General features: G+C 72.7%; 54 protein-coding genes (2 of these 54 only partly in view). 14 read left to right on the top strand and 40 right to left on the bottom strand.

What is annotated here, in order from left to right; translation table 11 throughout:
* From dnaE to mraZ, 21 genes are all read right to left on the bottom strand, one after another.
* A protein-coding gene (dnaE, locus tag AC1DUE_RS18085) for a DNA polymerase III subunit alpha (RefSeq protein WP_477040802.1) crosses the window boundary here: on the bottom strand, positions 1-2,652 show its 5' portion. It extends 888 nt beyond the left edge of the window; only the first 2,652 of its 3,540 coding nucleotides appear in the window; the start codon lies at positions 2,650-2,652; its stop codon lies beyond the left edge, outside the window.
* A gap of 81 nt (positions 2,653-2,733) precedes the next feature.
* On the bottom strand, positions 2,734-3,225 hold the full coding sequence (locus tag AC1DUE_RS18080) for a GNAT family N-acetyltransferase (RefSeq protein WP_477040801.1): 492 nt from the start codon (positions 3,223-3,225) through the stop codon (positions 2,734-2,736).
* Positions 3,222-4,160: an RluA family pseudouridine synthase gene (locus AC1DUE_RS18075; RefSeq protein WP_477040800.1), complete on the bottom strand. Its 939-nt coding sequence runs from the start codon at positions 4,158-4,160 to the stop codon at positions 3,222-3,224. The genes AC1DUE_RS18080 and AC1DUE_RS18075 overlap by 4 nt, the downstream gene beginning before the upstream one ends.
* Entirely contained in the window at positions 4,153-4,764 is a 612-nt protein-coding gene (gene lspA / locus AC1DUE_RS18070; RefSeq protein WP_477040799.1) for a signal peptidase II, read from the bottom strand. The genes AC1DUE_RS18075 and lspA overlap by 8 nt, the downstream gene beginning before the upstream one ends.
* Before the next feature lie 20 nt (positions 4,765-4,784).
* The gene (locus tag AC1DUE_RS18065; protein WP_477040798.1) at positions 4,785-5,246 is read right to left on the bottom strand and encodes a TraR/DksA family transcriptional regulator; all 462 of its coding nucleotides are present in this window, start codon (positions 5,244-5,246) and stop codon (positions 4,785-4,787) included.
* A gap of 191 nt (positions 5,247-5,437) precedes the next feature.
* On the bottom strand, positions 5,438-6,121 hold the full coding sequence (locus AC1DUE_RS18060) for a DivIVA domain-containing protein (RefSeq protein ID WP_477040797.1): 684 nt from the start codon (positions 6,119-6,121) through the stop codon (positions 5,438-5,440).
* 133 nt (positions 6,122-6,254) lie between these two features.
* Positions 6,255-6,539 carry a YggT family protein gene (locus tag AC1DUE_RS18055; protein ID WP_477040796.1) on the bottom strand — a complete coding sequence of 95 codons (285 nt, stop codon included), beginning with the start codon at positions 6,537-6,539 and terminating at the stop codon, positions 6,255-6,257.
* Between the two features lie 3 nt (positions 6,540-6,542).
* The gene (locus tag AC1DUE_RS18050; RefSeq protein WP_477040795.1) at positions 6,543-7,037 is read right to left on the bottom strand and encodes a cell division protein SepF; all 495 of its coding nucleotides are present in this window, start codon (positions 7,035-7,037) and stop codon (positions 6,543-6,545) included.
* Positions 7,038-7,213: 176 nt separating this feature from the next.
* On the bottom strand, positions 7,214-7,930 hold the full coding sequence (pgeF, locus tag AC1DUE_RS18045; RefSeq protein ID WP_477040794.1) for a peptidoglycan editing factor PgeF: 717 nt from the start codon (positions 7,928-7,930) through the stop codon (positions 7,214-7,216).
* Between the two features lie 5 nt (positions 7,931-7,935).
* Positions 7,936-9,192 (bottom strand): cell division protein FtsZ, encoded by a 1,257-nt coding sequence (gene ftsZ / locus AC1DUE_RS18040; protein ID WP_477040793.1) that lies wholly within the window; start codon positions 9,190-9,192, stop codon positions 7,936-7,938.
* Positions 9,193-9,404: 212 nt separating this feature from the next.
* A complete protein-coding gene (locus AC1DUE_RS18035; RefSeq protein WP_477040792.1) occupies positions 9,405-10,424 on the bottom strand; it encodes a cell division protein FtsQ/DivIB in 1,020 nt (339 codons plus the stop codon).
* Complete coding sequence (gene murC, locus AC1DUE_RS18030; RefSeq protein ID WP_477040791.1) at positions 10,421-12,988, bottom strand: UDP-N-acetylmuramate--L-alanine ligase; 2,568 nt, start codon at positions 12,986-12,988, stop codon at positions 10,421-10,423. Before murC ends, AC1DUE_RS18035 begins: the two co-directional genes overlap by 4 nt.
* A complete protein-coding gene (gene ftsW, locus AC1DUE_RS18025) occupies positions 12,981-14,213 on the bottom strand; it encodes a putative lipid II flippase FtsW (protein WP_477040790.1) in 1,233 nt (410 codons plus the stop codon). The genes murC and ftsW overlap by 8 nt, the downstream gene beginning before the upstream one ends.
* 22 nt (positions 14,214-14,235) lie before the next feature.
* Positions 14,236-15,666 carry a UDP-N-acetylmuramoyl-L-alanine--D-glutamate ligase gene (murD, locus tag AC1DUE_RS18020; protein ID WP_477040789.1) on the bottom strand — a complete coding sequence of 477 codons (1,431 nt, stop codon included), beginning with the start codon at positions 15,664-15,666 and terminating at the stop codon, positions 14,236-14,238.
* Entirely contained in the window at positions 15,667-16,749 is a 1,083-nt protein-coding gene (gene mraY, locus AC1DUE_RS18015; protein WP_477040788.1) for a phospho-N-acetylmuramoyl-pentapeptide-transferase, read from the bottom strand.
* On the bottom strand, positions 16,746-18,185 hold the full coding sequence (locus AC1DUE_RS18010; RefSeq protein ID WP_477040787.1) for a UDP-N-acetylmuramoyl-tripeptide--D-alanyl-D-alanine ligase: 1,440 nt from the start codon (positions 18,183-18,185) through the stop codon (positions 16,746-16,748). The genes mraY and AC1DUE_RS18010 overlap by 4 nt, the downstream gene beginning before the upstream one ends.
* Positions 18,182-19,747, bottom strand: a complete 1,566-nt coding sequence (locus AC1DUE_RS18005) for a UDP-N-acetylmuramoyl-L-alanyl-D-glutamate--2,6-diaminopimelate ligase (protein ID WP_477040786.1) — start codon at positions 19,745-19,747, stop codon at positions 18,182-18,184. The genes AC1DUE_RS18010 and AC1DUE_RS18005 overlap by 4 nt, the downstream gene beginning before the upstream one ends.
* Before the next feature lie 61 nt (positions 19,748-19,808).
* Positions 19,809-21,713, bottom strand: coding sequence for a peptidoglycan D,D-transpeptidase FtsI family protein (locus AC1DUE_RS18000; protein WP_477040785.1), 1,905 nt, complete (start codon positions 21,711-21,713; stop codon positions 19,809-19,811).
* The gene (gene ftsL, locus AC1DUE_RS17995; protein WP_477040784.1) at positions 21,710-22,126 is read right to left on the bottom strand and encodes a cell division protein FtsL; all 417 of its coding nucleotides are present in this window, start codon (positions 22,124-22,126) and stop codon (positions 21,710-21,712) included. The genes AC1DUE_RS18000 and ftsL overlap by 4 nt, the downstream gene beginning before the upstream one ends.
* Complete coding sequence (gene rsmH, locus AC1DUE_RS17990; RefSeq protein WP_477040783.1) at positions 22,123-23,133, bottom strand: 16S rRNA (cytosine(1402)-N(4))-methyltransferase RsmH; 1,011 nt, start codon at positions 23,131-23,133, stop codon at positions 22,123-22,125. The genes ftsL and rsmH overlap by 4 nt, the downstream gene beginning before the upstream one ends.
* Positions 23,134-23,291: 158 nt before the next feature.
* The gene (gene mraZ / locus AC1DUE_RS17985) at positions 23,292-23,768 is read right to left on the bottom strand and encodes a division/cell wall cluster transcriptional repressor MraZ (protein ID WP_477040782.1); all 477 of its coding nucleotides are present in this window, start codon (positions 23,766-23,768) and stop codon (positions 23,292-23,294) included.
* Positions 23,769-24,134: 366 nt separating this feature from the next.
* On the opposite strand from mraZ, the gene AC1DUE_RS17980 reads away from it, so the two are divergent.
* Genes AC1DUE_RS17980 through AC1DUE_RS17970 form a run of 3 tightly spaced genes read left to right on the top strand, consistent with a single transcriptional unit; the run spans position 24,135 to position 28,683 of the window.
* A complete protein-coding gene (locus AC1DUE_RS17980) occupies positions 24,135-25,136 on the top strand; it encodes an AAA family ATPase (RefSeq protein ID WP_477040781.1) in 1,002 nt (333 codons plus the stop codon).
* Entirely contained in the window at positions 25,136-26,389 is a 1,254-nt protein-coding gene (locus AC1DUE_RS17975) for a DUF58 domain-containing protein (RefSeq protein ID WP_477040780.1), read from the top strand. The genes AC1DUE_RS17980 and AC1DUE_RS17975 overlap by 1 nt, the downstream gene beginning before the upstream one ends.
* Entirely contained in the window at positions 26,386-28,683 is a 2,298-nt protein-coding gene (locus tag AC1DUE_RS17970; RefSeq protein WP_477040779.1) for a transglutaminase TgpA family protein, read from the top strand. The genes AC1DUE_RS17975 and AC1DUE_RS17970 overlap by 4 nt, the downstream gene beginning before the upstream one ends.
* On the opposite strand, the gene AC1DUE_RS17965 is transcribed toward AC1DUE_RS17970, so the two are convergent.
* The 3 genes from AC1DUE_RS17965 to AC1DUE_RS17955 are packed head-to-tail and all read right to left on the bottom strand — an operon-like array spanning position 28,628 to position 30,819.
* The gene (locus AC1DUE_RS17965) at positions 28,628-29,029 is read right to left on the bottom strand and encodes a DUF3040 domain-containing protein (protein WP_477040778.1); all 402 of its coding nucleotides are present in this window, start codon (positions 29,027-29,029) and stop codon (positions 28,628-28,630) included. The two genes, AC1DUE_RS17970 and AC1DUE_RS17965, sit on opposite strands and share 56 nt — an antisense overlap.
* A 39-nt stretch (positions 29,030-29,068) precedes the next feature.
* Entirely contained in the window at positions 29,069-30,343 is a 1,275-nt protein-coding gene (dinB, locus tag AC1DUE_RS17960) for a DNA polymerase IV (protein ID WP_477040777.1), read from the bottom strand.
* Positions 30,340-30,819 (bottom strand): SAV_6107 family HEPN domain-containing protein, encoded by a 480-nt coding sequence (locus AC1DUE_RS17955; protein ID WP_477040776.1) that lies wholly within the window; start codon positions 30,817-30,819, stop codon positions 30,340-30,342. The genes dinB and AC1DUE_RS17955 overlap by 4 nt, the downstream gene beginning before the upstream one ends.
* 161 nt (positions 30,820-30,980) lie before the next feature.
* Here AC1DUE_RS17955 and AC1DUE_RS17950 point away from each other — a divergent pair, with 161 nt between their 5' ends.
* On the top strand, positions 30,981-31,799 hold the full coding sequence (locus AC1DUE_RS17950) for a spermidine synthase (protein ID WP_477040775.1): 819 nt from the start codon (positions 30,981-30,983) through the stop codon (positions 31,797-31,799).
* A 104-nt stretch (positions 31,800-31,903) separates the two neighbouring features.
* Here AC1DUE_RS17950 and AC1DUE_RS17945 read toward each other — a convergent pair whose 3' ends face one another.
* The 3 genes from AC1DUE_RS17945 to AC1DUE_RS17935 all read right to left on the bottom strand — a co-directional run bounded on the left by AC1DUE_RS17945 (position 31,904) and on the right by AC1DUE_RS17935 (position 33,768).
* Complete coding sequence (locus AC1DUE_RS17945) at positions 31,904-32,107, bottom strand: cold-shock protein (RefSeq protein ID WP_028049841.1); 204 nt, start codon at positions 32,105-32,107, stop codon at positions 31,904-31,906.
* A 265-nt stretch (positions 32,108-32,372) separates the two neighbouring features.
* Complete coding sequence (locus AC1DUE_RS17940) at positions 32,373-33,305, bottom strand: PAC2 family protein (protein WP_477040820.1); 933 nt, start codon at positions 33,303-33,305, stop codon at positions 32,373-32,375.
* 112 nt (positions 33,306-33,417) lie between these two features.
* On the bottom strand, positions 33,418-33,768 hold the full coding sequence (locus AC1DUE_RS17935) for a response regulator (RefSeq protein ID WP_477040774.1): 351 nt from the start codon (positions 33,766-33,768) through the stop codon (positions 33,418-33,420).
* Positions 33,769-34,054: 286 nt separating this feature from the next.
* Here AC1DUE_RS17935 and AC1DUE_RS17930 point away from each other — a divergent pair, with 286 nt between their 5' ends.
* Both AC1DUE_RS17930 and serA read left to right on the top strand, forming a co-directional pair.
* Positions 34,055-36,283: a HelD family protein gene (locus tag AC1DUE_RS17930; RefSeq protein ID WP_477040773.1), complete on the top strand. Its 2,229-nt coding sequence runs from the start codon at positions 34,055-34,057 to the stop codon at positions 36,281-36,283.
* 58 nt (positions 36,284-36,341) lie between these two features.
* Complete coding sequence (gene serA / locus AC1DUE_RS17925) at positions 36,342-37,502, top strand: phosphoglycerate dehydrogenase (protein WP_477040772.1); 1,161 nt, start codon at positions 36,342-36,344, stop codon at positions 37,500-37,502.
* Here serA and AC1DUE_RS17920 read toward each other — a convergent pair.
* Positions 37,466-37,663: a DUF5302 domain-containing protein gene (locus tag AC1DUE_RS17920; RefSeq protein WP_477040771.1), complete on the bottom strand. Its 198-nt coding sequence runs from the start codon at positions 37,661-37,663 to the stop codon at positions 37,466-37,468. The genes serA and AC1DUE_RS17920 overlap by 37 nt on opposite strands.
* A gap of 134 nt (positions 37,664-37,797) precedes the next feature.
* On the opposite strand from AC1DUE_RS17920, the gene AC1DUE_RS17915 reads away from it, so the two are divergent.
* A complete protein-coding gene (locus AC1DUE_RS17915) occupies positions 37,798-38,802 on the top strand; it encodes an aldo/keto reductase (protein ID WP_477040770.1) in 1,005 nt (334 codons plus the stop codon).
* On the opposite strand, the gene AC1DUE_RS17910 is transcribed toward AC1DUE_RS17915, so the two are convergent.
* The 3 genes from AC1DUE_RS17910 to AC1DUE_RS17900 all read right to left on the bottom strand — a co-directional run bounded on the left by AC1DUE_RS17910 (position 38,768) and on the right by AC1DUE_RS17900 (position 42,217).
* Complete coding sequence (locus AC1DUE_RS17910; protein WP_477040769.1) at positions 38,768-40,768, bottom strand: S9 family peptidase; 2,001 nt, start codon at positions 40,766-40,768, stop codon at positions 38,768-38,770. The genes AC1DUE_RS17915 and AC1DUE_RS17910 overlap by 35 nt on opposite strands.
* A 47-nt stretch (positions 40,769-40,815) precedes the next feature.
* Positions 40,816-41,322, bottom strand: coding sequence for a transcriptional regulator NrdR (gene nrdR, locus AC1DUE_RS17905; RefSeq protein ID WP_477040768.1), 507 nt, complete (start codon positions 41,320-41,322; stop codon positions 40,816-40,818).
* A gap of 502 nt (positions 41,323-41,824) precedes the next feature.
* Positions 41,825-42,217: a LysM peptidoglycan-binding domain-containing protein gene (locus AC1DUE_RS17900; protein WP_477040767.1), complete on the bottom strand. Its 393-nt coding sequence runs from the start codon at positions 42,215-42,217 to the stop codon at positions 41,825-41,827.
* A 360-nt stretch (positions 42,218-42,577) separates the two neighbouring features.
* Here AC1DUE_RS17900 and lexA point away from each other — a divergent pair, with 360 nt between their 5' ends.
* Entirely contained in the window at positions 42,578-43,339 is a 762-nt protein-coding gene (gene lexA / locus AC1DUE_RS17895; protein WP_477040766.1) for a transcriptional repressor LexA, read from the top strand.
* Between the two features lie 101 nt (positions 43,340-43,440).
* The gene (locus AC1DUE_RS17890) at positions 43,441-43,626 is read left to right on the top strand and encodes a Rho termination factor N-terminal domain-containing protein (protein WP_477040765.1); all 186 of its coding nucleotides are present in this window, start codon (positions 43,441-43,443) and stop codon (positions 43,624-43,626) included.
* A gap of 7 nt (positions 43,627-43,633) precedes the next feature.
* On the opposite strand, the gene AC1DUE_RS17885 is transcribed toward AC1DUE_RS17890, so the two are convergent.
* From AC1DUE_RS17885 to hflX, 3 genes are read right to left on the bottom strand one after another with little or no spacing between them, the layout of a single operon-like run.
* A complete protein-coding gene (locus tag AC1DUE_RS17885; RefSeq protein ID WP_477040764.1) occupies positions 43,634-44,632 on the bottom strand; it encodes an L-lactate dehydrogenase in 999 nt (332 codons plus the stop codon).
* Positions 44,633-44,691: 59 nt separating this feature from the next.
* Complete coding sequence (locus AC1DUE_RS17880; RefSeq protein WP_477040763.1) at positions 44,692-46,749, bottom strand: ATP-dependent DNA helicase; 2,058 nt, start codon at positions 46,747-46,749, stop codon at positions 44,692-44,694.
* A 9-nt stretch (positions 46,750-46,758) separates the two neighbouring features.
* Positions 46,759-48,276, bottom strand: a complete 1,518-nt coding sequence (gene hflX / locus AC1DUE_RS17875; protein WP_477040762.1) for a GTPase HflX — start codon at positions 48,274-48,276, stop codon at positions 46,759-46,761.
* A gap of 106 nt (positions 48,277-48,382) precedes the next feature.
* On the opposite strand from hflX, the gene AC1DUE_RS17870 reads away from it, so the two are divergent.
* Both AC1DUE_RS17870 and AC1DUE_RS17865 read left to right on the top strand, forming a co-directional pair.
* Positions 48,383-48,988, top strand: a complete 606-nt coding sequence (locus AC1DUE_RS17870) for a class I SAM-dependent methyltransferase (protein WP_477040761.1) — start codon at positions 48,383-48,385, stop codon at positions 48,986-48,988.
* A 44-nt stretch (positions 48,989-49,032) separates the two neighbouring features.
* Entirely contained in the window at positions 49,033-50,376 is a 1,344-nt protein-coding gene (locus AC1DUE_RS17865; protein WP_477040819.1) for an MFS transporter, read from the top strand.
* Here AC1DUE_RS17865 and AC1DUE_RS17860 read toward each other — a convergent pair.
* From AC1DUE_RS17860 to AC1DUE_RS17840, 5 genes are all read right to left on the bottom strand, one after another.
* Positions 50,325-50,648: a TlpA family protein disulfide reductase gene (locus tag AC1DUE_RS17860; RefSeq protein ID WP_477040760.1), complete on the bottom strand. Its 324-nt coding sequence runs from the start codon at positions 50,646-50,648 to the stop codon at positions 50,325-50,327. The genes AC1DUE_RS17865 and AC1DUE_RS17860 overlap by 52 nt on opposite strands.
* On the bottom strand, positions 50,645-51,592 hold the full coding sequence (gene dapF / locus AC1DUE_RS17855) for a diaminopimelate epimerase (RefSeq protein WP_477040759.1): 948 nt from the start codon (positions 51,590-51,592) through the stop codon (positions 50,645-50,647). Before dapF ends, AC1DUE_RS17860 begins: the two co-directional genes overlap by 4 nt.
* On the bottom strand, positions 51,589-52,545 hold the full coding sequence (gene miaA / locus AC1DUE_RS17850) for a tRNA (adenosine(37)-N6)-dimethylallyltransferase MiaA (protein ID WP_477040758.1): 957 nt from the start codon (positions 52,543-52,545) through the stop codon (positions 51,589-51,591). Before miaA ends, dapF begins: the two co-directional genes overlap by 4 nt.
* Positions 52,545-53,030, bottom strand: a complete 486-nt coding sequence (locus AC1DUE_RS17845) for a YbjN domain-containing protein (protein WP_477040757.1) — start codon at positions 53,028-53,030, stop codon at positions 52,545-52,547. Before AC1DUE_RS17845 ends, miaA begins: the two co-directional genes overlap by 1 nt.
* A 78-nt stretch (positions 53,031-53,108) precedes the next feature.
* Positions 53,109-53,843, bottom strand: a complete 735-nt coding sequence (locus AC1DUE_RS17840; RefSeq protein ID WP_477040756.1) for a hypothetical protein — start codon at positions 53,841-53,843, stop codon at positions 53,109-53,111.
* A gap of 80 nt (positions 53,844-53,923) precedes the next feature.
* Here AC1DUE_RS17840 and AC1DUE_RS17835 point away from each other — a divergent pair, with 80 nt between their 5' ends.
* Together AC1DUE_RS17835 and AC1DUE_RS17830 are read left to right on the top strand one after the other, a co-directional pair.
* A complete protein-coding gene (locus tag AC1DUE_RS17835) occupies positions 53,924-54,517 on the top strand; it encodes a type III secretion system chaperone family protein (protein WP_477040755.1) in 594 nt (197 codons plus the stop codon).
* On the top strand, positions 54,514-55,035 hold the full coding sequence (locus AC1DUE_RS17830) for a type III secretion system chaperone family protein (protein WP_477040754.1): 522 nt from the start codon (positions 54,514-54,516) through the stop codon (positions 55,033-55,035). The genes AC1DUE_RS17835 and AC1DUE_RS17830 overlap by 4 nt, the downstream gene beginning before the upstream one ends.
* On the opposite strand, the gene miaB is transcribed toward AC1DUE_RS17830, so the two are convergent.
* Complete coding sequence (gene miaB, locus AC1DUE_RS17825) at positions 55,032-56,594, bottom strand: tRNA (N6-isopentenyl adenosine(37)-C2)-methylthiotransferase MiaB (RefSeq protein WP_477040753.1); 1,563 nt, start codon at positions 56,592-56,594, stop codon at positions 55,032-55,034. The genes AC1DUE_RS17830 and miaB overlap by 4 nt on opposite strands.
* Before the next feature lie 76 nt (positions 56,595-56,670).
* On the opposite strand from miaB, the gene AC1DUE_RS17820 reads away from it, so the two are divergent.
* Positions 56,671-56,934: the 5' end (the start) of an amino acid ABC transporter ATP-binding protein gene (locus AC1DUE_RS17820; RefSeq protein ID WP_477040752.1), read on the top strand. Its footprint extends 513 nt past the window's final position; only the first 264 of its 777 coding nucleotides appear in the window; it begins with the start codon at positions 56,671-56,673; its stop codon lies beyond the right edge, outside the window.

Below are 56,934 nucleotides of genomic sequence, written 5' to 3'. Positions count from 1 at the left end.
GGTGAAGGACGTGAACTCGCCCTTCTCCTCGCGCGTCCGCACGATCGCGTCGACCACGTTGGCCCCGACGTTGCGGACCGCCGTCAGGCCGAAGCGGATGTCCTTGCCGACGGCCGTGAAGTTGGCGGACGACGAGTTCACGTCGGGCGGCAGGACGACGATCCCCATGTGCCGCGCCTCGCCGAGGTACAGCGCGGACTTGTCCTTGTCGTCGCGCACGCTGGTGAGCAGCGCGGCCATGTACTCCGTCGAGTAGTTCGCCTTCAGGTAGGCGGTCCAGTACGAGATGACCCCGTACGCCGCCGAGTGCGCCTTGTTGAAGGCGTAGTCGGAGAACGGCAGCAGGATGTCCCAGAGGGTCTGCACGGCCCCCATCGAGAAGCCGCGCTCGACCATGCCCGCCGAGAAGCCCTCGAACTGCTTGTCCAGCTCGGACTTCTTCTTCTTGCCCATGGCGCGGCGCAGGATGTCGGCCTGACCGAGCGAGTACCCGGCGACGCGCTGGGCGATCGCCATGACCTGCTCCTGGTAGACGATCAGGCCGTACGTCGTGCCCAGGATCTCCGCGAGCGGCTCCTCGAGCTCCGGGTGGATCGGGGTGACCGGCTGCGCGCCCGTCTTGCGCAGCGCGTAGTTGGTGTGCGAGTTGGCACCCATCGGACCGGGTCGGTAGAGCGCGCCGACGGCCGAGATGTCCTCGAAGTTGTCGGGGCGCATGAGCCGCAGCAGCGAGCGCATGCCGCCGCCGTCGAGCTGGAACACGCCCAGGGTGTCGCCGCGGCCGAGCAGCTCGTACGTGGCGCGGTCGTCGAGCGCCAGGTCCTCCAGGACCACGGGCTCCTTGCCGTTCATGACGATGTTCTCGAGCGCGTCGTCCAGGATCGTCAGGTTCCGCAGCCCGAGGAAGTCCATCTTGATCAGGCCGAGGCCTTCGGACGTCGGGTAGTCGAACTGCGTGATGACCGCGCCGTCCTGCGGGCGCCGCATGATCGGGATGATGTCGATGAGCGGGTCGCTCGACATGATCACGCCGGCCGCGTGCACGCCCCACTGGCGCTTCAGGCCCTCGATGCCCTTGGCCAGCTCGACGACGCGCTGCGCCTCCGGGTCCGCGGCGTGGACCTGGCGGAACTCCTCGGCCTCGTTGTAGCGCTTGTCGGTCGGGTCGAAGATGCCCGTGAGCGAGATGTCCTTGCCCATGATCGCGGGCGGCATCGCCTTGGTGAGCTTCTCCCCCATCGCGAACGGCATCCCGAGGAGCCGCGCCGAGTCCTTGAGCGCCTGCTTGGCCTTGATGGTGCCGTAGGTGACGATCTGCGCGACGCGGTCCTCGCCGTACTTGTCGGTCACGTAGCGGATGACCTCGCCGCGACGACGCTCGTCGAAGTCGACGTCGAAGTCGGGCATCGAGACGCGGTCGGGATTGAGGAACCGCTCGAAGATCAGGCCGTGCTGCAGCGGGTCCAGGTCGGTGATCCGCATGGCGTACGCGGCCATCGAGCCGGCACCCGAACCACGGCCCGGACCGACGCGGATCCCGTTGTTCTTGGCCCAGTTGATGAAGTCGGCGACCACGAGGAAGTACCCCGGGAAGCCCATGTTCGTGATGACCTCGGTCTCGAACTCGGCCTGCTTGCGCACGTCGTCGGGAATCCCGTCCGGGTAGCGCACGTGCAGGCCGGTCTCGACCTCCTTGATGAACCAGCTGGTCTCGTCCTCGCCGGCCGGGACCGGGTAGTTCGGCATGTAGTTGGCCGACGTGTTGAACGTGACCTCGCACTGCTCCGCGACGAGCAGGGTGTTGTCGCACGCCTCGGGGTGCTCGGCCCAGATCCGGCGCATCTCGGCGGCCGACTTCACGTAGAAGCCGTCGCCGTCGAACTTGAAGCGGTCGGGATCGGCGAGCGTCGAGCCCGAGTTGATGGCCAGCAGCGCGTCCTGCGACGCGCGGTCCTCCTGCTTCACGTAGTGCAGGTCGTTGGTGGCCAGCAGGGGCGCGCCGATGGTCTCCGAGAGCCGCAGCAGGTCCTTGAGCACCCGGGTCTCGATGTCGATCCCGTGGTCCATCAGCTCGACGTAGAAGTACTCCTTGCCGAAGATGTCCTGCAGCTCGCCGGCCACGCGGACGGCCTCGTCCCACTGGCCCAGGCGCAGGCGCGTCTGGATCTCGCCCGACGGGCAGCCGCTGGTGGCGATCAGGCCCTTGCCGTACCGCTCCAGCAGGTCGCGGTCGATGCGCGGCCACTTGCCCATCTGGCCCTCGAGCGACGCGAGCGACGACGCGCGCATGAGGTTGTGCAGACCCTCGTTGTTCCGCGCCAGCAGCGTCATGTGCGTGTATGCGCCGCGGGCCGAGACGTCGTCCTGCTCCTGGCCCTGCTGCCCGAACCGCACCCGCGTCTGGTCGAACCGGCTGGTGCCCGGCGTGACGTAGGCCTCGACGCCGATGATCGGCTTGATCCCCGCGGCCGTGGCCTTGGCCCAGAAGTCGAACGCGCCGAACAGGTAGCCGTGGTCGGTGGTCGCGATGGCCGTCTGGCCGAGCCGCTCGACCTCCGCGAACAGGTCGCCCAGGCGGGCCGCGCCGTCGAGCATCGAGTACTCGGTGTGCACGTGGAGGTGGACGAAGTCGGAGCCTCCAGCAGATGCCATGCGGGCGATCCTACGTCGCTCCACCGACACCTGACGGTCACCACTCCGCCACCCCGCAGGTGCCGACGGCGTGTCTGACGGCTAGTGCTGCGGCGTGTCGGTCGACCGCACGATCTTGACCGCGTCGCGGTGCCAGATGTTCTCCGAGAGGTACCTCTCGGACCGTGCGACGTAGCCGGCTCGCTCGTAGAAGCCGATGGCCTGCTCCTGCGCGCTGAGCTCGACCGACACGCTCCGCACGTCGCCGACGACGACCCCAAACCGCGCGACGGCCTCAGCCTCGAGCGCCGTCATCAGGAGAGCGCCGACGCCCAGACCGCGCGCTTCCGACAGCACCGCGACGCGACCGATGTGCGCCGGCTCGTCCGCGTGGTGCGGCGCGAGCAGACGCGCGGTGCCCAACGCCCGGCCCTCCGACGAGAGAGCCACGACGTGCAGCGTCGAGGGGTCGTCGTCGAGCTCGTCCATCTCGACGTCCGCATCCACGCCCTGCTCGTCGACGAACACGGTCATCCGGATCGCGGTCATCGCCGCGCGCAGCTCGTCGGTGTCGACCGGGACGACTCGGATCACGCGTAGCCGTCCTGCAGGATGGCGAGCGAACGGGCCAGGTCCTGCGGGTACTCGCTGGTCAGCTCCAGCCACTCGCCGGTGCTCGGGTGGTGGAAGCCGAGCCGCATCGCGTGCAGCCACTGGCGCTCCAGGTGCACCCGCGCCGCGAGCGACGGGTCCGCGCCGTAGGTGATGTCGCCGACGCACGGGTGCCGCAGCGCAGCGAAGTGCACGCGGATCTGGTGGGTGCGCCCCGTCTCCAGGTGCACCTCGACCAACGACGCCGCGGGCAGCATCTCGAGCACCTCGTAGTGCGTGACCGACGGCTTGCCGTCGGCGACCACCGCGAACTTCCAGTCGGAGCTCGGGTGCCGGCCGATCGGGGCGTCGATCGTGCCGGTCGTCGGCTCCGGGTGGCCCTGCACGAGCGCGTGGTACACCTTCTCGACCGTGCGCTCCTTGAACGCCCGCTTGAGCACCGTGTAGGCGTGCTCGCTCTTGGCGACGACCATCAGCCCCGAGGTACCGACGTCGAGCCGGTGCACGATGCCCTGCCGCTCGGCCGCCCCGGACGTCGAGATGCGGTAGCCCGCGGCCACGAGCGCGCCGACGACCGTGGGACCGGTCCAGCCCGGCGACGGGTGCGCCGCGACGCCGACCGGCTTGTCGATGACCACGACGTCGTCGTCGTCGTACACGATCACCATGCCGGGCACGGGCTCGGCGACGATCTCGATGCTCGCGGCCGGTGCGACGCCGGGGATCTCCACCTCGAGCCAGCCCCCGGCCACCAGCCGGTCGGACTTGCCCAGCTCCTTGCCGTCCAGGTGCACCCCGCCGGCCGCGGCGATCTCGGCGGCGCGGGTGCGGGACAGGCCCAGGAGCCGGGACAGCGCGGCGTCGACGCGCTCGCCCACGAGCCCGTCGGGCACGGGCATCGCGCGGGTGTCAGGCATTCTGCTCGGTCGTGCTGCCGTCGGTGGCGACGGTCTCGTCGGCCGCCGTCTCGTCCGCCTGCTGGCCGTCCTTGGCGTCGCGCGTGCCGTCGATGTGCACGCCCGTCGCGGCGAGGACGACGATCATCACGGCCGCGACCACGATGGCGATGTCGGCGACGTTGCCGACGAAGACGTTCCAGTACGCGATGAAGTCGACCACGTGCCCGCGCGCGAACCCGGGCTCCCGGAACAGCCGGTCCATGAGGTTCCCGAGCGCGCCACCGAGCAGCAGCCCGAGGGCGATCGCCCAGCCGCGGGACCCGATCCGCCGGCTCGCGCGGACGATGAAGACGATCACCGCGACCGCGACCAGCGTCAGCAGCCAGGTCATCCCCGTGCCGATGGACAGCGCCGCGCCGGAGTTGAACACCAGCTGCAGGCCGAGCAGGTCACCGACCAGGACCCGGCGGACGCCCTCCTCGAGGTTGTCGAGCGCCCAGACCTTCGACAGCTGGTCCAGGACGAGCACGACGGCCGTGATCGAGAAGAGCAGGATCAGCAGCCGGCGCCGGCGAGGGTTCGCCGAGGGCGCGACGGGATGGTCGTCCGGGGTGGTGGGCACCGCAGGAGTCTACGTGCGCGTCAGCGACGCTCTTCGCGCTGCTTGCACTCGACGCACAGGCTGGCACGCGGGAACGCCTGCAGGCGCGCCTTGCCGACCGCACGGCCGCAGGACTCGCAGGTGGCGAACGTGCCGTTCGCGATACGCGCCAGCGCACGCTGCGTCTGCGAGAGCAGGTCGCGCGTGTTGTTGACGAGCGTCAGCTCCTGCTCGCGCTCGAGCGCCGACGAACCGGAGTCCGCCTGGTCGTCGCCCGCGCCGTCGCCGGAGTTGCGCAGCAGGTCGGACAGCTCGGCGTCTGCAGCCGCAAGCTCGCTGGTCAGACGGTCGATGTCGCTCGTGAGCTCCTCGGCGATGTCCTTGACCTCGCGTGCGGTCCAGGCCTTCTCCCCGTCGCGGACGGGCAGCCCTCGAACGATCTTTGCCAGCTCCTTCGTGTCGGTGCTGACGTCGATCGCGCTCAGTGCGTCGTTGATGGCCACTTAACGGGCCCCCCTGTCCTCGAAGTCACGTGACTGTATGCGGGTGTCGGAGCGGACACAACACAACACGCCGGGTGAAACCCGGCGCTCCGCTCAGAGCGGACGCACCAGGCGCAACCCGGCGTGGTGTGTTGCGACGAACCCGACCTGACCTGTGGCGATGCTGTGACGCAGAGTCGGACGGGTGGCCGTCAGAGGTTCTGCGCGTCTCCGACCGGCTGCGGCTGGCCGGAACGCGGCGGGAGCGCGTTGCCCCGGTTGTCCAGGTCGCCGAGAAGGTTCTCGAGGTAGCTCTTGAGGCGCGTGCGGTAGTCCCGCTCGAACACCCGGAGCTCGTCGATCTTGCGCTCGAGCAGCGAACGCTCCTGCTCCAGCTGGCCGAGCGTGCGCTGCGACGTCTCCTCGGCCTCGCGCACGATGCGGTTGGCCTGGCTCTTCGCCTCGCCGACCAGACGGTCCGACTCCTCCTGGCCGCTGCGCACGTAGTCGTCGTGCAGCTTCTGGGCCAGGGCGAGCATCCCGGTGGCCGACTCCGGCTCGCTGGCGCGAGGCGCCTCGGCGACGGGGGCGACGATCGGCGCCGGCGCGGCGACGGGTGCCGCGACCACGGGGGCCGGCGCCGGAACGGGCTCGGGCGTGGGCTCGGGCTTCGCGGCGGGAGCGGGCTGCTGGGCACCCGCGCGGCTCAGCTCGGCGATGCGGCGCTCGGCCGCGGCAAGCTTGGTCTTGAGGTCGTCGTTCTCCCCCTGGAGGTCCCGGAGGGTGTTCACGACCTCGTCGAGGAAGTCGTCGACCTCGTCCTGGTCGTACCCCTCGCGGAACTTCGTGGCCTGGAACTTCTTGTTCAGGACCTCGTCTGCGGTCAGCAGCGCCATCGTCGTCACCTCTGTCGGTAGAGCTCATTGGTCGAGCTAGCCGGTCCGGCGGCAGTCCACCGACCGCCACGGGCCACGGTATCGGAGAAAGTCCTCGGTGCACGCCCCCACGACACGCCCACGGATGGGTGGTTCAGAGGGACGCGAAGACCCTCATCAGGATCAAGCACAGGATGAAGAGCACCATGAACGCCAGATCCAGGCGGACCGAGCCGATCGTGACCGGTGGGATGATCCGCCGCAACGCCTTCAACGGCGGGTCGGTCACCGAGTACGTCACCTCGGCGATCACCAGGGCGATGCCCGAGGGACGCCAGTCACGCGCGAAGAACTGCACCCAGTCGAGCACCAGTCGCACCAGCAGGATCAGGAAGAAGACCAGGACGACGAAGTACAGGATCGAGCCGACGAGATGCACGCGTCAGCTCTGGTTGTAGAAGCCCGCACGCGTCGGCTGCTCGGCGGGGGCGGCGGCCTCGCCGGCGACCTCGACGTGTGCCGGCGACAGCAGGAAGACCTTGCTGGTCACGCGCTCGATCGCCCCGTGCAGCCCGAAGATCAGACCCGCGGAGAAGTCGACGAGACGCTTGGCGTCGGCGTCGTCCATGTCCGTGAGGTTCATGATCACGGGCGTGCCCTCGCGGAACGCCTCGCCGATCTTGCGCGCGTCGTTGTACGACCGCGGGTGGATCGTGGTGATGCGGCGCAGCTCCCCGGCGGGCGCGGCCGTCTGGACGACCCGGTTCGCCTGGGTCGGCTCCGAACGCGTCGGGCGGTGCAGCGGTGTGACCTGGGCCTCGTACTCGGTCGGCACGGCGACCTCCCCGTCGTCGTAGTCGTCGAGGTACTCCTCGTGCTCGGCCCTGTCGTCGGCCAGGCCGAGGTACAGCATCGTCTTGCGCAGCGCTCCGGCCATCGCCTTGGCTCCCTCCCCGCATTCCTGCGGACCACTTCTGTCACTACTGGCGGCCCGGCGTCGATGTGGGTCGCGAAGACGCTGGTGGGCTCCCTCTGCCGGTCACGCTAGCAACGGGTGCGCACCGATCACGGTCGCGACACGCCCGCACACCGGCCCGGCGTCCAGAGCGGTCCTCAGAGCGGCGGGCGGACGACCCCCGCGAACCGACCCGTCCGCGACGAACGCCGGAACGAGTACAGGTCGCCGTCGGTGTACGTGTCGCGGTCCGACACGAGCACGTCCCGGATGCCGAGCCTGCCCAGGACCGCGACCGCACCCGCCGGCAGGTCGAGCGCAGGCGTGCCCCACGACGTCGTGGCGTAGGTCTCCGGCACGACGTCGGCCACCTCGTCGCGCAGCTCGGCCGGCACCTCGTACGACCGACCGGCGATCGCCGGACCGGTCGCCGCACGGATGCGCCCGACGTCCGCCCCCGCACCGACCATCGCCGCGACCGCCCACTGCAGGACCCCGGCCGCGAGCCCGCGCCGTCCGGCGTGCACCGCGGCGACGACCCCCGACGACGCGTCGGCCAGCAGGACCGGCACGCAGTCCGCCACGAGCACCGCCACCGCGACGTCCGGCGAGGTCGAGACCAGCGCGTCGGCCTCCCCCACGTCCGTGTGCTCGGTCAGCACCACCACCCCGGTGCCGTGCACCTGGGTGGCATAGACGACGGGCGCGGCGGCCCAGTCGTCGAGGACGGCCCGGTTGCGCGCGACCACGGACGGGTCGTCACCGACGGCCAGCCCGAGGTTGAGCGTGTCGAACGGCGCCACGCTGGACCCACCACGACGCGAGGTGAAGCCGGCGCGGACCCCGGTCCCGAGGTCGACGCCATCGACGAGCACGGCTGCTACTTGAGGAAGTCCGGCACGTCGAGCTCGTCGCGCTCGCGGTCGCGACGCGGTGCGTCCTCCGTGAAGATCCGCGGCACCTCGAGCGCACCCGTGATCGGGGTCGGCTCGGCCTCCGTCGACAGGAAGGCGGGCACGCCCGGCTGGCCTGCGGTGCCGGCGTAGGCACCGACCGGGACCGGGACCTCCTCGCGCTCGACGACCGGTCGGGGCGTCGGGACCTGGGCGGGCGCCGGCGCCGGGCGGGCGGCACCGGCGGAGTTGCCGGAGACCTGACCCAGCGCGCGGGCGTCGCGGCGGATCGTCGGCGAGCCGCTGTCGAAGCCGGCGGCGATGACGGTGACCCGCACCTCGTCGCCGAGCGCGTCGTCGATCACCGCGCCGAAGATGATGTTGGCCTCGGGGTGCGCGGCCTCCTGGACCAGCCGGGCCGCTTCGTTGATCTCGAACAGGCCGAGGTCCGAGCCACCCTGGATCGACAGGAGCACGCCGTGCGCGCCGTCGATGCTGGCCTCGAGCAGGGGCGACGAGATGGCCATCTCGGCGGCCTGGACCGCGCGGTCGTCGCCGCGGGCGAAGCCGATGCCCATGAGCGCGGACCCGGCACCCTGCATGACCGACTTCACGTCGGCGAAGTCGAGGTTGATCAGGCCCGGCGTGGTGATGAGGTCCGTGATGCCCTGGACACCGGAGAGCAGCACCTGGTCGGCCGAGTGGAACGCGTCGAGCACCGAGACGGACCGGTCCGAGATCTGCAGGAGGCGGTCGTTCGGGATGACGATGAGCGTGTCGACCTCGGCGCGCAGCGCCTCGATCCCGGAGTCGGCCTGGACGGAACGCCGACGACCCTCGAAGGTGAACGGGCGCGTGACCACACCGATGGTCAGGGCTCCGAGCGAGCGGGCGATCCGCGCGACGACCGGCGCGCCACCGGTGCCGGTGCCGCCGCCCTCGCCCGCGGTGACGAAGACCATGTCGGCCCCGCGCAGGACGTCCTCGATCTCGTCCTTGTGGTCCTCGGCGGCCTTCTTGCCGACCTCGGGGTCCGCGCCGGCGCCGAGACCGCGCGTGAGCTCACGACCGATGTCGAGCTTGACGTCGGCGTCCGACATGAGGAGCGCCTGCGCGTCCGTGTTGACGGCGATGAACTCGACACCCTTGAGGCCGACCTCGATCATGCGGTTCACGGCGTTGACGCCGCCGCCGCCGATGCCGACGACCTTGATGACCGCCAGGTAGTTCTGCGGAGCTGCCACGGTGGGTGCCTCTCGTTCTGTGCGTTGCGCGGTGCCGGTGTGCGGCACGGGCCGCGGGGTCCGTCCCGACGACACGCCGGGGACGGGTTCAAACCTTCACCCTCAAGTTGAGGGTTATAGTTATGTCAGGTTCTGCTGTCAGGCGTGACGCTAGGTCGCGCACCCGGCACTATCAACGACCGCGCCGCGCGTGTCGGCACTTGCCGACGAATTCAGCCCTGCTTCGTGATGGGCAGCCGCGGCGCGGACACGTCGATGACCGTAGCCCCCGCCGCCGCGGGAGACGCGCGCAGCGCCTTGAGGACCGCGATCTTCAGCGGGGTCTCGTGCGCGCTCCCCCAGTCGACGCGCACGCCGTCGCGCAGCTGCATGGTCACGGTGTCCTGCGTGTGCGCGGCGACACCCTGGACCTGCGCGAGCAGGTCGGCGGGAAGCTGCTGCAGGACGCCCAGGACGGCCGACAGCGTCCGCTTGTCGCCCAGGGGCACGTCCACGACGGGGAGCCCCTCCGGAGCCGCGTCGACGCGACCCACCTGCACGCCGTCCTGGTCGAGCAGCGCGAAGCCGGCGCCGGAGGCGCTGTCGGGCACCGCCGCGACCGGTTCCCGGGCGACGAGCGTGACGGACAGGCCCGTCGGCCAGTCGCGCGTCACGCGCGCCTCGCGGACGCCCGGGACGTCGAGCAGCTCGTCGCGCAGCGACACCGTGTCGAGGCGGGGCAGCGGCGTGCCGGCATGGGCCGCGACGACGGCCTCGACCTGGTCGACGGCGACGACCGTCCCGGCACCGTCGACCTCGACGCCGGCCGGGTCGAGCGCGAGGACCGGCGAGGCGAACAGCAGCCAGCCCAGGCCGACCACCGCGACCACGACGGCGGCGGTGAGGATCAGCTGGCGGCGCGCGAGGTTGCGGCGCGCCCGGGCCCGCTCGGCGAAGCGCGCGATCGAGCTGGTGGACACCACGGGCGGTGCGACCGGCCCGCCGTAGGAGCGACCGCGGCCCGCCGCGTAGGTGGTCACCGACCGGCCGAACGCGTCGGTCGCGGCCCCGGTGGGCTCCGTCCGCGGCGACGGGACGGGCTTCTCGACGACCGGCTTGGCGACGGCCGGCTTCTCGGCGGCCGGACGTTCGGCGGCGGGCTTCGGGACCGGCGCGGTGCTGGGACGAGCGGTCGGACGCGCGGGCCGGGTCGGTGCCGGGTCGCGCGGGGCGGTGGGTCGCGACGGGCTCACGACGACCCCCCAGCCAGCTCGTCGAGCACCACCGGCGCGAGGAGCGTGACGTCGCCCGCGCCGACGGTCAGGACGAGGTCGCCCGGCCGCGCGGCGCGCGCGACGGCGCGGGCGGCGTCGAGGCGGTCCGGCACGAACGTGGCCTTGCCCTCGGTCGGCACGCGGTCGACGATCAGCGCGCCGGTCACCTCCGGGTCGAGGTCCTCGCGTGCGGCGTAGACGTCCGTCACCACGACCACGTCCGCCAGGTCGAACGCGGCCCCGAACTCGGCCGCGAACGTGCGGGTGCGCGAGTAGAGGTGCGGCTGGAACAGGACGATCACCCGGCCGTCCCCGACGACGGAGCGCGCCTGCCGGAGCAGCGCGGCGACCTCGGTCGGGTGGTGGGCGTAGTCGTCCACGACGCGCACACCGCCCGCCGTCCCCCGGTCCTCGAACCGGCGACCGGTCCCCCGGAACGCCGCCAGGCCGGTCGCGACCGCGACGGGGTCGGTGCCCAGCCTTCGCGCGGCCGCCCAGGCACCGCCCGCGTTCAGCGCGTTGTGCGCGCCGGGCACGGCCAGCCGGACGGTCAGCACGCCGTCGGGCGTCGTCAGGTCGACGCTCCACGCGGCTCCGTCCGGCCGCAGGTCGCCGACGACGACGTCCGCGGTCGGCGACGTGCCGTAGGTGACGACCTCGACGTCGCGGGCGGCCAGCTGGGCGCGGGCGCGGTCGACGAGGCGGACGGCACCGGCGTCGTCGGCACACGCCACGAGGGCGCCGCCGGGCCGGATGCGCTCGGCGAAGGCCACGAACGCGTCCTCGAAGGCCTCCGCGGACCCGTAGTGGTCGAGGTGGTCGGGCTCGACGTTGGTGACGAGGGCGACCAGCGGCGCGTATGCCAGGAACGAGCCGTCGGACTCGTCGGCCTCGGCCACGAAGGCCCGCCCGGAGCCGTCGCGGCTGCCGCCGAGCGAGCCGTCGGCGGTGAGCACGGTGCCGCCGATCGCGAAGGACGGGTCGGCGCCGGCGTCGAGCAGTGCGGTGGCGACCATCGCCGAGGTGGTCGTCTTCCCGTGCGCACCGGCGACCGCCACGGCGTCGCGGCCGACCATGAGCGCGGCGAGGGCCTGCGACCGGTGCAGCACGCGGACGCCCAGGGCGCGGGCCCGCGCGAGCTCCGGGTTCGACTCGCGCACCGCCGAGGAGACCACGAGCGTGTCGATGCCGTCGACGAGCGCGGCGTCGTGCCCGACGTGCACCGTGACACCGGCCTCGCGCAGGGCGGGCAGGGCCGGTCCGTCGGCGGCGTCCGACCCGCTCACCGTCAGCCCGCGGGCGGCGAGCAGCGCGGCGATCGCCGACATGCCCGCTCCGCCGACCCCGACCAGGTGCACCCGGCCCAGCTTCTCGGCGGCCAGCTGCTTGGCGGGAGCCTTCGCCGGCACGGGCAGCTCGACCTCGACCAGCCGGGCGACGCGCGCGGCCGCGTCCCGCACGCCGACGCTCGCCGCGGCCCGGCCCATGCGCGCACGGGTCTCGGCGGCCGTGTCCCCGACCAGCAGGACGGGCAGGTGCGCGAGCAGCCATGCCGGATCGAGGTCGTCGTCGTCGACGAGCAGCCCGCCGCCCGCCGCGACGACCGCCGCGGCGTTGAGGCGCTGCTCGCCGTTGCCCACGGGCAGCGGCACGTAGACGGCGGGGATGCCGAGCGCGGCCAGCTCGCAGACCGTGCCGGCACCGGACCGCCCGACGACGACGTCGGCCACGGCCAGCGCGAGGTGCATGTCGCTCAGGTACTCGCGCACCTGGTAGTGCTCGGCGCCGGGCACCCCCTCGAGCGCGGCCCGGACGGCGTCGGCCTTGCCGGTGCCGGTCAGGTGCAGCACCTGGACCCCCGCGGCGAGCAGCTGGGGAGCCGCGCCCGAGACGGCGGTGTTGACGCTCACCGCACCCAGCGAGCCGCCGGACACCAGAAGCGTGGGCAGCGCCGGGTCCAGGCCCAGCGACTCGGCGGCGGCGACGCGCGCGGCGTGGGCGTCGGCGGTGCGCTCGGCGAGGAGGCGGGCGATTGGCGCCCGCAGCGGCAGCCCGGTGACCTGTGCGCCGGGCAGGGCCGTGCCCGGGAACGTCACGGCGACGGACTTCGCCCAGCGCGCGCCCAGCCGGTTGGCCAGGCCCGGGCGGGCGTTCGCCTCGTGGATCACGACCGGGATCTTGCGGCTCCGGGCGGCCAGGTACGCGGGCGTCGAGACGTAGCCTCCGAACCCGACGACGACCTGCGCACCGGACTCGTCGATCGCCGTCCCGGCGGCACGGATCGCGGCGCGCAGCCGGCCGGGCAGGCGGAACCAGTCGAGGGTCGGGCGCCGCGGCAAGGGCACGCGCGGGACGAGGGCGAGGTCGAGCCCGTGCTCCGGCACCAGGCGCGCCTCGAGGCCCTGCGCGGTGCCCAGGACGGTCAGGCGCGCGTTGGGGTGGCGACGGTGGAGCTCGTCGGCCACGGCCAGGAGCGGGTTGACGTGACCGGCCGTCCCGCCGCCGGCCAGGAGCACCGACGGGGGTCGGCGGTCGTCAGCCACGGGACCGCCCGACGACGGCCAGCGAACGACGCACGACGCTGGGCCGCGCGGCGAGCGCCTCGGCGGCGCCGGGCTCCGAGCGCGCGAACGAGATGAGCACGCCGAGGGCAGCCATGGTCATGATCAGCGCCGACCCGCCCGCCGAGACCAGCGGCAGCGGGACCCCGATGACCGGGGCGAGGCCGATGACGACGGCGATGTTCACGATCGCCTGCCCGATGATCCAGCACAGGATCGCCCCGGTGGTGATCTGCACGAACGGGTCGGGGTGCCGGCGGATGATGCGGATCATCGCGAAGGCGAGCAGCCCGAACAGGGCCAGCACGAGCAGCGTGCCGATGAGCCCGAGCTCCTCGCCGAGGATGGCGAAGATGAAGTCGTTGTGGGCGGCCGGCAGGTAGGACCACTTCTCGCGGCTCTCCCCCAGACCGAGCCCGCCCCAGCCGCCGCTGGCCAGGCCGTAGCCGCCGTGCAGCGTCTGGTAGCAGGCCGACTGCACGTCGCACTCGCTCGAGAGCCAGCTGAAGATGCGGTCCTTGCGGTTGGTGCTCGTCACCGTGAGCGCGGCCGTCAGCCCCGCGGCGAGCAGCGCCGCGAACCCGAACATCCGCAGCGGGACGCCGGCGACGAACAGCGCGCCCGCGACGAGCAGGATGATCACCATCGCGGTGCCCAGGTCGTGCCCCGCGAGAACCACGCCGAGCGCGAGCGCAGCGACCGGGACGGCAGGGATCAGCGCGTGCCGCCACTGCCGCAGCAGCGGCAGCTTGCGCGCGAGCACCGCGCCCAGCCACACGGCGAGGGCGAGCTTGATCGCCTCGGACGGCTGGGCGGAGATGCCTCCGACGCGCACCCAGTTCTGGTTGCCACCCACACCCGTGCCGAGCGGTGTGAACACCAGCAGCTGGAACAGGATCGCGGCACCGAGCACCGGCCAGGCGAAGCGCTGGAAGATCCGTACGGGCATCCGGGAGAGCCCGAACATGATGGGCAGGCCGAGCAGCGCGAACTTCGCCTGGTCGAGGAAGACGGCGTACGGCGAGCCGTTCTCGTCGAGCGACTCCACGCTCGAGCTGGACAGCACCATGACGAGCCCGATCACCAGCAGCAGCGCTGCGGCGCCGATGAGCACGTAGTAGCTCGTCACGACGCTGTTCCACTGCCCGAGCAACGAGCCGGTGCGCTCGGGACGCGACGCGGCCCCGGGTGCGACGTTCGCGGTCATGCCCGGGCTCCCTTCTGCGTCCTCACACGTCCTCGCCGAGCGCACGCACGGCGGCGGCGAACTCCTCACCTCGGGCGGCGTACGACGTGAACTGGTCCATCGACGCGCACGCGGGGGCGAGCAGCACGGTGACGGGCCGGGCCGAGGCGACGGCGAGCCGTCGGGCCTCCTGCACGGCACGAGTCATCACGCGCTCAGTCTCACCGGCGTCCACCTCGACCACGGGGACCTCGGGTGCGTGTCGGGCGAGTGCCTCGCGCAACGGTTCGCGATCGACCCCGATGAGCACGACGGCGGCGAGCCGGTCCTTGCGCGCCTCGACGAGCTCGTCGAACCGCGCGCCCTTGGCGAGCCCGCCCGCGACCCACACGACGGAGCCGGGCGCGAACGCCCCGAGGGCCGCAGCGGCGGCGTGCGCGTTGGTGGCCTTCGAGTCGTCGACGTAGGCGATCCCGTCGATCGTCGCGACGGTCTCCAACCGGTGCGCGCCGGCCGAGTACGCGCGCAGACCGGCGCGGACGGCCGCCGGCTCGACACCGTGCGCGAGGGCGAGCGCACCGGCGGCCAGAGCGTTGGCGACGACGTGCGGCGGGACCGTCCCGTCCGGCCCGGCCAGCTGCGCGAGGTCGTGGAGCGTGCCCAGCTCGGCGGCGTGCGTGTGCCGCAGCCGGGAGAAGCCGCGGTCCACCAGGACGTCCTCGACCAGGCCGACCTGACCGACCAGGGGCGTGCCGAGCGTGAAGCCGACCGCCACGGCGCCGTCCACCACGTCCGCCTCGCGCACGAGGTCCTCGGTGCGGCTGTCGGCGAGGTTGTAGACGCACGCGACCTGGGCCCGCTCGAAGATCCGGCCCTTGTCCGCCGCGTACGCCTCGAGCGACCCGTGCCAGTCGAGGTGGTCCGCGGCGATGTTGAGCACGGCGGCGGCCTGCGCGGACATGGAGTGCGTGAAGTGCAGCTGGAAGCTGGACAGCTCGACGACGAGGACGTCGAGCGACGGGTCCGTGGCGGCGAGCACGACCGGCGTCCCCACGTTGCCGACCGCGGCGACGCTCTCCCCGGCCGCGCGCAGGATCGACTCCAGCATCCCGACGGTGGTCGTCTTGCCGTTGGTGCCCGTGACGGCGAGCCACGGCGCCGGGCCGTCGCCGGACGCCCGGTCGACGCGCAGCCGCCACGCCAGCTCGACCTCGCTCCAGACCGGGATGCCGCGGTCGAGCGCGGCGGCGAGCAGCGGGTGGTGCGGTGCGAGGCCCGGAGACGCGACGACGAGCGACGCACGGTCCAGCGCGGTGCCGGCCAGCAGCTCGTCCGTGCCGATGACGTCGTCGGCGTGGTCGTCGACCGGGACGACGCGGGCACCGCGGGAGGCGAGCACCTCGGCGGCGGCACGGCCCGAGACCCCGAGGCCGGCGACGACGACGAGAGCGTCGTCGAGCTCGACGTCCGACACCTACCCGGCCACCCACTCGGCGTAGAAGATCCCCACGCCGAGCGCGACGAAGAGCCCGGCGATGATCCAGAACCGGATGACGATCGTGACCTCGCCCCAGCCCGAGAGCTCGAAGTGGTGGTGCAGCGGCGCCATCTTGAAGACCCGTCTCCCGGTCATCTTGAAGAAGCCGATCTGGATGACGTCGGACATCACCTCGAGGACGAACAGGCCACCGATGATCGCGGCGAGGATCTCGGTCCGCGTGAGGATCGAGAGCCCGGCGAGCGCGCCGCCGAGGGCCAGCGAGCCCGTGTCCCCCATGAAGATCTTGGCCGGGCTGGCGTTCCACCACAGGAAGCCGAAGCACGCGCCGACGATCGCCGCGGCGACCACGGCGAGATCGAGCGGGTCGCGCGTCTCGTAGCAGCTGGGTCCGGCGGTCGCCAGGAACTGGCAGCTCTGGTTGAACTGCCAGACGCCGACGATGACGTACGCGCCGAACACGATGAGCGAGACGCCCGTGGCGAGCCCGTCGAGGCCGTCGGTGAGGTTCACGGCGTTCGACCACGCGGTGATGAGGAAGTTCGCCCAGACGACGAACAGCAGGATGCCGGCGGTCACGCCCCAGAACGCCAGGTCGAGGTTGGTGTCCCGGATGAACGAGATGTTCGTCGACGCCGGCGTCCGGAACTTCTCGTTGGGGAACTGCAGGGCGGCCACGGCGAACGTGATGCCCACCAGGCCCTGGCCGACGATCTTCCAGCGGGCGCTCAGGCCGAGGCTGCGCTGCCGGGAGATCTTGATGAAGTCGTCGAGGAACCCGACCAGGCCGAGGCCGGTCATCAGGAACAGGACCAGGACCGCCGACGCGCTGGGCATCGTGCCGGTGGCGATCAGGCCGCCGATCCAGCCCAGCAGCGTGGCGGCGATGATCACGACACCGCCCATGGTCGGCGTCCCGCGCTTGGTGAAGTGCGCGGTCGGACCGTCCTGCCGGATGAACTGGCCGTACTGCTTGCGCACCAGGAACCGGATGAACAGCGGCGTGCCCAGCAGGGCGATGATCATCGAGAGCCCGCCGGAGATCATGAGCGCTCTCACGAGGCCACCAGCCGATCTCCCAGCCGCCAGAGCCCGGCGCCGTACGACGACTTCACCAGCACCACGTCGCCGGGACGCAGCTCGGACTCGAGGAACCGGGTGGCGACGTCGAGGTCGTCGGCGAGCACCACCTCGTCGCCCCACGAGCCCTCGTGGTTCGCGCCGTCGCGGATGGCGCGGGCGCCCTCGCCGACGACGATCGTCAGGCCGATGTTCAGCCGGACGCAGAGGCGCCCGATCGCGTCGTGCGCGGTGCGGGACTCGGGGCCGAGCTCGAGCATCTCGCCGAGGACCGCGATCGAGCGACGGTCCCGTCCGGCGAGCACGGCCAGCGCCTTGAGCGCCGCGCGCATCGAGTCGGGGTTGGCGTTGTAGGAGTCGTCGACGACGGTCACGCCGTCGGGCCGGTCGACCACGTGCATCCGGTGCGGGCTGAGCGCGTCCGCGACCGTCAGGCCGGCCGCGACCTCGTCGACGTCGAGCCCGAGGGCCAGTGCCGCCGCGGCCGCGCCGAGCGCGTTGTGCACGTGGTGCTCGCCGACGAGACGGAGCTCGACCTCGGCGGTCCGCTCCTCGTCCCCGAGCCGGGACACCAGCGTGAACCGTGCGCGGCCGGCGCGGTCCAGGACCACGTCCCGCGCACCGACCGACGCCTCCGGGGCCGCACCGAACGTCACGACGTCCCCGGGCGCGAGCGCCGCCATCGCCGAGACGCGCTGGTCGTCGGCGTTGAGCACGGCGACGCCGTCGGACACCAGGCCCTGCACGATCTCGGCCTTGGCGCGGGCGACGGCCTCGATCCCGCCGAACCCGCCCAGGTGGGCCTGTCCCACGACGAGCACCACGGCGACGTCCGGCGGGGCGATCTGCGTGAGGTAGTCCAGGTGACCGGGTCCGCTCGCGCCCATCTCGAGCACGAGGAAGCGGGTGTTCTCGTCGGCTCGCAGGACCGTCAGCGGCAGGCCGATCTCGTTGTTGAACGAGCGCACGGGCGCGACGGTCGGGCCGACGCTGCCGCACAGCTGGGCGAGCAGGTCCTTGGTGGTCGTCTTGCCGACAGAGCCGGTGATGCCGACGACCTTCAGCCCGCTGCCGCCGGGCTCCCAGGACGCCTCGCGCAGACGCTCGAGCACCACGCGGGCCAGGTCGCCGAGCGCCTTCTCGACGTCCGGGACGACGACGCTCGGCACGATGCCACCGCCCTCGCCGACCACGTCGCGGGCGGCGAGCACGAGGGCGGCGCCGGCCTTCACCGCGACCGCCGCGTACTCGTGACCGTCGACGTGCTCGCCCGGCAGCGCGACGAACAGGCCGCCGAGGACCTCCTCGCGGGAGTCGACCACGACGGACCCGCCGACCAGCAGGGAGGGGTCGACGTCGCCGCGCAGCACGCCGCCGGTCGCGGCCGCGATCTCGGCCGCCGTCAGGGCGATCACGCGTGCTGCTCCTGACGGTTCTCGCGCGCTGCGAGCAGCACGAACCGGTCGTTGTACCGGTGGAACACTCCGGCGATCTCCTGGGTGGGCTCGTGCCCCTTGCCCGTGATGATCACGGTGTCCTGCTCATCGGCGAGGACGAGGGCGTCGCGGATGGCCTGCGCGCGGCTCGTCGCCTCGTGCACGTCGACCAGGTCCGGGCGCTTCGCCCGCACTCCGTCGAGGATGGCGGATCGGATGGCCGCCGGCTCCTCGGAACGCGGGTTCTCGTCGGTGACGACGATCACGTCGGCCAGCTCGGCGGCGATCTCGCCCATGATCGGGCGCTTGCCCTGGTCCCTGTCGCCGTCGGAGCCGAACACGAGGATCAGGCGGCCGGGCGTGATGGGTCGGACGGCCTGCAGCGCGAGGACCAGCGCGTCCGGGGTGTGCGCGTAGTCGACGAGCGAGAGCGGGAAGCCGTCACCGCGCTCGATCACGCGCTCCATGCGGCCCGGGATCTCGTGCGCGTGGCCGACCGCTTCGATCGCGACGTCCATCGGCACGCCCGCGGCGCGCGCGAGCACGATGGCGAGCGCCGCGTTGGACACGTTGACCAGGCCCGGCAGCGGGCTCGCGGCCTCGTGCTCGGCGCCGTCCGGGCCGCGGAGCGTGAACGTCGAGCCCACGCCGTCGAGCCCGATGTCCGCGGCCGTGACCGTCCAGTCCGCGTCGACCCCGGAACCCGCCCTCGTCGCGACCGACTCCACGGGGATCTGCGCCTCCGCGACGAGCCGCCGGCCCCACTCGTCGTCGACGACCACGACGCCGCGGCGGGCCTGTCCGGGCGCGAACAGGCGCGCCTTGTCGCGGAAGTAGCCCTCCATGTCGCCGTGGAAGTCGAGGTGGTCGCGCTGCAGGTTGGTGAACCCGACCACGTCGAACACGAGCCCGTTGACCCGGCCGAGGGCCAGGGCGTGCGAGCTGACCTCCATGGCGACCGCGGTGGCGTCCCGCTCGAGGGCCGCGGCGAGCAGCGCCTGCAGGGCGGGCGCCTCGACCGTGGTCCGCGGGCTCTCGACGGCCTCCTCACCGATCCGCAGCTCCACCGTGCCGAGCAGGGCGGTGAGGGGGTGCACGGCACGCAGGGCGGCGTCGATGAAGTAGGTCGTGGTGGTCTTGCCGTTGGTCCCGGTCACGCCGATCGAGACGAGCCGCTCGCCGGGCTCGTCGTGCGCCCAGGCAGCCACCGGACCCGCGAGCGACCGCGGGTCGTCGCTGAGCAGGACCGGCACGCGGTCCGCGAGCTCACCGAGCAGGTCGAGCCCGGCCCGGTCCGTGAGGATCGCCGCAGCGCCTGCGTCGACCGCCTGTGCGGCGTACGTCGCGCCGTGGACCTTGAGGCCCGGGACCGCCACGAAGACGTCGCCCTCGACCACGTCACCGCTGGCGAGGCTCACCCCGGTCAGCCTGGCGTCCGGCGCGACCGGCAGACCCGCAGCGACCAGGTCGAACGTCCCGACGAGGTCGGCGACCCGGTGGACCGCGGGATGCATCGGGCGCATCCGAGCCGGGGACGTCATGGGGAGAATCTACCCCGGGCGGCCACGCCCGATCGTCGCGCGGCGTCTGGGCGGGACACTGTCACCACGTCGTCGGGAACAGGGTCCCCGTGGTACCCGACGGCGCCACGCCGAGCTCGCCGAGCGTGTACCCGGCGACGTCGCTGAACACGGGTGCCGCGACCACACCGCCGTAGACCGAGGTCCGCGGGTTGTGCAGGATCACCGCGACCGCGATGCGCGGGTCGTCGGCCGGGGCGACGCCGATGAACGACGCCGTGATCCCCTGTGCCCCGTTGGCGAGCCACGCCTGCGCGGTACCCGTCTTGCCGGCCACCCGATAGCCGGGGATCGCCGCGCTGGAGCCGGTCCCGTCGTCGACGACGCTCTCCATCATGGTGAGCACGGTCTGGGCGGTCTCGGGCGAGACCACCTGCGTCGTCGTCGGGGGGGCGGCCGGCGTGAAGGTGCCGTCCGGGGAGGTCCAGCCCTTGATGATGTGCGGCGTGACGCGCACGCCGCCGTTGGCGATCGTCGCGAACACCTGAGTCGCCTGGAGCGACGTGACCGACAGCGACTGGCCGAAGAGCACCGCGAACTTGTCGCGACGCTGCCAGGTGTCCACCGGGTGCAGGATGCCGACCGACTCCCCCGGCATCTCGATGCCCGTCTTGGCCCCGAAGCCGAACTTGGCGAGGTAGTCGTAGCGCGTCTGGACCGGGAGGTTCTGGCCGACCATGACCGTGCCGGTGTTGGAGGACTCCGCGAGGATGCCGGCGAGCGTCAGGTTCTGCACCGCGTGCTCGTGCGAGTCGTGGAACGTCTCCTTGCCGTCCGGGGAGTACGAGTACGGCACCTGGAACTGCGACGTCGGCGTCGCGACGTGGTTGTCCAGGATGGCCGACATCGTGATGACCTTGCCGGTCGACCCCGGCTCGAACACGTCCGAGATCGCGGAGGACAGCGAGCCGCCCTTCCAGTCGCCCGGGTGGTTGGGGTCGACGCTGCCGGAGTCGGCCAGCGCGTAGATCTCCCCGGTCTTGACGTCCATCACGACCACCGAGCCCGAGTCCGACCCGGTGGCTGCCACCTGCGCGTCGAGGGCCGCCTGCGCGCGGTACTGCACGTCGGACCGCAGCGTGAGCATGACCGAGTCGCCCTGCTTGGCCGGCGTGTCCTTGGAGTAGCCGCCCGGGATCGCCTGCCCCTTGCGGCCGCTCTCGTAGGTCTCGGTGCCTGCGGTGCCCGTCAGGCGCTTGTCGAGCGAGAGCTCGAGCCCCTCCAGCCCGACGCCGTTCGAGTTCACGAACCCGAGGACGTTCCCCGCGAGGTTGCCGTTCGGGTAGACGCGCTCGGCGACCCGGTCCACGTTGACCCCGGGCAGGCCGAGCTTGCGAACCTCGCGGGCGACCTCGGGCAGCACGCCCTTCTTGATGTAGACGAACTGCCGGTCGCCGACGAGCTTGCCGCCGAGCTCGGCGACGTTCATGTCGAGCAGCGGGGCGAGACGCGCGGCCACTCCGGCGGCACCGTCGGGCACCTCCACGGCGCCGGTCGCCCGGAACTCGGGGACCGTCTTCTGGTTGACGGAGATGTCGTACCGCTCTACCGACGCCGCGAGCGCGACACCGTCGGCGTCGGTGATCTCCCCGCGTCCGCCCAGCGTCGCGACGGAGATGAGCCTCTTGTCGCGCGCCTGCTCCGCGATGCTCGGCCCGCGCAGACCCTGGACGTAGACGAGACGCCCGCCGAAGACGACGAGCGTCAGGACGATCGCGATCGTGAGGAAGATCATCCGGCCGCGCGAGCCGGGCAGCGGCGGACGGGCGGTGGGCCGCGTCGGCACCTCGACCGTGCGCGGTGGTCCGCCGCGGCCGGGTGCGGTCTGGCCCGGGCGAGGACGCGGGACGGTGCCGGTGCTCGCGGGCCGCTGGGTGCCCGGCGGGCGCGCTCCGGTCCGCGGGCGACCGGTGACCGGCGTGGTCATCCGGCGGCCCCGGCGGGCTCGGGAGCACCCTGCACGCTGCCGTCGGAGAGCCGCAGCCAGCCCGTGCCGTTCGTGGGCACCATGCCGAGCGCCGAGGCGGCGGCGGCCAGGTGCGCGGGCGACGCGAGGGTGTCGAGGTCCGCCTGCTTGTCCTTGGCGTCCTGGTTCAGCTGACCGAGCTGGTTGGACAGGTCGTACTTGGCGTAGGCGCTCGACGCCATCGACGTGTTGAGCAGGAGGGCGGAGAGCAGCGCTCCCGCGAGGACGGCCATGCACAGCAGGATGAACGGCATCCGCGTCCGAGCGTGCTGCGGCGCGCGGACGACCTTCAGACGAGGTGCGGGTGGATTCTGCGGCGCGGTGCGGGGACGGGCCGGGGAGGTACGGGCACGGACAGCGGACTGGGCGCTCATGCCGCCCTCCTTCCGGTCGGTCGGTGACGCAGGTGGTCAGGGGTGGGACGGGTGCGCTCGGCGGCGCGGAGGCGGACGGACTGCGAGCGCGGGTTGCGGGCGATCTCGGCCTCGTCGGCCTCCTCGGCACCCCGCGTGACGAGGCGCAGGTACGGCGCGTGCGTCGCGGGCTCGACGGGCAGGTCCGGCGGGGCGCTCGACGTGGCACCGGCCGCCATGGCCCGCTTCACGGCCCGGTCCTCGAGCGAGTGGTACGACTCGACGACCAGCCGCCCGCCGACCGCGAGCGCCTCGATCGACTCGGGCAGCGCCTGCTCCAGCGTCTCGATCTCGCCGTTCACCTCGATGCGCAGGGCCTGGAACGTGCGCTTGGCGGGGTTGCCCCCCGTCTTGCGCGTCGCCGCGGGGATGTTGGCGCGCACGATGCTGACCAGCTCCCCCGTGCGCTCGAGCGGCTTGCGGGCGCGCTGGGCGACGATCGCGCGGGCGATGCGCGGCGCGAACCTCTCCTCGCCGTACTCGCGCAGGATCCGGGCGAGCTCGCGCTCGTCGTAGGTGTTGAGCACGTCCGCCGCGGTCTGCCCCGTGGTGGCGTCCATCCGCATGTCCAGAGGGGCGTCCGCCGAGTAGGAGAAGCCGCGCTCGCGCTCGTCGAGCTGCAGCGACGAGACCCCGAGGTCCATGAGGACGCCCTGGACCTTGTCGATGCCGAGGCGCTCGAGGACCTCGTTGATCTCGTCGTAGACGGCGTGCACGCCGGTGAACCGGTCACCGAACGGCGCCAGGCGCCGGCCCGCGAGCTCGAGCGCCTGCGTGTCACGGTCCAGGCCGACCACCCGCACGTTGGGGAACGCCTCCAGGACGCCCTCGGTGTGGCCCCCCATCCCGAGGGTCGAATCGACCATGACGGCCGAGTCGAGGTCAGCGAACGCGGGCGCGAGCAGGTCGAGGCAACGCTGCAGCAGCACCGGGGTGTGCCGGGAGGCAGCGTCGTCGGTCGTGGTCATCGTCTGCCTCCTGTCGGGTCTCGGCTGCTGAGAAGTGAGGTCGGACGGCCCTCCGCCGTCCGACCAGATCCCCCTCCGACCGTCTGACACCGGGGAAGTGCGTCAGCAGGTCGGGGGGAGGTCTCACCGGGCGGCCCATGGAGCCGGGGGTGGTGCGTCTAGAAGGGACCGTTCGGGAAGACCTCCTCCGCCGTGTCGGCGTAGCCGGCCTCCTGCTCGGCGAGGTACGTCTCCCAGGCCGCCAGGTCCCAGATCTCGACGCGGGTGCCGGTACCGATGACGGCGACGTCCCGGTCCAGGCCCGCGTACTTGCGCAGCATCGGCGGGATCGAGATGCGGCCCTGCTTGTCGGGCAGCTCGTCGCTGGCCCCGGACAGGAACACGCGCAGGTAGTCGCGCGCCTGGCGGCTGGTCACGGGCGCCTGGCGCAGCTGGTCGTGCATGCGCTGGAACTCCGCCATGGGGAGCAGGAAGAGGCAGCGCTCCTGGCCACGGGTCATCACGAGGCCCGGTGCGAGCTGGCCGCGGAACTTGGCCGGAAGGATGAGCCGGCCCTTCTCGTCGAGCCGCGGGGTGTACGTCCCGAGGAAGGGCGCGAAGGAGCCGAACGTGCCGGTGGACGGCTCATACGTCACCACGCCTCCCTCTGCTCCCCCGGTACGACGCTCCCCGCCTCACCACGTGCCTCCACGGTACTCCACTTCACTCCACCAGCGACCGGCATTCACCCGGATTCACCCGATGGACGGGATGTCTTCGCAGGTCACACACGTGGGGCGAAGTGGAGGGGATTCACAGGCGCGCGCCGCGCAGATGCGTGTCGAGTGGCGCTCGCGCGCTCCAGATCGGACATTTGAGGGCGAAACGTGCACCGGCGACGGGTTCGGCGAGCGGGTGAACCCGTCGGCTACCGGCCACGTGGAGGGAAGTGGGGACCCGTGGGCGATGAATGTCGGCGCAACGGCCTTTAGGCTCGTCCCAGTTCCGCCAAAGGAGGCGCCATGCTGCAGGCCACCCCGTCGTCGACAGAGCTCGAGGACGTCGTCGCCACCACGCACCGGATGCGTGGCGCGATCGAGAGTGTCGTCACCGGACGACCCGAGCTCGTGCGCGTCACCGTCGCCGTGCTGCTCGCCGAGGGGCACCTGCTCCTCGAGGACGTGCCGGGAGTCGGGAAGACCACCCTCGCGAAGGCGCTCGCCCGGTCGATCGACTGCTCCGTCGGCCGGATCCAGTTCACACCGGACCTGCTGCCGTCGGACCTCACCGGCGTGAACATCTACCGGTCCCAGACGCACGAGTTCGAGTTCCGCCCGGGTCCGGTGTTCGCGCACATCGTGATCGGCGACGAGATCAACCGCGCCTCCCCCAAGACCCAGTCGGCCCTGCTCGAGTGCATGCAGGAGGCCCAGGCCACGGTCGACGGCCGCACCTACCCGCTGCCCCGGCCGTTCCTCGTCGTCGCGACGCAGAACCCGGTCGAGATGGAGGGCACCTATCCGCTGCCCGAGGCGCAGCGCGACCGCTTCATGGCTCGCCTGACCGTCGGCTACCCGAGCATCGAGTCCGAGCTCGACATGCTCGACCTGCAGGAGACGTCCGACCCGCTCGACAGCCTGACCCCGGTCACGGACGCCGCGCAGGTGAAGGCCGCGATCGAGACGACCCGCCGCCTCTACGCCTCCCCGGCCGTCAAGCGGTACATCGTCGACCTCGTCACCGCGACGCGCGAGGACACCGGGCTGCGGCTCGGCGCCTCCCCGCGGGCCGCCATCCAGCTGCTGCGGGCCGCCAAGGCGCTCGCCGCCATGGACGGCCGGGACCACGTGCTTCCCGACGACGTGCAGCAGCTCACCGTCCCCGTGCTGGCGCACCGGCTCCTGCCCAGCACGGAGTCGCGCCTCTCGGGTCGCACGACGTCCGACATCGTGGTGGACATCGTCGACCGCATCCCGCTGCCCGCGTCGGCCACCGCCGGGCGGGCCCGTCGCGCCGTCGGCTGATGCGCCTGCGTCCGACCGCTCGTGGGTGGGCCCTCGCGGTCGCCGGGATCGCCGCGCTCCAGCTGGGCGTGGTGCTCGGCTCGGTCGACCTCGTCCGGATCGGCACCCTTGCGCTCCTGCTCGTCGTGGCGGCGGCGATCGGCGTGCTCGTGTTCGACCCGGGCCGTGGGCGGCACCGCCTCGGTGTCACCCGCAGCAGCACGCCCAACCCGGTGCACGCCGGCTCAGAGGCGCAGATCGAGGTCGTCATCGCCGCGACCGACCCCGCGGCCCGCGTCCGCCTCGCCGGCCTGAAGTTCGCCGAGCAGGCCGCCACCGAGCTGTCGGGCGGCCGTCCCCTGCGGGCACGCGTCGCACGCGCCCCGCGTCGCGTGACGGTCAGCTACGCCGTGCAGGCAGCGCGCCGTGGCCGCTGGCCGCTGGGGCCGCTCGTCGTGACCCGCAGCGACCCGTTCGGCGTGGTCCGCGCCTCGGCCACCCTCGGCGAGCAGGCCGAGGTCTCCGTGTGGCCCACCGTCGTCCCGCTGCCGACGCCCGGGGACGTCCTGGTGGGTGAGCCCGACCGCGTCGCGCTCGGCGCCCGAACCCCCTCGACCGACGACGCCTCGCTGCGCGACTACCGCGAGGGCGACGACCTGCGCCGCGTGCACTGGAGCAGCAGCGCCCGCAGGGGCGCGCTGATGGTGCGGTCCGACGAGCGCGCCGGGATGCGTCCCGTGTCCATCCTGCTCGGCCTGCCCGCCCGCGCCTCCGCGCTCGAGTGGTCGATCTCGCTCGCCGCCTCCATGGCGCTCGCGATGCTCGAGGGCGGGCACCCGGTCCGGCTCGTCGGGGGCAACCGGTCCGAGCCCGAGGCGGGTCCGTACCCCCTCGCCTTCGTGCACAGCCGCTCGGGCCCCGGTGCACGCGCCGCGGTGCTCGACCGCACCATCGACCTCGAGGCACCGCGCACCAACGTCCAGGGCGAGGTCGACCTCGTCGCCGCCGCGCACCTGCTGCACACCACCGACGCGGCCGGCGAGATCGTGCTCGCCGTCCTCGGCCCGCTCGGCGGCTCCGCCCGCGCCGCCCTCGCACACGTCGCCGACGACGCACAGGCCTGGGCCGTGGTCCGTGCCGACACCCCGGCCCACGTCGCCGAGGCCGACGAGACCATCCGGGCCCTGCGCCGGGCGGGCTGGCGCGCCTGCCGCGTGACGCCCGACGAGCCGATCGTCGACTGCTGGCTACGACTCCTCGGAAGTGCGACATGACAAGCCGCCTGCGCCCGATCCCCCGCGGGTCGCGTTCCGCCATCGGCACCACGCTGGTGGCCCTCGCGACGTGCTCGAGCCTGCTCGCGCTCCAGAACCTCATCATCCGGGGCACCTGGCTCTCGACGACCTGGCTCATCGTGGTCGTCGTCGCGGCGGTCGTCATGGGCGTCCGCGCCGTGACCCGCTCGTGGTGGGCCCCGTCGCTCGCCGGGCTCCTGGTGTCGGCCGCGATCATCCTGGTCCGCTACGGCGCGACCCCGGGACGCGTGCGCGTCCTGCCGGACAGCGGCTCGTTCGAACGCACCCTGACCACGGCACGCGAGGGCGTCGCCGTCATCAACGCCTCCCTGGTGCCAATGCAGGGCGTCCGCTCCACCGAGCTCCTCGTGGTGACGGGGGCGCTGGCGGTGTTCCTGCTCGCCGACGCGCTCGCCATCGGGCTCGGCGCGCCCGCGCTGTCCGGACTGGCCTTCGCGACGCTGTGGATCCCCGTCGTGGTCCTCGGGTTCCCCGCGAGCGGCTGGGCCCTCGCCTGGACCGCCCTGTTCTACCTCCTGCTGCTCGCCCTGAGCGCCGCGCCCGCCACCGCCCACGCGGACCAGGGCCGACGTGCGTCCGTGGCGATCTTCTCGTCGCTCGGCCTCATCGTCGCGACCGTCGTCATCGGGCCGGCCGTCGCCTCGTTCCCCGGCTGGGCCTCGATGAGCCTGCCGTCGTTCGGGTCCGGACCCGTCGGTCCGCTGCAGCTCAGCGACGACCTCGACCTGCGCCAGAGCCTGGGCAGCCGCTCGGGTCAGGTGGTCATGCGGTACAAGGTCGACGCGGTCGCCCCCGTCGTCGACCCGGCGGCTCCGACGCCCTCACCGAGCGCGTCGAGCGACGCGCCGCTCGGTGCCGTCACGGCTCGCACGGTCGGGCCGCTGCGCGCCTTCACGCTGGCCGACTTCGACGGCACCAGCTGGCAGCGCACGGACGCGCTCGAGCTCTCCGCGTGGGACCCCACGACCCTGCTGACGTCCGACCCGGCCATCCTCGGCACCACCCCCGACGCCGAGCGCGGGACGTTGGCCGACGTCTCCATCAGCATCGCCGGCCTGCGCGAGCGGCGGCTGCCGATCACCACGTTCCCGCGCACGGTCGTCGTCGACGGCGCGTGGCAGTACGACTCGGCACGCGACGAGGTCGTCGGCCGGCGCAGCACCTCCAACGGGCTCACGTACGACATGCAGGTCGAGATCCCCGACCTGACCAAGGACGACCTCGCGAACGCGCAGGTCGGCGACCCCGGCGACGGCGGAGCGACCCTGGAGGTCCCGGAGACCTCGCACACCGACGACATCGCCCAGCGGGCCCGCGAGCTCACCGAGGACGCGAAGACGCCGTACCAGCAGGCGATGGACCTGCAGTCGTTCTTCCACGCGACGACGAACTTCACCTACGACACCCACGTCGCGCCCTCACGCTCCGACGACGCGGTCTGGGACTTCCTGCAGTCGACGCGCGGCTACTGCGTGCAGTTCGCCACCTCGATGACGATCATGGCGCGCACGCTCGGCATCCCGGCCCGCGTGGCCGTGGGGTTCCTGCCTGGCGAGGCCGACGACAACGGGAACTACGTCATCACGGGCCGCCAGTCCCACGCCTGGCCCGAGCTGTACTTCGAGGACTACGGCTGGGTGCGGTTCGAGCCGACGCCCGCGAGCCAGACCGGACCGCTGCCGGTGTGGAGCGACCCGTTCGCCGGGGTCAACTCGCCCGACATCAACCAGAACGAGAACGTGCCGGCTCAGTCGCCGGGTGCGACGACCGCGCCCGCGCCGGCGCAGCCGCAGACCGGTGCTACCACTCAGCAGACGACCGACGCCTGGCTGCCGGTCGGGATCACCGTCGCGGTCGTCCTGGTGATCGCGTCGCTCGGCCTGATCCTCGTCCGTCGCCGCGCCAGCCTGCTGCCCGACCTCACACCCGAGCGCGCCTGGACGCGCGCGCGCCGCCGGCTGGCCAAGCAAGGGATCGTCTGGTCGGACGCGGACACGCCCCGCACCGTGATCTCGTCGGTCAACGCCCAGCTCCTGACCCGCACCGGGTCCGAGCTCGGCGGGGAGTCGGCCGCTGCGCTGGTGGCGCTGGCACGCACGATCGAGACGGAGCGCTACGCACGAGAGCACCCCGAGGTTGACCCCGGGGTGCTCTCGAAGTGGGTGGACGACCTGGTGTCCGGAGCAGAGGACCTGCTCAGCGACCGCCCTCGCCGCGACGCCGTTCCCAGCGCTCCTCGAGGCGGCTCATAAAGCCTGCGCGCTGCTTCTTCGCAGGACGCACGGCACCGTCGCTCTGGACCACGCCCTGCGGGCCGGACTGGCGGCCGGATCGGCGGCCGTGGTGCGGGTCGGCGAACGCGAAGGCGACCGCCGCGAACATGATGATGAACCCGACGACGCCCAGCCACGCCTGGCTGTTGGCGGCGCCGAGGACGAGCAGCAACAGGCCGACGGTCGCACCGACTCCCGCGATCACGTAGCGGCCGAACGGGCGTCGCCCGCGCTGGGTCAGCGTGTTGGCGAGCCGAGGGTCGTCAGATGTCAGCTGACGTTCCATCTGCTCGAGCACGCGCTGCTCGTACTCCGAGAGAGGCATCCTGACCCCCGTTGTCAGCTGTAAGCACCTGTGTTGCCCTCAGGATAGATCCGCGGGAACGAAGGTGGTAGTCGAGCGTGAGGGTACTCCACCAACCTGCGTAGTCCCGGCGTGTATCGCAGATCCCCCGAAACGACCACGAACCAGGTCCATGGCGTGCTCCGCCTCGCGGCGGCCGCGAACAGGTTCACCCACTGCCTCGTCCAGCGTGGGCTGCCGGACGGTGTCCGCGACGGCCGAGAGGCCGTCTGCCCGTACCCCGACCAGCCGAACGGGCAGCCCTCCGAGGTCGACGCCCGCGATCAGCTCGCGGGCGGCGAGGTAGAGCTCGCGGCCCACGTCGGTCGGCGTCTGAAGCGTCCGCGAGCGCGTCAGGGTGCGGAAGTCGGAGGTGCGGACCTTCACGCTCACGGTCCGCGTCACCAGGCCCTTGCTCCGCAGCCGGGTCGCGCACCGGTCGGCGAGGTCTCGCGCCTTCTCCTGGACGACGCCGAGGTCCGCCTCGTCCATGGTGAACGTCTCCTCGGCGCTGATCGACTTCTCCGCGCGGTGCGGGTGGACCGGCCGGGGGTCACGACCCCACGACAGGTCGAAGAGGTGCGCACCGGCCACCTTGCCGACCGCCTGCTGCACGGTGGCGACGTCGCTGTCCGCCAGCTCGGCGACCGTGCGGATCCCCCACCGCGCGAGGGCAGCCTCCGTCCGCTCGCCGACACCCCAGAGAGCGCCCACCGGCAGCGAACGCAGGAAGTCGACGGTCGCCCGGCGCGGGATCAGCAGGACACCGTCCGGCTTGGCGTGGCCGGAGGCGAGCTTGGCGACGAACTTGGTGGAACCGATGCCGACCGAGCACGTGATGCCGTACTGCTCGTGCACCCGACGCCGGATGAGCGCCGCGATCACGGTCGGCGGACCGAGCCGGCGCCTGGCGCCGCCGACGTCCAGGAACGCCTCGTCGACGCTGACCTGCTCCACCAGTGCCGTGACGTCGCCCAGCAGCTGCATGACCCCCGTGGAGACCTCGTGATAGGCGTGGTGGTCGGGCGGGACGACGACGGCCTGCGGGCACTGGCGCAGCGCCACCGCCATGGGCATCGCCGAGTGGACCCCGAACGCCCGCGCCTCGTACGTGGCCGCCAGGACGACACCTCGCGTCGCTCCCCCGACGATGACCGGCAGGCCACGCAGCTGGGGACGGCGGGCCAGCTCGACCGACGCGAAGAACGCGTCCATGTCGACGTGCAGGATCGAGCAGCCGTCCTCCTCACGCCCCCAGTCGCGCCGGGCCACGGCGGACTGGGGCGCGCGGCTCATGACGCCTGCAGAGCGTGCGCGTCTCCGCGGACGTCCTCGCCGGTGCCGTCGCCGTGAACGGCCGAGCGTGCGGCGTCGACGAAGTCCTCCGCCCAGAACAGCGCCTGCTCGGCGCGCCCCGCGGAGAGCTCCTCGAAACGTCCGGCGTCGACCGCCGACCGCAACGGCGCGGCGTCCGCGAAGTAGGCCGACCAGGCACCAAGCTCCGGCGCGACCGTGTCGAGCAGCTCCCACACGGTCCGCAGGGCCTTGCGACCCGGCCGGGCAGGGCGACCGGGAACAGCGGTGCGCGCGGCCACGACCGCCGCCCCCGCCCGCAGCGCGGCCAGGTGTGCGTGCGTGAACAGCTCCCACGCCTCGGAGGACAGTCGCCCGGCGACCAGCTCGGCGTCGGCGCGTCGGAGCAGCTCGGCGGCACGGGTGGACTGGGGGCCGGTGGCCGCCCCAGCGGACCTGCTCTCGAGCTGCTGTGCCATCACGGCCTCCCTGGTCTCCTGCCGAACCCGTCCCACCAAGCATCGAACACTTGTTCGATGCTGTCAACCGTCGGCGGCACCCGTACCGTGTGGCCATGCCCGCCCGTGATCGATCCGCCTGTCGGAGCACAGGGTCCCAGCGACCACCCACACGCGCTGCGGTGCGGGCGCTCTGGCCGACCGGCCCGATGCCGATCTCCACCGGCACCGTGGAGCTCGAGCGCGACCCGGACGACCCCGACGGCGTCACCGTGCTCGTCAACGGCGTCCCGAGCTCCTACCTCGACCTCGCCGACCCCTCGCACCTCGTCTTCGAGTACATGCAGCAGATGGCCGAGGTGATCGACCGCGTCGGCCCCGCCGGCGGACCGCTCGACGTGGTGCACCTCGGCGCCGCAGGCTGCGCGCTGGCCCGCGCGATCGACGCCGAGCGGCCCGGGTCGCGGCAGCTGGCGATCGAGCTGGACACGGCCCTGCCCGAGCTCGTGCGCGGCTGGTTCGACCTCCCCCGCTCGCCGGCGCTCCGCATCCGGGCGGGCGACGCGCGGGCCGAGCTGGAGAAGCTGCCCGACGCGTCCGCGGACGTCGTCGTCCGGGACGTGTTCGCGGGCGACACCACCCCGCGGCACGTCCGCACGCGCGAGATGGTGGCGCAGGTGGCGCGGGTGCTGCGGCCCGGCGGGGTCTACCTGGTCAACACGGCCGACCGCCCGCCCCTGGCCGGGGCGCGCGCCGAGGTCGCGACGATCGACCGGGCCTTCGCGGACGTCGTCGTCATCGCCGAGCCGGGGCTGCTGCGCGGTCGCGGCTACGGCAACCTCGTCGTCGCCGCGACCGACGACCTCGACCTCCTCGCGTCGGCGGCGCTCGCGCGGGGCATCCGCAGCCTGCCCGCGCCTGCCCGGCTGCTGCGCGACGAGGAGCTCGTCGGCTTCGTCGCCGGAGCGCAGGAGCTGCGCGACGGTCCACCCCTGACCTGAGCGCTAGCGAGACGGCACCGAGGCAGCGCGAGGGGCAGCACCGAGACGGCAACGGACCGCACCCCCGGTCGGGGGTGCGGTCCGTGCGCGGAGATCAGGTCAGATCAGAGCGGGCGAACGCTCTCGGCCTGGGGGCCCTTGGCACCCTGCGTGATCTCGAACTCGACGCGCTGGCCCTCGTCGAGGCTGCGGTAGCCCGAGGAGTCGATCGCGGAGTAGTGGACGAAGACGTCGGCGCCGCCGCCGTCCTGGGCGATGAACCCGTAGCCCTTCTCAGCGTTGAACCACTTGACAGCACCCTGTGCCATGTTCGTTTCCTTCTGTTCCCACCGGTGACGGCGCCGACCCTGCTGTCCGCGCCGTGCCGCAATGCCTCACGTCCTGCACCGGGTGACCCAGCCGAGAACGACTGGTCGGAACCGCTCCCTGCGCACAAAGGCCCAGGTCACGACGCCGGTCAAGCGAGTACGTCACTGCAACGGGTGCATCCTTGCATCGCAGATGTGGGCTGCGCCACGTTTTCGGCCGTCCGGCAGGCACGCAGAAGGCAACGATTGGGTAAAGGTCCGAGCGTCAGGCGGGGCCGCCGTCGGACTGCTGAGCCAGGAAGCGCTCGAACTCCGCCCCCAGCTCGTCGGCCGTGGGGATGTCCGACGAGCCCGCGAGCAGGCTCGTCCGGCCGATGCTGCGCGTGAAGGCGTCGTACTGCTCCTCGAGCGCGTGCACGACCGCGGCGACGTCCTCGGACGCCGTGACCTGGCGCTCGATCTCCTGCATGGCTTCGGTCGCTGCGGGCGTGAGTGCCTCGACGTTGAGCTCGAGACCGGTCGCACGCTCGACCTTCTGCAGCGCCGCCTGGCTGGCCTGCGGGAACGCGGACTGCGCCAGGTAGTGGGGCACGTGGACGGCGAAGCCGAGGGCGTCGTGCCCGTTCTGGCCGAGGCGGAGCTCGAGCAGCGCGCTCGCGCTGGCCGGCACCTGCACCGTGCCGAACCACGACGGGTGGTCGGCGACGAGCTCAGGACGCGTCGCGTGCGCCGTCACCGACAGCGGGCGCGTGTGCGGGATGCCCATGGGGATGCCGTGCAGCCCCACGGTCAGCGGCACGTCGAACCGCTCGACGATCTGCCGGACCGCGGCCACGTACCGCTCCCACTGGACGTCGGGCTCGACCCCGTGCAGCAGCAGGAAGGGCACGCCGTTCGTGTCCTCGACGACGTCCACGACGAGCTCGGGCTCCGAGTAGGAGGCCCACGTCGTCTGGTCGAAGGTCATGAGCGGCCGGCGCGAGCGGTAGTCGAGCAGCTGGTCGACGTCGAACGTCGCCAGGCGCGTCGTGGTGAGCTCGTCCGTGAGGTGCTCGGCCGCGAGCTGGCCGGCGTTCCCGGCGTCGACGAAGCCGCGCACCACGTGCATGAGGACCGGGCCCGCACCGTTCGCGGTCCGTGCCTCGACCTGCGCGGCGACCTCGGGGTCGACCTCGTAGATGTCGCTCGGGTTCAGCATGCTCATCTCACTTCCGTCCGGGGCGGAGGTCGCGACTCATCGTTCCGAGCCTGCTGGCCACCGCCGGTACGGGGGTCAACGCCGCGCTGCTGCGACTTTGTTCCAGCGCTGCTCAGTGGCTGGGCAGACGGACCACCTCGACGAAGAACTCGTCGATCTGCCGCACGACCTCGATGAACCGGTCGAAGTCGGCCGGCTTGGTCACGTAGGCGTTGGCGTGCAGGGAGTAGCTGCGCACGACGTCCTCCTCGGCCTCGGACGTGGTCAGCACCACCACCGGGATCTGGGGCAGGACCTCGTCGGTCTTGATCTCCTGGAGCACCTCCCGCCCGTCCATGCGCGGCAGGTTGAGGTCCAGCAGGATCAGGTCCGGCGTCGGGGCGTCGACCTGCTCGCCGACCTTGCGAAGGAAGTCGACGATCCGCTTGCCGAGGGCCAGACCGATGCCGGTGCCCTTGTACACGTCCTTGGGGTGTGCAGTCGCGGGAAGATCACGAAGACCCGTTCCGCGTACTGCTCGTCGATCCCGATGCCGGGGGCTCCTCTGGTGGTTGACCGCAGGATCGGGCGACGCCGAGCGAGACGCCCGACGATGCTTCGGCCGCCACCCGGACGGGTGCGTGCGAGCACGCCGCGATCGGCGGATAATGGACGGCCGCTCTGTGCGCCGCGCGTCCCCCGACGCGTCGCCGGGCGCTGGACGCACGGCCGGTCGAACCGGCGGAACGGAGAACGCCCACGTGGCAGGCATGGACAACGAGCTGACCGGCGAGCAGGTGGTCGTCGACCAGCTCTACGGCCGTCTCGACGACCTGCGGGCGCAGACGCGTGCGCGCCTGGCCGAGGTCCGTCGGGAGGGACCGTCGGGCTCCCCGCAGAACCGCAGCGAGCGCGACGCGTTCGCCACGCTGTACGAGGACCGGATCGCCCAGCTCGAGGCGGTCGAGGAGCGCCTCGTGTTCGGCCGGCTCGACCTGGCCGACGACACGCGCCGCTACATCGGTCGCATCGGCCTGACCGATGCCGAGCAGTCGCAGCTGCTCACCGACTGGCGCGCACCCGCCGCACAGCCGTTCTACCGCGCCACCGCCAAGAACCCGGACGGCGTCGTGCAGCGCAGGCACGTGGTCACGCGCGGGCGGACCGTGACGAGCGTCGAGGACGAGGTGCTCGACCTCGACCGCCTGGGCGACTCCGAGGCGCGGCTCTCCGGGCTCTCCGGCGAGGGCGCGCTGCTGGCCGGCCTGGCCGCCGGCCGCACCGGACGCATGGGCGACATCGTCGCGACGATCCAGGGCGAGCAGGACGCGATCATCCGGTCCGAGCTGAACGGCGCGCTCGTCGTGCAGGGCGGACCGGGCACCGGCAAGACGGCCGTGGCCCTGCACCGGGCCGCCTACCTGCTCTACGCGCACCGGCGTCTGCTGGAGCGTTCGGGTGTCCTCCTCGTCGGCCCCAGCCGCACGTTCCTGCGGTACATCGACCAGGTGCTCCCCTCCCTCGGCGAGACGGGCGTCGTGACCACGACCGTCGCCGAGCTGTACCCGGGCATCGTCGCCACCGCGACCGAGGACGAGAAGGTGGCCGAGCTCAAGGGCCGCGCCCTGTGGGCGGACGTCATCGCCCGGGCCGTGCGGGACCGCGAGCGCATCCCGGCGCAGCCCGTGCACGTGCGCGTCGAGGGTCACGACCTGGTCATCCGGCCCAACGACATCGCGTCGGCGATCGCCCGGGCCAGGCGCAACCACAAGCCGCACAACCAGGCACGCATCGCGTTCGTGCGCGACATGCTGAGCCGGCTCGCCGACCAGTACGTGACCTCGTTGGGCCAGGACGTCCCGCCCGACGAGCGCGGCGAGATCATCGAGGAGATCCGCACGACGCGCGAGGTGCGCATCGCGCTCAACCTCGCGTGGATGCCGATCACCCCGCAGAAGCTGCTGTCGGACCTGTTCAGCAAGCCGGCCCGCCTGGCGTCCGCGGCGCCCGGGATGGCCCCGAACCAGCGCGCGATGCTGGTCCGCGACGCCGACGCCCCCTGGACGCCGGCGGACGTGCCGCTCCTCGACGAGGCCGCCGAGCTGCTCGGCGAGGACGACCAGGCGGCACGTGCCGAGGCCCGGGCCGCCGCGGACCGGCGCGCCTCGGAGGTGGCCTACGCCCGGCAGGTCCTCGAGTCGACCGGGGCGAGCGGCATGGTCTCGGCGGAGATGCTCGCGGACCGCTTCGCGACGACGGGACCGACGCTCACGACGGCCGAGCGCGCCGCCGCGGACCGATCCTGGACCTACGGCCACGTGGTGGTCGACGAGGCGCAGGAGCTCTCCGCGATGGCCTGGCGCTGCCTGCTGCGCCGCGTGCCGACCCGCTCGCTCACCATCGTCGGCGACGTGGCCCAGACCACCGCGGCGGCCGGTGCGCGGTCCTGGTCGAGCCAGCTGGACCCCGTGCTGCGCTCGTCGTGGCGGCTCAACGAGCTCACGGTGAACTACCGGACGCCCGCCGAGGTCGCGGACACCGCCCGCCGCGTCGCGGTCGCCGCCCGCCTGCCGGTCAGCCCGCTGACGTCCGCCCGCGAGGTGCCGGACTCCCTGCTCGTCGAGCGCGTCGCTGCCGACGGGTTCGCCGAGGCGGTCGCGCGGCAGGCCGAGAAGCTGACCGCCGAGATCACGGACGAGACCGGCGCCGGTCGCCTGGCCGTCATCGCGGTCGACGACCGGCTCTCCGCGATCGCCGACGCGCTCGTCGGGGCCGGTCTGCGCCCCGCGATCGGGACCGGGGCGAGCGCCGCGGACCTCGACGCACCGCTGGTCGTGCTCACGCCGCGCGAGGCCAAGGGGCTGGAGTTCGACGTCGTCGTCCTCGTGGAGCCCGCCGAGGTCCTCGACGCGAGCGCAGGCGACCTCTACGTCGCCATGACGCGGCCCACCCGGACGCTCCAGGTGATCCACGACCGCGCCCTGCCCCGGGGCTGGTGAGCTGTCCGCAGGGCGGACCGGAGTAGGCCCCTGCCCCGACCAGGCGCACCATAGGGGCGTGCCCAAAGCCCTCCTGCTCGAAAATCTGCACCCGCAGGCCGTCTCGATCCTCGAGGCCGCCGGCTACGACGTGACCACCCGGACCGGCGCGCTCGACGAGTCCGAGCTCATCGACGCCCTCGCGGGCGTGCAGGTGCTCGGCATCCGGTCCAAGACGCACGTGACGGCCGAGGTGCTCGCCCACGCCCCCGACCTGGTCGCGATCGGCGCCTACTGCATCGGCACCAACCAGATCGACCTGGCCGAGGCAGCCTCGCGCGGCGTCGCCACGTTCAACGCGCCGTTCTCCAACACCCGGTCGGTGGTCGAGATCGCGCTGGCCGACATGATCTCCCTGACCCGTCGCCTCACCGAGTTCGACAAGGCGATGCACGACGGCGTCTGGAACAAGTCGGCGACCGGCGCGCACGAGATCCGCGGCCGCACGCTGGGCATCATCGGCTACGGCAACATCGGCACGCAGCTGTCCGTGCTCGCCGAGAACCTGGGCCTGTCCGTCGTCTTCTACGACACCGCCGAGAAGCTCGCGCTGGGCAACGCCCGCCGCATGGACACCCTCGACGAGCTGCTCGAGACGGCCGACATCGTCACACTGCACGTGGACGGCCGCAGCGGGAACGCCGGCCTGTTCGGGGCCAAGCAGTTCGCGCAGATGCGCCCCGGCGCGGTGTTCCTCAACCTCTCGCGCGGGTTCGTCGTCGACTACGCCGCACTGCGCGACGCCGTCGTCTCCGGCCACGTCAGCGGCGCGGCCGTCGACGTGTTCCCTGTCGAGCCGAAGCGCAAGGGCGACCCGTTCGACTCCGAGCTGCGCGGCCTGTCCAACGTCATCCTCACGCCGCACACCGGCGGGTCGACCGAGGAGGCGCAGGAGGCCATCGGGCAGTTCGTGTCGGCGAAGCTGCGCGACTACATGACCACCGGCTCCACGACGCTGAGCGTCAACGTGCCGAACCTGGCGCTCGAGCAGAAGCCCGGCGTGCACCGCCTCGCGTACCTGCACCGCAACGTGCCCGGCGTCCTGGCGGCCGTCAACGCCACGCTCGCCGAGCACGGCGTCAACCCCCCACCCCACGACGGGCCCGACCGGSAMCGGKCGGGCCCTTCGTCAGTCTGCGTGCGTCAGGCGGAGCCGGACTTGCGCTGGAACCGGCGCTGAGTCGGTCCCGCGGTCTCGGAGCCGTGCACCTGACCGGTGTTCGAGGTCCCGTCCGCGGTGCGGTGCTGGTTCGACTTCTTGCGCTCGAGCGCCTCGCGGTACTTCGCCTTCGCGTCGTCGCTCACCGCTCCCGTGGTCGTCTTCTCGTCGTTCTTCGCCATGGGCGTTTCCTCCTGTGCTGTGAGCTTTGCGCTGCGCGCCCTGCGGTGCGGCGTGTGCGCCTCCCCTGCCAGCGTCCCTGAACCGGGCCGATGGCGCCACCTCTTCTCATCTGCGGCGAGGTAGCGTCGCACGGATGGACCTGCCTCACCGCCGCGCCGGCGGCCTGTCGCTGCCCGTCGTCTCGCTCGGGCTCTGGCAGAACTTCGGCGACTCGACACCGTTCGCCGACCAGCGCCGGCTCGTCCTGCACGCCGTGGACCGTGGCGTCGTGCACCTCGACCTGGCGAACAACTACGGCCCGCCGCCGTTCGCGGCCGAGTCGTCGGTCGGACGACTGCTGGCCACGGACCTGCGTCGCGACGAGCTCGTCATCACGACGAAGGCCGGCTACCGCGCGTGGCCCGGGCCGTACGGAGAGCACGGCTCGCGCAAGTACCTGCTCGCGTCGCTCGACGAGTCGCTGCGACGCCTCGGCACCGACCGAGTGGACGTCTTCTACAGCCACCGGTTCGACCCGGACACCCCGCTCGAGGAGACCCTCGGAGCACTGCGCGACGCGGTCCTGTCCGGCAAGGCCCTCTACGCGGGGATCTCGTCCTACTCGGCCGACCGGACCGTCGCGGCCCTCGAGGTCGCCCGCTCGTTCGGGCTCCCGCTCGCCGTGCACCAGCCGGCGTACTCGATGCTCAACCGCTGGGTCGAGCGACCCGGCGCCGACGGGCGCTCCCTGCTCGACGTCGCCGCGGCAGCGGGGATGGCGGTCGTCGCCTTCTCCCCTCTCGCGCAGGGGTTGCTGAGCACCCGGTACCTGCACGGGATCCCCGCCGACTCACGTGCCGCCCGCGGAGGACCGCTGCGACCGGAGTGGATCACCGACGAGGTCCTCGACCACGTCCGCGCCCTGGACGCCATCGCGCGCGCAGGCGGACGGACGCTCCCCCAGCTCGCTCTCGCGTGGGTCCTGCGCGACCCGCGGGTCACGTCCGTGCTGGCCGGCGCGCGCACCATCGACCAGCTGGACGAGAACCTCGCCGCCGCCACCGCGTCCCCGCTCGACGACGACGAGCTCGCCGCGATCGAGCCGCACGCCGTCGAGGCGGGGATCAACCTGTGGGGGTCCCGGTCGAGCGACCTGTGACCGGCAGGTGGCGCTCCCACCAGCGCAGCACGTGCTCGAACCGCACCTGCCGGTGCTTCGGGGTGCCCGAGCGGGTCAGCTCGTGCCCCTCGCCCGGGAAGAGCAGCAGCTCGGCCTCGACGCCGCGCCGCTTGAGCTCGACGAACCAGCGCTGCCCCTGCTCGACCGGGCACCGCCAGTCCTGCTCGGAGTGGATGACGAGCGTGGGCGTCGTGACCTCCCCGACGTGGGCCATCGGCGACTGCGCCGCCACCGCCGCCGCACCGGCCTCGTCCGCGGCGTCGCCGACGTAGTCCAGACCGAAGAACCAGCCGATGTCGCTCGATCCGACGAAGCTCACCGGGTCGAGGAACCCGCGCTCCACGATCGCCGCCCGGAAACGGTCCGTGCGCGTGGTCAGCCACGCCGTCAGGTACCCGCCGTACGAGCCGCCCATCACGCCGACCCGCTCACCGTCGAGCTCCGGGTCGTCGAGCGCCGCCCCGAGGAGCGCGAGCACGTCCTCGGTGTCCACCGCCCCGAACGCACCCCGCAGCTCGCGACCGTGGGTCGCGCCATACCCCGACGACCCCCGCGGGTTGCCGTACACGACCGCGTAGCCCGCCTGGGCGAGCACCTGGACCTCGTCGAACAGGCCGTGCGTGTACTGCGAGAACGGGCCGCCGTGGATCATCAGGATGGTCGGGTGCGGTCCGGCACCGTCGGGTCGCACCACCCACCCGTGCACCGGGTACCCGTCGGACGACCGCTCCGTGATCTCGACAGGCATCCGCACGCGCCCCGTCTCGCGCAGCGGCGCCGACAGGTCCGTCCGGGACACCGCCTCGCCGGTGGCGGGATCGACGACGACCAGGTCGCCGGACGACGTGGGACTCGCGGCCGTCGCGACGATGCGGCCGCCCCCGACCGCAGCGCCCGAGACCACGACCGGACCGTCGAGGAGCGTGTGCAGCGAGCCGTCCGGGCCGACCTGGACCAGGTGGACCGCGCCGCGGGCCTGGTCGGCGACGACGACGCCGCCCTCGTGCTCCGCGAGGACGCCCGTCACCAGGTCCACGCTCTCCGGGTCCGTCAGCCGGACCGGCTGTCCCGATGCGCCGTCGATCGCCACCCGGAACAGCCCCACCTGCGCGGCGATGAAGTCGCGGCCCGACTCGCCCACGTCGCTCGCGAGCAGCCACACGGCCGTCCCGTCCGCCGACGGCAGGACCGCCTCCACGTCGAGGGTGCTGCCGGCGTCCGCGTCGGTGAGCGGAGCGGGCGTCTGCGGGTCGCCGTCCGGGTGCGCCTGGACCACGACGGCGTCCTGCCGCAGGTCGGACTCGTGGCCCGCGTGCCGCGCGCTGACGGCGACCAGGGCGTCACCGGACGGCAGCCAGCGGGCGCCGTCCACGCCGACGTCACCGCTGGTCAGCGTCACCGAGGGCGGCAGCTCGTCCGTCCCGTCCGACGGGACCTGCACGACGAACAGGTGCTGGGGTCGGTCGCGGACGAAGCCGACGCCGTCCGCGCGGTACTTCAGCTCGGTGATGTGCCGCGGCGGCTCCGAGCCCGGCCGACCGTCCGGCTCGTACCGGCCCGCCTCCGGGACCCGCGCCAGGTAGGCGATTCGGGTGCCGTCCGGGGAGAAGCGGGGCGCCGACGCCCCGAGCGGCGCGTCGGTCAGCCGGACCGGCTCGCCGCCCGACGACTCGACGACGTGCACCTGCGGCTTGCCCTGCGGCTCCGAGCGCAGGAAGGCCACCCAGCGGCCGTCGGCGGAGACGTCCGGGGCCGTGTCGCGATGGCCGCGGGTCAGCCGGCGCGGACCAGCATCGCCGTCCGTCAGCGGGACGGTCCACAGGCCGCCGGTGTACTCGTCGTCCGAGAGCCGTGGGTGCACCACCGAGACGACAGCACTGCTGCCGTCGGGGAGGACCGCGGGTGCGCCGGGGACGTGCAGGAGCTCGATGTCTGTAGGAAGCACCCGTAGAACCTATGCCGCGGCACCCACGGGCGTCGCGACGGACACGGTCAGTCGCGGACGGCCGGCTCGTCCTCGGCGACGACGTCCTCGGCGGAACCGGACTCCGTCTCGTGCTCCGCGCGCAGCACCGTGATCGCGGCCTCGAAGTCCTCGAGCGAGTCGAACGCCTGGTACACGGACGCGAACCGCAGGTATGCCACCTCGTCGAGCTCGCGCAGCGGACCGAGGATCGCCAGACCGATCTCGTAGGCGTCGATCTCTGCGGACCCGGCCGCGCGCAGCGTCTCCTCGACCTTCTGCGCGAGCAGCGCCAGGTCGTCCTCGCTGACCGGGCGACCCTGGCAGGCCTTGCGCACCCCGCCGGCGATCTTCTCGCGGCTGAACGGCTCGGTGGCTCCCGACCGCTTCACCACGGACAGGCTCGCGGTCTCGACCGTGGTGAACCGACGGTTGCAGCTGGGGCACTGGCGCCTGCGGCGGATGGTCGAGCCGTCGTCCGAGGTCCGCGAGTCGACGACCCGCGAGTCCGGGTTTCGGCAGAACGGACAGTGCACCGGATCCCCTTCGAGTGCGTGACGCCGCGCGGCGGCGCGGCGTCGTCAACGCCTCCGTGACGGTAGGCCAGCGGCCGCCCGGTCGCAAGGCGCCTCCCACGGCACCTCGCACGCCCGGACGGCCGGGGACGTGGCGAGGGCGGCCCCCCGTCGTGGCGACCGCCCTCGCGGGGACGCCCCCGTCCCCAGATCACGGGCCGACTCGCCTCGGCGCCGCGCGTACCGCGGTCGGTGCCCACGGCTCGCGCCGCACGCACCCCGCACCTCCAGGCGAGCCCCCCAGCCCACCGTGTGAGGTAAGGCTAACCTAGCCGACCCGCGGGCCTCTGACAAACCTCTCCAGGATCCCGGCTCCCCGACCCCCGCCGCTCAGACGAGCAAGTCGGTGGAGCAGGTCGGTGGAGCAGGTCGGCGGAGCAGGTCAGTGGGGCGCGTCAATCGAGCAGCAGGTCGGCGAAGCGGGTCGGCGAGCAGGGACGGCCGAGCAGGCCGGTCCGACGGCTCAGTCGAGCGGGACGACGATCACCTGGCCGGCCATCAGACCGGCGTCCGGAAGCTCGTTCATGCGGACCAGCTCGAAGACGACGTCGCGCACGTCCTGGCCGGGATCGGCGATCTGGCTGGCGATCTGCCACATCGTCTCGCCCGGCTGCACCACGTGGCTCTCGACCTGCTGCGCGCTCTGCGGGCCGTCTGCGACGGCGCGGCCGGCCACCAGGACCGCCATGACGACCATCACCAGCGCGAGGAGCCAGAGCACGACACGGCCCCGCCCCGTGAGGGACAGGTGCGACAGCCCACGGTCGTCGACCGCGCGGACCGGGCGGACAGCGCGGGCAGAGCTGGTGCGTCCCGAGACCTTCGGCAGCGCCGGTGCCATCGCCATCGTGCTCATGATGTCCCTCGTCCTCGTTCGGCCGGGTGGATCCCGGCGGTCCTTCGTCGGTGGCGATCCACCGGAAATCCGGGGAACTCCTCCGCCGACCTTGTCGAACAGGTGTTCGTCGTACGTCTGTACGATGTCTACCAGCATCAGCCGACACTTGTCGAGACACGATCGAACAGATGTTTGATCTTCGTGCTCGAGTTCCCTAGGCTGGCGATGCAGGACAAGCGGACCACGAGCCACTGACACGACCGCCGGACGGCCTCACTCATCACCAGAGAACCGAGCATCGTCGCAGGTCAGAGGCTCGAGAGCACGGCAGCGGCAGAACAGGCGGAGCTCACGACCGCCCGACACAGGAGGAGCGCAGTGACGGACTCACGGGACACGTCCCAGCCCGACCAGGTCGACACGGACCTGGCGACGATCCACGCCCTCCCGGACGGCGCACCCGGCCCGGACGGCCTGACGGCCCGGCAGCGCCTGGTGCTCGACACCATCCGTTCGTCGGTCGAGTCCCGCGGCTACCCCCCGAGCATGCGCGAGATCGGCGAGGCCGTCGGGCTGACCAGCCCGTCGAGCGTCAAGCACCAGCTGACCGCCCTCGAGCGAAAGGGCTACCTGCGCCGCGACCCCAACCGGCCCCGCGCCATCGAGGTCGTGCACGCGGACGACTCGCGCGGCGTCGGCACGTGGACCGCGCCGGACGGCACCCGCGAGGCGTTCCCCGACCAGGCCGAGGGCGAGCGGATGCCCGCGCCGTCCTACGTCCCGGTCGTCGGCCGCATCGCCGCCGGTGGTCCGATCCTGGCCGACCAGGTCGTGGAGGACGTCTTCCCGCTCCCCCGCCAGCTCGTCGGAGACGGCGACCTCTTCCTGCTGAAGGTCGTCGGCGACTCGATGATCGACGCGGCGATCTGCGACGGCGACTGGGTCGTCGTGCGGCGCCAGCCCGTCGCGGAGCAGGGCGAGATCGTCGCGGCCATGATCGACGGCGAGGCCACGGTCAAGACGCTCAAGCGGATCGACGGCCACGTCTGGCTCATGCCGCACAACCCGGCGTACCAGCCGATCCCTGGCGACGAGTCGACGATCCTCGGGCGCGTCGTCAGCGTCCTGCGCAGCCTCTGATCCGTCCGCGGGTGCGCACGTGAGCGCAGCCGCGGCCCGGCAGGATCCGGCGCACCGGGCCATCCTGGAGCCGGCGCGACGTCGGACGAGAGGAACAGCTGATGCCCGGAAGGATCCCCGACCCCCGGATCAAGGACCTGTCCGCCCTCGACTCCCTGCGGGACGGCGGCGCGAGCTACGAGGACTGGTCCGTCGACCGGCTCCGGCACCGCGCGGCGGAACTCGACATCCCGGGGCGCTCCCGGATGCGCAAGGACGAGCTGATCGCCGCGCTGCGACGCCGCTGACGCGCGGTCAGAAGCCGAACTGCCGGGCGACCTCCCGGACGGCGTCCGCCGACCGCCGCAGGCCCCACAACTCGTCGTCCGTCAACGGGATCGGGAGCCGTTCTCCCACGCCGTCGTGCCCGACGATCGCCGGCACCGACAGGCAGACGTCGTCGATGCCGTAGTAGTCGGTGAGCAGCGACGACACGGGCAGCACCCGGCCCTCGTCCTTGAGGATCGCCTCGATGATCCGCGAGCCCGCCAGCGCGATCGCGTAGTTCGTCGCGCCCTTGCCCTCGATGATCCGGTAGGCGGACTCGACGACCTCGCGCGTGATGTCCTCCCGGTCCTGCCGGGTCAACGGGCCCCGGCCGCCCTGTCCCGGCCACTCCAGCAGCGGCACCGAGCCGATGCTCGCCGAGCCCCACAGCGGGAGCTCGCTGTCGCCGTGCTCACCGGCGATGTACGCGTGCACGTTCTGCACGGCGACGCCGGTGTACTGCGAGATGAGGTAGCGCAGGCGCGAGGAGTCCAGGACGGTTCCGGAGCCGAACAGCTGGGTCGACGAGAGCCCCGAGACCTGGAGCGCGGCATAGGTGACCACGTCGACGGGGTTGGTGACCATGACGTACACCGCGTTCGGCGCTACTTGTACAAGTTTGGGAAGGACGGCCTTCACGACCGCGATAGTCGCTCCGGCGAGCTCGATCCGGGACTGACCGGGCTTCTGCTTCGCTCCCGCGGTGAACATCACGACGTCGGCGTCGGCGCACACCGCGATGTCGTCGGAGCCGATCACCTGCGCCATGGGCATGAACTGGACGCCGTGCCCGAGGTCGAGCGCCTCCGCCTGCACCTTGGCGGCGTCGATGTCGTAGAGCGCGACCGTGCGCGCCGCCCCGCGCAGGAGGGCCGCGTACGCCATCGTCGAGCCGACCGCGCCTGCGCCCACGATCGCCAGCTTGGTGCCTCGCGCGGACCGGGAGGGTCGCAGTCCGAGGTCTTCCACGTCCAGGCTCTCGGTCACGAACGGGCCGTCCTCTCGGGGAAGTCATGGGGGCCGACGGGTGGTCGGCGAGTTCGAGGCTAACCCGTGCCCGTGAGGCGGCGCAGGGCGGCGAGGGCCGTCGAGCGGTCGGTCGTCCGCCAGAAGTCGGGCAGCGAGCGGGTCAGGAACGGTGCGTAGCGGGCGGTCGACAGGCGCGGGTCGAGCACGGCCACCACACCGCGGTCGCTGCTGGTCCGGATCAGCCGACCGGCGCCCTGGGCGAGCAGCAGGGCGGCGTGCGTCGCGGAGACGGCGAGGAACCCGTTCCCGCCGGCCTTCTCGACCGCGTCTGACCGGGCGGACTGCACGGGGTCGTCGGGCCGCGGGAAGGGGATGCGGTCGATGATCACGAGCGTGCAGGTGCTGCCGGGGACGTCGACGCCCTGCCACAGCGACAGCGTCCCGAACAGGCACGTGGCCTCGTCGGCGATGAACTGCGAGACGAGGGTGGGCAGCTGGTCGTCGCCCTGCACGAGGATCGGCACGTCGAGGCGCTCGCGCATGGCGGCCGCGGCGGCGTTCGCGGCCCGCCGCGACGAGAACAGGCCGAGCGTGCGTCCGCCGGCCGCGGTCACCAGCTCGGCGATCTCGTCGAGCTGGGCGTCGGTGGCGGGCTGGCGACCCGGCGGCGGAAGATGCCGTGCGAGGTAGAGGATGCCCTGCTTCGGATAGTCGAACGGGCTGCCCACGTCCAGGCCGTGCCACGGTACCGACGACGGGGGCGCGGGGGCGTCGTCGTCGATCGAGGAGGGCCCCACGGCCGCGGCGGCCGGCTGGACCTCGAGGCCGACGGCGCGGGCTATCGGGTCGAACGACCCCCCGAGCTCCAGCGTCGCGGACGTGAGCACGCCGGACCGGCCGGCCAGCAGGTGCGTACGGATCAGGCCGTTGACGGCCAGCGGGGCGGCGAACAGCTTGGTGGAGACGTTGCCCCGGCGGTCCTCGGAGCGCGCGCACCACAGGACGGTGTGCTTGGTCTCCTCCGGGTCGGCGGCCATCCGCTCGGCCACCTCGTACAGGGCGAGCATGGTCGCCTGGGCCATCTTGCGGCCGGCGTCCTGCTGCGGCTGCCCGGCGCCCTCGGGCTTGAGCACGCTGAGCAGCGTGCGGGTGGCGTCGCGGACCGCGGCCACCGCGTCCCGGGCCGCCGGCGGGAGCCCCTCGCGGAACCGCGCCTCGGGCAGGTTCACCAGGACCGAGGCCATCGCCTGGCTCGCGGAGTCCAGGTCGGTCGTCGGGATGCCGCCGTGCCGCCGGGCGAGCCGGGAGGCGTGCTCGATGACCGCCACCGACAGCTCGGAGGTCGCCTGCGCCGTGACCCGGTCGGTGAGCTCGTGCGCCTCGTCGACCACCAGCACCTGGTGCTCGGGCAGCACGTTGGGCGAGCCGGAGGCGGCGATCCCCAGCATCGCGTGGTTGGTCACCACGACGTCGGCCTCCCGCGATGCCGCCTTGGCCCGCTCGGGGAAGCACTCGGTGAGCATCGGGCACTTGGTGCCCAGGCACTCCAGGGACGCGACGGAGACCTGCCGCCACGCCCGGTCCGTCACACCGGGCACGAGGTCGTCCCGGTCGCCGGTCGTCGTCTCCTCGGCCCACTCGCGCAGCCGGACCACCTGGGCACCGAGGTTCTCGCCGACGCCCTCGGCCGCCGGGTGCTCGGCGGCGCCGGCGTGGTCGCCCAGGTCGAACAGCGTCGCGGCATCGTCCTCGGGGTATCCGCCGGCCACCTTGTGCACGCACACGTAGTTGTGCCAGCCCTTGAGCAGGGCGATGCTCGGCGTCCGCGGCAGGTGCGGCTCGAGGGCCTTGGCGACGAGGGGCAGGTCGCGCGTCATGATCTGGCGCTGGAGGGCGAGCGTGGCGGTGGAGACGACCACGTGCTCGTTCTCCAGCACGGCGTGCCGCACGGCGGGGACGAGGTAGCCGAGCGACTTCCCGGTGCCGGTGCCGGCCTGGACGAGCAGGTGCTCGCCCTTGTCGATGGTCTCGGCGACCGCGACCGCCATCTGGTGCTGGCCGTCGCGACGGATGCCACCGAGCGCTCCGACCGCGACGTCGAGGAGGTCCTCGACAGAGGGGTCGGTGTCCGGCACCGCGTCAGCCTAGTGGCGCGCCGCGGCCTCGAGCTCCGCGGCCAGTCCCGCGTCCACCCGCGCGCGGATGGCGGTGCCGTCCGCGGTGTGCTCCTCGGTCTGGATGTCCCCGTGCTCGTGCACACGGCTGATCAGGTCGCCCCGGTGATAGGGCACCACCAGGTCGACGCTCACGCCGGGGCGCGGCAGCTGGTCGGCCACCAGGGCCTGCAGCTCCGCGATGCCCTCGCCGCTGTGCGCCGAGACGACGATCGAGTGCACCTCGCGCGAGCGCAGCCGCGCGATGGTCTCGGGCGTCGCCAGGTCGGCCTTGTTGAGCACGATGATCTCGGGCACGTCCATGGCGCCGGGGATGTCCGCGAACACGTGCCGCACGGCCGCGATCTGGCCCTCGGGGTCGGGGTGCGACGCGTCGACGACGTGCAGGATCAGGTCGGCGTCGGCCACCTCCTCCAGGGTCGAGCGGAACGCCTCGACCAGCTGGTGCGGCAGCGACCGGACGAAGCCGACCGTGTCCGCGAGCGTGTAGATCCGACCGTCGATGGTCTCGGCGCGGCGCACGGTCGGGTCGAGGGTGGCGAACAGCGCGTTCTCGACGAGCACCCCGGCGTTGGTCAGCCGGTTGAGCAGCGACGACTTGCCCGCGTTGGTGTAGCCCGCGATCGCGACCGACGGGATCGCGTTCTTCTTGCGGGACGCCCGCTTGGTGAGCCGTGCGGGCTCCATCGCGGCGATCTCGCGGCGCAGCTTGGCCATGCGGTTGCGGATGCGCCGGCGGTCCAGCTCGATCTTCGTCTCACCGGGTCCGCGCGAGCCCATGCCCGCGGCGGCGCCGCCGACCTGGCCACCGGCCTGCCGGGACATCGAGTCGCCCCAGCCACGCAGACGCGGCAGGAGGTACTCCAGCTGCGCGAGCTCGACCTGCGCCTTGCCCTCCCGCGACTTGGCGTGCTGGGCGAAGATGTCGAGGATCAGGGCGGTCCGGTCGACCACCTTGACGCGCACGATGTCCTCGAGCGACCGGCGCTGCGACGGTGCGAGCTCCCCGTCGATCACGACGGTGTCGGCGCCGACAGCCGCGACGAGGGTCGCGAGCTCGGCCGCCTTGCCCGAGCCGAGGTAGGTGCCCGGGTCGGGCTTCATGCGCCGCTGCAGCAGGCCGTCCATGACCTGCGACCCGGCGGTCTCGGCGAGCGCCGAGAGCTCGCGCAGGGAGATCTCGGCGTCGGTGACGGTGCCGGAGCCCCAGACGCCGACGAGCACGACCTTCTCCAGCCGCAGCTGGCGGTACTCGACCTCGGTGACGTCCTCGAGCTCCGTGGACAGCCCCACGACGCGGCGCAGCGACGTGCGCTCCTCGAGCTCCAGCTGGTCCCCGTCGTAGGACGAGTGGACCGTCACGCCGGCCTGCAGCGCGGTCCCTGCCCTGGCGAGCACACGGGCCACGACGTCGTCGGCCACGTCCTGCGCGGACCGGGTCACCGGGGTGTCCTGCGTCTCGCGGGTGGTGTGCTGCGGGTCGTTCACGCGGTTCCTCTTCTCGTTGCCTGTCCCCAGGGTCCCACGCGTGCGCGCCCCAGGCCGAGGCATTTCGCTGCGGGCCGATCCGCCACCCATGGGTAGGGTCGGCGCCGTGAGCGAGCACGACCACTACTTCACCGCACAGCCCGCGTCCGCCGACGAGCGCCGCGTCCTGCGCGTGCACCTGGCCGGCCGGGACCTCGAGGTCGAGACGGCCCGCGGGATCTTCTCCCCCGACCACGTCGACCTGGGCACACGGGTGCTGCTCGACCACGCGCCCGACGCCCCACGCACCGGCGACCTGCTCGACCTGGGCTGCGGCTGGGGTCCGGTCGCGCTCACGCTGGCGCTGGAGTCCCCGGGCGCGCACGTCTGGGCGGTCGACGTCAACGAGCGGGCGCTGGACCTGGTGCGGCGCAACGCCGAGCGCGTCGGCGCCACGAACGTCACCGCGGCCCGCCCGGACGAGGTTCCCGACGACGTGGTGTTCGCCGCGATCTGGTCCAACCCGCCGATCCGCGTCGGCAAGGAGGCGCTGCACGAGCTGCTGCTGCGCTGGCTGCCTCGGCTCGCGGACGGCGGGGACGCGCAGCTCGTCGTCGGCAAGAACCTCGGGGCGGACTCGCTCCAGCGCTGGCTCGTCGACGCGCTGCCCGTCACGGTCGAGCGGACCGCGAGCGCGAAGGGGTTCCGCGTCCTGAGCGTGAGCCCGTCGTGACGCCGGACGCCGAGTGGCGTCGCCTGCGCACCACCACCTGGACCATGTGCACGCTGATCTTCCTGGTCGCGTTCGAGGCGTTCGCCGTGACGACCGTGATGCCGACCGTCTCCAGGGCGCTCGACGGCACCGCCCTGTACGCCGCCGCGTTCGCCGGTCCGCTCGCCACCGGCGTGATCGGCATGGTCGTCGCCGGCACCTGGTGCGACCGGCACGGACCGCGTGCACCCCTGACGCTCGCGGTCGCCCTGTTCGCCGCCGGGCTGCTGGTCGCCGGCCTCGCCCCGACCATGGGGGTCCTGGTGCTCGGCCGGCTCGTCCAGGGCGTCGGCGGGGGCGCGATGACCGTCGCGCTGTACGTCATCGTCGCGCGGCTCTACCCGGCCGTCCTGCACCCGCGCGTCTTCGGCGGCTTCTCCGCGGCCTGGGTGCTGCCCTCGCTGATCGGTCCCTCCGCCGCGGGGGCGGTCGCGCAGCACCTCGGCTGGCGCTGGGTGTTCCTCGGCGTCGCGGTGCTGGTGCTGCCGGTCTCGCTCGTGCTCCTGCCGACGGTCCGCCGGATCGGCGCGCCCAGCACGCCGGCGGCGCCCGCGCGACGGTCCCGGCTGGTGTGGGCGGTGCTGGCTGCGGCCGCGGTGCTCGGGCTCAACCTCGCGGTGTACGCACGCCTCCCGTGGTCGCTGGTCGTCGCGGCGCTGACCGCGGCCCTGGCCATCGTCGCGCTGCGCCCTCTGGTGCCGCGGGGCACGCTTCGGGTCGCTCGTGGTCTGCCTGCCGTGATCGCCACGCGGGCCCTCGTGGCCGGCGGATTCTCGGGCGCGGAGGTCTACCTGCCGTACCTGCTCACGGACCGGTACGGGTTCTCGCCGACGACCGCGGGGGTCGCCCTGACGTTCGCCGCGCTGGCCTGGGCGGCGACCTCGTGGCTGCAGGGCCGGCTGGGCGAGCGCCTCGCCAGCCGCGACGCGATCGTCCTCGGCGCGGCGCTGCTGGTGGTCGCCGTCGCCGGGGTCACGGTCGCAGCGGCCGCCCACCTCGCACCCGCCGTGGCGATCGGCACCTGGACGCTCGCGGGTGCCGGGATGGGTCTCATCTACTCGCGGCTCACCGTGCTCGTGCTGGCCTACTCGTCACCCGGGAGCCAGGGCACGCACAGCTCGGCGCTGTCCATCGCGGACTCGATCGGTGCGGCGCTCGCCCTGGCGCTCACGGGGCTCGCGTTCACCACGGTGCTCGCCTCCGACGCCGCCCCGGACGTGCCGTTCGTCGCCAGCCTGGCCGTCGCCCTCCTGTTCGCGTGCGGCGCGCTGCTCGCCGCGCCCCGCGTGCGGGCGCGTCAGGCGGTGGAGACCGCGGAGGCTGCCTCGGCGAGCGCGCTGCGCACCTGAGCCAGGGTCGGGACGCCCGTCGCACGGCGGACGACCGAGCCGGTCGCGTCCAGGACCAGCACCGTCGGCGTCACGTCGATGCCGAGCCGCTCCCCCAGGTCCGTGTGGTCGGCGACGTCGAGGTCGACGTGCGCCACCCCGTCGGTCGTCGCGACGGCGCGGCCGACCACGTGCCGGGTCGCGCGGCACGGCGCGCAGAAGGTGCTCGAGAACTGCACGACCGTCGCGCGCTCCCCGAGCGCGATCCCGAGGTCGTCGGCGCCGAGCCTCATCGCAGCGCCGACAGGTCCACGTCGGCGGTCGCGACGAGCAGCGCGGGGCCGGCCAGCTCGACGTTGCCGCTCGGCAGGACGGTGACCCGGACGGTCCCACCCGGCACGTCGACCAGCCAGACGTCCGGCGCTCCCGCGCCGGCCCACGTGCGGACAGCGAGCGCGGCGGCGCACGCACCCGTCCCGCAGGACCGCGTCTCGCCCACGCCGCGCTCGTGCACCCGCATGCGCACCCGGCCGACGAGCGTGCCGTCGACGGCCCGATCCTCGCCCAGCGGCACGACGAGCTCCACGTTGATGCCGTTCACCGGCACGGGGCTCACGGACGGCGCGCGGGTCAGGTCGGCCGCGGTCAGCTCGTCCTCGTCCTGGAGCGCGAGCACGACGTGCGGGTTGCCGACGTCCACGCTGAGCCCCGGACGCGTGTCGTCCACGCCCGCCACGGTCACCTCGGCGTCGACACCGGCCGCAGCCGCCTCGTCGCCACCCGGCAGGAACCAGCGGCCCATGTCCACGGCGTACCAGACGTCGTCGCCGATGCCCGCGGGCACCGGGACGCGGCGGACGCGCTTGACGCCCGCGCGGGTGCCGAGCGCCAGCTCGCCGTCGGCGGCGTCCCAGAGGCCGAGCCGCTCGAGGAAGGCCGCGAACACGCGGACGCCGTTGCCGCACATCTCGGCGACCGAGCCGTCGCTGTTGCGGTAGTCCATGAACCAGCGCGCACGCGGCTCCTCGGCCAGGACCGCCGCGCCCTCGGGCAGGTGCTCCGTGCCGATCACCCGGATGACCCCGTCGCCGCCCAGGCCACCGCGACGATCGGCCAGCTCGCGGACCAGGTCGGCGGAGAGGTCCACGGTGCCCTGGCGGTCGTCGAGCAGCACGAAGTCGTTCTGCGTCCCGTGGCCCTTGGTCACGTGCAGCGTCGAGGTCGCGACGGCGGTCATGAACCCAGGCTACGTCGTGGCGACGGGTCCTCGGTGGCCAGGCCGAGCGACCCGTCGTCGGCCGCGGCGACCAGGGCGAACGCACGGTCGACGAGCGCGGGGTCCTGCGCGTCCAGCCAGTGCACGCGGGGGTCGCGGCCGAACCAGCCCATCTGCTTGCGGGCCAGCCGTCTCGTGCCGGCGGCGATCGCCTCGAACGCCTCGTCCTCGTCGATCTCGCCGCGCAGCATCGCGAGGATCTCGGCGTACCCGACGGCGCGCGACGCGGTCCGGCCGAGACCGCTCGCCACGAGCGCCTCGACCTCGTCGACGAGGCCCTGCGCCCGCATCCGACCGACGCGCACACCGATGCGCTCGTCGAGAGCGGCCCGGTCGCAGTCGAGCCCGATCTGGACCGCCGGCACCTCATAGACGTGCTGAGGCAGCGAGGCCGAGTACTTCCGGCCCGTCAACGCGATGACCTCGAGCGCGCGCACCGTCCGGCGCGCGTTCCGCGGCCCGATGCCCTCGGCGGCCTCCGGGTCCACCGCGGCCAGCTCGGCGTGCAGCGCCCGCGCCCCCTCGGCCTCGACGCGAGCCTCCAGCGCCGCGCGCACGTCGGGGTCGGTGCCCGGGAACTCCATGTGGTCCAGGAGGGCCCGCACGTACAGGCCCGAACCACCGACCGCGACGGCACGGTGGCCGCGGGCCGCGATCTGGTCGAACGCCGTCCGTGCCCGGGCCTGGTAGTCCGCGACGGACGCGTCCTCGTGCGGGTCGAGCACGTCCAGGAGGTGGTGCGGGATGCCGCGCCGCTCGTCGACGGGCAGCTTCGCGGTCCCGATGTCCATGCCGCGGTACAGCTGCATGGCGTCGGCGTTGACCACCTCGCCGGCGAGCGCCTCGCAGAGGGCGAGCCCGAGGTCCGACTTTCCGGTCGCGGTGGGTCCGACGACCGCGACGACGAGCGCCACTAGATGCTGGGCCGCGCGGGGTCGCTCATGTCGACGGGCGCGCTCGGCGTCTCGGGGACGAACCGCTTGGTCATCTCGCGGAAGAACCCGAGCGACGAGCCGATGCTCGTCGAGAGCTGCAGGTCCAGCTGCGCGTCGGTCAGGCCACGGTCCCAGGCGATCGTGTGCTCGGTGTAGACCGCGACCTCGTCCTCGTCGGCCTTCACGTAGACCTTGGGCCAGAGCATCTGCTGCGACCACTCGTTGCACGCGATGAGCATGGTGCCCAGCTGGGAGCGCGGGACCGTGTGACCCCAGCGGCCCCGGACCTGAAAGTACGCCTTCTCGGGGCCGATGGTCATGAACCAGAACGGGTTCCCGTCCCAGGCGGCGAACAGGTCGCCGTCGTCGTCCGTGCCGTACTTCGCACCCTGCGCGTCCAGCAGGCGCGCGGCCCGCTCGATCGACAGCGGCGGCAGGGTGGGCTCGGTGCTCTCGGCAGACATCGGTACCTCGTCGGATCGGTCCGTGGCGGCGCGCCGCGGGCGTGTGGTGGTCACGCAGACCTTACCGGCGCGACGGGATCACGCCGTGACCGTCCAGACCAGGACGGCGTGCTGCGCGCCCTGCACGACCTCGTCCGCGAGGAGGTGCGCGTCGACCGGCAGCGCCCCCACGGCGCCGAGCAGCACCTGCCACGGCGCCCAGCCGCGCACGGCGAGCTCGGCGGCCAGTGCGGGGTCCGACGACACCAGGCGAGCCCGCGCCTCCCGTCCCCCGTCCGCCAGGTCGGCCAGCAGTGTCGCGTCGTACGCGGGGGCCCGGTCGTCGTCGGCCAGCGGGGCGTCGGGGCCGTGCCGTCCGCTGCCCGAGCCGACGACGACCAGCACCACCCGGCGTCCGTCGACCAGGGACGCGCCGAGGGCCTGCAGGCTCTCAGGCCCGGGATCCGACGTCACCTCGACGACTCGCAGGCCTTCGTGCCGCCCGGCGCGGGAGACGACGTGCAACGCCGTCGCGCTCGCGACGGAGGGCAGCACCGGACCCGTCGACCCGTCCTCCAGCGTGAGCTCGCGTGTGGGCCACCGGACCATGGCGTCTGGGATCCCCGCGGCCGCGAGCGACGTGCGCACCGTCCCACCGACGACACGGTCGGACGGCCCGGGCGCGACGATCGCGACGACCTCGGGCTCCAGCGCCAGGACCTGCGCGATCGCATCCAGGGTCGGTCCGAGCAGGCCGTGGACGGGGTCCGCGTCACCCGTGACACCCCCGACGAGCGTGGCCGTGTCGGGGATCAGGGCAGCGGCGACGAGCATGCACCGACGGTAGCGGCCGGACGGAGGGACTCTCGTCACTCCACCCCGCAACGGGCGCGACCGCCGGTATGGTCGTGCGCATGAGCTCGTTCGGGGATCGTGCGCGGCGTTGGTTCCGCGGCCCGGCACGCCCCTCGCCGACGCGGTCGGTGACCCCGATCCCGACCGAGGACGAGGAGCTCCACGACCGCGTCGCCGAGCTCCTGGCCAAGGAGCTGGGTGTCGCCGAGTCCTCCACGGACCTGCCGACCGAGGTCTCCCCCGCCCGCATCGCGTCGTGGATGACCGACAACGCGTTCTCGTACTTCGTCGACAACGACGGCGACCTCGGCGGCCTGTGGCGCGGACGGCTCTTCTACTTCTTCCTGTTCGGCGAGGACTCCGAGATCCTGCAGATCCGCGGACAGTGGCACCGTGAGGTGGCCATCGAGCGGCTCGAAGAGGTCCTCGACATCTGCAACGAGTGGAACGCCGACCGGATCTGGCCCAAGGCCTATGTCCGCGTCCGGGACAACGGCCGCATCCACGTGGTCTCGGAGGTCGCGACGGACCTCGAGCACGGCGCCACGGACGCCCAGCTGAGCCAGATGCTCTTCTGCGGGCTGTCCACCGGGAGCATGTTCTTCGACGCCCTCGACGAGCGGTACCCCGACCCGGCGGGAGTCTCGCCGTGAGCGGCCCCGGCTGGCTGCTGCGGGTGCTCGGCGGGCTGCCCAAGCCCACCAAGAAGCCCATCCCCGGCGACGAGCCGCCCTACCAGCTGACGCGCGAGCGCATCGCGGACTACCTGGTGGGACGCGGGTACCGGTTCGTGGTCGACGACGACGGCGACCTCACCGGCACCTGGGACGGCAGCCGGTTCTGGTTCCTCATGCTCGGCGAGCAGCAGGAGATCCTGCAGGTCCGCGGGCGGTGGCACCGCAGCCTCCCGCTCGACCAGCGTGCGACCGCGTCCCTGGCGGTCAACGACTGGAACCGTGAGCGGATCTGGCCCAAGGCGTACCTGCGCGAGGAGGAGGGCGTGCTGGCCCTCTACAGCGAGGTGTCCGCCGACTTCGAGCCCGGCGTCACCGACGTGCAGCTCGCGCAGCTGCTCGCCTGCGGCCTGGGCACCGGCGTGCAGATGTTCTCGACGCTCGAGGCGCTGCTCCCGCGCGACGACGTGACGCCCCCGGACGTGCCCGACAACTAGGCGCGTCGGCCGATCGTCGGCAGACCCAGCACGACCGGCCCCGCCGGCCCCGCGCCCGTCCCGCACGCGTCGCCCGCGCCGCCGTGGCTGTGGTCGTCGTCGGACCGGCGGTCCCACGCGTCGCCCGCCCGCGTGCGCCTGATGCCGAACCGGCCGCCCGGCTCCAGCGCCGAGTCCGCGACCAGGTGGTACGGCGCCGCGTAGGTGACGTCCACCGTGACCAGGTCGCCGGGGCGGGGGACCTCGCCACCCTCGGGCAGGGCCAGGTGGACGAGACGGTTGTCCGCGGCGCGGCCCGTCAGCCGGTGCGACGCGCCGTCCTTGCGGCCCTCGGCCTCGGCGACGAGCACCTCGACGGTGCGGCCGACCTGCAACCGGTTCTCCTCGAGCGAGATGCGGTCCTGCAGTGCCGCCAGGCGCACGTACCGCTCCTGGACGACGGCCTTCGGCAGCTCGTCGGGAAGGTCGAACGCTGCCGTGCCGGGGCGCGGCGAGTACTGGAACGTGAAGGCCGACGCGAACCGGGACGCCTCGACGACGCGCAGGGTCTCCTCGAAGTCCTCCTCGGTCTCGCCCGGGAAGCCGACGATGATGTCGGTCGTGATCGCCGCGTCGGGCATCGCCGCGCGGACCCGGTCGAGGATGCCCAGGAACTTGTCGGACCGGTACGAGCGGCGCATCGCGCGCAGGATGCGGTCCGAGCCCGACTGCAGCGGCATGTGCAGCTGCGGCATGACGGTCGGGGTCTGCGCCATGGCCTCGATGACGTCGTCGGTGAAGGCCGCCGGGTGCGGCGACGTGAACCGCAGCCGCTCGAGCCCCTCGATCGCGCCGACCGAGCGCAGGAGCTTGGCGAAGGCGCCGCGGTCGCCGAAGCCGACGCCGTACGAGTTCACGTTCTGCCCGAGCAGCGTCACCTCGACCGCCCCCTGCCCGACGAGCGCCTCGACCTCGGCGAGGATCTCCCCCGGCCGACGGTCGCGCTCCTTGCCGCGCAGGTGCGGCACGATGCAGAACGTGCACGTGTTGTTGCAGCCCACGCTGATCGACACCCAGCCCGCGTAGACGGACTCGCGCCGCGTCGGGAGCGTCGACGGGAAGACCTTGAGGGACTCCTCGATCTCGACCTGCGCCTCGGCGTTGTGCCGCGCCCGCTCCAGCAGCACCGGCAGGACGTCGAGGTTGTGCGTCCCGAACACGACGTCGACCCAGGGCGCGCGCTCGACGATCCCTGCGCGGTCCTTCTGCGCCAGGCAGCCGCCCACGGCGATCTGCATGCCCGGCCGGGCCCGCTTGGTGCCGGCGAGCCTCCCGAGGTTGCCGTAGAGCTTGTCGGCCGCGTTCTCGCGGACCGCGCACGTGTTGATGACGATGACGTCGGCGTCCTCCGCGGCCGCGTCCGCCGGGCTCGCGGCGACGTAACCGGCCTGCTCGAGCATGCCGGCCATGTGCTCCGAGTCGTGCACGTTCATCTGGCAGCCGAGCGTCTTGATCGCGTAGGTGCGCGCGCCGGAGTCGCGGAGGGTGTCCTCGGCGGTGGGGAGCAGGCTCGTCGACATCCCGACAAGGGTACGGCGGATCCCTGGGTGCCCCTCCCGCTATGCGGGGCCGGGTGATTCGTCCTAACGTGTCCGGATGGCGGACCATTCGGCGGCGCCCCCGCCTGTGCACACAGACGAAGCCCTGGTCTCGCTGCGCGGCGTCGACAAGTACTTCGGATCCCTGCACGTGCTCCAGAACATCGACCTCACCGTGGCTCGCGGTGAGGTCGTCGTCATCATCGGCCCGTCGGGCAGCGGCAAGTCGACGCTCTGCCGCACGATCAACCGCCTCGAGACCATCGACGCCGGCGTGATCGAGGTGGACGGCAAGCCGCTCCCCGAGGAGGGCAGGGCGCTC

The sequence above is a fragment of the Cellulomonas sp. P4_A2 genome (assembly GCF_056402515.1).
This window is presented reverse-complemented; position numbering and strand designations above follow the sequence as displayed.

Coding starts and splice junctions, on each gene's coding strand:
- AC1DUE_RS18075 (WP_477040800.1), bottom strand. CDS start 4,160: ATGCCTGACACCCGCGCGATGCCCGTGCCCGACGGGCTCGTGGGCGAG.
- AC1DUE_RS18060 (WP_477040797.1), bottom strand. CDS start 6,121: ATGGCGCTGCTGACCGCAGACGAGGTCCTGAACAAGAAGTTCCAGGCC.
- AC1DUE_RS18050 (WP_477040795.1), bottom strand. CDS start 7,037: ATGGCCGGAGCGCTGCGCAAGACGATGCTGTACCTCGGCCTGGCCGAC.
- ftsW (WP_477040790.1), bottom strand. CDS start 14,213: ATGACCGCGAACGTCGCACCCGGGGCCGCGTCGCGTCCCGAGCGCACC.
- AC1DUE_RS18005 (WP_477040786.1), bottom strand. CDS start 19,747: ATGACGTCCCCGGCTCGGATGCGCCCGATGCATCCCGCGGTCCACCGG.
- AC1DUE_RS18000 (WP_477040785.1), bottom strand. CDS start 21,713: ATGACCACGCCGGTCACCGGTCGCCCGCGGACCGGAGCGCGCCCGCCG.
- ftsL (WP_477040784.1), bottom strand. CDS start 22,126: ATGAGCGCCCAGTCCGCTGTCCGTGCCCGTACCTCCCCGGCCCGTCCC.
- rsmH (WP_477040783.1), bottom strand. CDS start 23,133: ATGACCACGACCGACGACGCTGCCTCCCGGCACACCCCGGTGCTGCTG.
- AC1DUE_RS17980 (WP_477040781.1), top strand. CDS start 24,135: ATGCTGCAGGCCACCCCGTCGTCGACAGAGCTCGAGGACGTCGTCGCC.
- AC1DUE_RS17975 (WP_477040780.1), top strand. CDS start 25,136: ATGCGCCTGCGTCCGACCGCTCGTGGGTGGGCCCTCGCGGTCGCCGGG.
- AC1DUE_RS17970 (WP_477040779.1), top strand. CDS start 26,386: ATGACAAGCCGCCTGCGCCCGATCCCCCGCGGGTCGCGTTCCGCCATC.
- AC1DUE_RS17965 (WP_477040778.1), bottom strand. CDS start 29,029: ATGCCTCTCTCGGAGTACGAGCAGCGCGTGCTCGAGCAGATGGAACGT.
- dinB (WP_477040777.1), bottom strand. CDS start 30,343: ATGAGCCGCGCGCCCCAGTCCGCCGTGGCCCGGCGCGACTGGGGGCGT.
- AC1DUE_RS17955 (WP_477040776.1), bottom strand. CDS start 30,819: ATGGCACAGCAGCTCGAGAGCAGGTCCGCTGGGGCGGCCACCGGCCCC.
- AC1DUE_RS17945 (WP_028049841.1), bottom strand. CDS start 32,107: ATGGCACAGGGTGCTGTCAAGTGGTTCAACGCTGAGAAGGGCTACGGG.
- AC1DUE_RS17940 (WP_477040820.1), bottom strand. CDS start 33,305: ATGCTGAACCCGAGCGACATCTACGAGGTCGACCCCGAGGTCGCCGCG.
- AC1DUE_RS17930 (WP_477040773.1), top strand. CDS start 34,055: ATGGACAACGAGCTGACCGGCGAGCAGGTGGTCGTCGACCAGCTCTAC.
- AC1DUE_RS17920 (WP_477040771.1), bottom strand. CDS start 37,663: ATGGCGAAGAACGACGAGAAGACGACCACGGGAGCGGTGAGCGACGAC.
- AC1DUE_RS17915 (WP_477040770.1), top strand. CDS start 37,798: ATGGACCTGCCTCACCGCCGCGCCGGCGGCCTGTCGCTGCCCGTCGTC.
- AC1DUE_RS17900 (WP_477040767.1), bottom strand. CDS start 42,217: ATGAGCACGATGGCGATGGCACCGGCGCTGCCGAAGGTCTCGGGACGC.
- AC1DUE_RS17890 (WP_477040765.1), top strand. CDS start 43,441: ATGCCCGGAAGGATCCCCGACCCCCGGATCAAGGACCTGTCCGCCCTC.
- AC1DUE_RS17865 (WP_477040819.1), top strand. CDS start 49,033: ATGTGCACGCTGATCTTCCTGGTCGCGTTCGAGGCGTTCGCCGTGACG.
- AC1DUE_RS17860 (WP_477040760.1), bottom strand. CDS start 50,648: ATGAGGCTCGGCGCCGACGACCTCGGGATCGCGCTCGGGGAGCGCGCG.
- dapF (WP_477040759.1), bottom strand. CDS start 51,592: ATGACCGCCGTCGCGACCTCGACGCTGCACGTGACCAAGGGCCACGGG.
- AC1DUE_RS17845 (WP_477040757.1), bottom strand. CDS start 53,030: ATGTCTGCCGAGAGCACCGAGCCCACCCTGCCGCCGCTGTCGATCGAG.
- AC1DUE_RS17840 (WP_477040756.1), bottom strand. CDS start 53,843: ATGCTCGTCGCCGCTGCCCTGATCCCCGACACGGCCACGCTCGTCGGG.
- AC1DUE_RS17835 (WP_477040755.1), top strand. CDS start 53,924: ATGAGCTCGTTCGGGGATCGTGCGCGGCGTTGGTTCCGCGGCCCGGCA.
- miaB (WP_477040753.1), bottom strand. CDS start 56,594: ATGTCGACGAGCCTGCTCCCCACCGCCGAGGACACCCTCCGCGACTCC.